The following is a 48,483-nucleotide window of genomic DNA, read 5'->3' as shown; positions in this document are numbered from 1 at the left end:
CCAAACACACCTTTATCGCGGGGTGGAGCAGCCCGGTAGCTCGTCAGGCTCATAACCTGAAGGTCGTTGGTTCAAATCCAGCCCCCGCAACCAAACTATACAAGCCGCCCTTTGGGGCGGCTTTTTGCGTTTCCGGACTGTCTTCCGCGATGCAGAGGCCGGGCTCCTGACACGACTCGGTGCTCCCCTTCGGCATTGAGAGGATACGCCCCATACGGCGTGGAAACGGGTGGCTCCCACCGTCCCAAACAGGAATAATCCAGGCCGATGAGCCCGTTTGAAACCCAGGCGGGCCGCTCGTAACCGCGAGGACAAGACATGGCTCCCAATACAGGCAAGATCCATATCGGCACCGGCGGCTGGGTGTTCGAGCCTTGGCGCGGTACGTTCTATCCCGACGGCCTGTCGCAGAAGCGCGAGCTCGAATATGCCGGCAGCAAGCTGACCTCGATCGAGATCAACGGCACCTATTACGGCTCGCAGAAGCCCGAGAGTTTTGCCAAATGGCGTGCGGAAACGCCCGACGGCTTCGTCTTCGCGCTCAAGGGCTCGCGCTACATCACCAACCGCCGCATCCTCGCGGAAGCGGCGCCTTCGATCGAGAAATTCATCACCGGCGGCGTGCTCGAGCTGAAGGAGAAGCTCGGGCCGATCAACTGGCAGTTCATGCCGACAAAACGCTTCGATCCGGCCGATTTCGAGGCCTTTCTGAAGCTCCTGCCGCATGAGGTCGATGGCCAGGCGATCCGGCATGCGGTCGAAGTCCGGCATGACAGCTTCCGCTCGCCCGATTTCATCGCCCTGCTGCGCGAATACAAGGTCGCCGTGGTGGTCGCGGGCGATTCCGATTACACCCAGATCGCCGATGTGACCGCGCCCTTCGTCTATGCCCGGATCATGGGCACGAAGGAGGCGCAGCCGAAGGGCTATTCCGAGAGCGATCTCGATGCCTGGGCGAAGCGGGCGCGCGAATGGGCCGGCGGCGGGGCGCCGACGGATCTGCAGGCCGTCGCCTCGGTCGGGCCGGCGGCTGCGCCACGAGACGTTTTTCTCTACGTCATCAGCGGCGACAAGGTCCGCAATCCCGCCGCCGCCATGGCGCTGATCGAGCGCCTCAGTGCGAAGGGTTGACGCGTGGCCTGAGGACGCCTGGTTTCAGGCGACGTCCTGGCAGACATCGACCCATTGCGCCTGGGTCAGGGCCGCCATCCGCTCCGGATTGATCCGCAGGGCGCTCTGGGGCGAGCCCGCCGCCGGCACGACCTCGTCGAAGGCCCTGAGCGACAGATCGCAATAGACCGGCAGCGGCGTCGCCAGGCCGAAGGGGCAGACGCCGCCGACGGGATGGCCGGTGAGCGCCACGACCTCCTCGGCGTCAAGCATGCGCGGCTTGCCACCGAGCGCCGCCTTGACCTTCTTGTTGTCGAGCCTGGCATCGCCGCGCGCGACGACGAGCACGACGCGCTCGCCGATGCGCAGTGACAGGGTCTTGGCGATACGGGCGGGCTCGACGCCATGCGTCGCCGCCGCGAGCGCGACCGTCGCACTGCTCTGCGGCGTCTCGATGATGCTGATGTCGGGGGCGTGCTCGGACAAGAAGGCGCGGACTGAAGCGAGGCTCATCCCATCATCCTACCGAACATCCAGGCGATGACCAGAGCCGCCAGCGCCGGCACGCCGAAGACGGCAAGCCCGATCGGCAGCTCCTCTATCACGCTGTAGCCGGCGCGGCTGACGCCGATCCAGAGATTGACCAGCGCCGCAACCAGCCAGAGCGGGATGAACAGCCTGACCGCGAAGGCGATCGGATTGCCTCCGGAGATGCCGAGCCGCGGCGCCAGGAAGAGCAGGAAGCCGAGCAAGGCGAAGCCGCCGGCGATCACCTTGATGGTGTGCATGGGCTCAGGCCTCCTTCGGTCGCAGGGACAGGGCTTCCCAGGCCGCGACGAGCACGAGAATGGCGGTCGCCGAGAGGCTGAAGGCCAGCGGCGGCAAAAAGCCCGGCAACAGCGCCAGCACAGCGAGCAGGCCGAGCCCGACCAGATGCGAGAGCGGATACCAGCCGGCCGTGACCTTCTTGAACAGCAGATTGCCGAGCAGGTAGAAGCCGGGCCCGGCAATGACGGCGATGGCGACCTTCGCCTCGGTGTGCCCGCCGGGATGGGCCAGCACGAACTCGTCACCGACGGCGACCAGGATGATCCCGGCGACCAGCAGCAGATGGATATAGGTGTAGGCGATGCGGGCGATCGCCCCAGGGTCGTCGGAATGGGCGATCCGCTCGCTGCCGCGCTCGGCGCCGATATGGAAATAGATCCACCACATCGCGATCGAGCTCAGAAAGGCGTTGGCGAAGGCCAGCATGTTGGCCGGGGTCGCGGCGAGCTTCGCCGCGGTCGCGCCGGTCACCAGGATGGATTCCCCGAGCGCGATGATGATGAACAGAGCACAGCGTTCGGCCAGATGGCCCCCCTCGACATCCCAGTCGCTGGTCGTCGAACGGCCGAGGCCGGGAGCGCGGAAGCCGAGCGCGGGGCCGGCATATTCGATGGCCAGCGCCAGCGCCCAGAGCCCGAAGCGCATCTCGCCGTCAGCCAATCCCCCTGTGATCCAGAACAGCCCGGACAGGCTAAGCCAGAGCGTGATGCGTCGAAAATTGCGGAAATTCGCCGGGCTATAGGCCCTCAGGCTCAGCATGGTGAAGATGCTGCGCCCGAGCTGCATCGCCACATAGGCGCAGGCGAAGATCAGGCCGCGTCCCTCGAAGGCTTCCGGCAGGGAGGTCGAGAGAATCAGGCCGGCGAACATCAATGCGAACAGCATCAACCGCACCGGCGTCGTCTCAGGGTCGAGCCAGTTGGTCACCCAGCTCGTATAGACCCAGACCCACCAGACCGCGCCGAGCAGCAGCACCGCCTGGGCGAGGCCGAGCGGCGAAAAATGCTCCAGCAGCGTGTGCGAGATCTGGGTGATCGCGAAGACGAAGACGAGATCGAAGAACAGCTCGACGAACGAGACCTTATTGTGCTGATGCGCGACGCGTTCGCGCAGCAGCGTGCGTCCGCCATGGTCCTGCGTCATGCCGCCCTCATCCCCACGGGGGTAGAGTAAGGCCCTGTTGGGGAAGACGTCGACCCCCTCGTCAAGAATGCAGCGTCATCCCGGGACGATCTTCGGTCGCCCGGAATGATGGGGAGGGGGAAGCGGGTGTGCCGCCTCAATGCCGGAAGTGGCGGTGTCCGGTGAAGACCATGGCGAGGCCGGCCTCGTCGGCGGCCTTGATGACCTCGTCGTCGCGCAGCGAGCCGCCGGGCTGGATCACCGCCGTCGCGCCGGCCTCGGCTGCCGCCAGCAGGCCGTCGGCGAAGGGGAAGAAGGCGTCCGACGCCACGACCGAGCCCTTGGCCAGGCTCTCGGTCGAACCCAGCGCCTTGGCGGCCTCGCCCGCCTTCCAGGCCGCGATGCGCGAGGAATCGACCCGGCTCATCTGGCCGGCGCCGATGCCGACGGTCGCGCCATTCTTGACGTAGACGATGGCGTTCGACTTGACATGCTTGGCGACGCGGAAGGCGAAGCGCAGATCGGCGAGCTCGGCCTCGGTCGGCTGGCGCTTGGTGACGACCTTGAGTTCCATGTCGTCGACGACGGCGTTGTCGCGGGCCTGGGCGAGGAAGCCGCCCGAAACGGTGCGCAGGGACAGGCCGGGGGCTCGCGGGTTCGACAAGCCGCCCGTCAGCAGCAAGCGCAGGTTCTTCTTGCCGGCGATGACCGCGATCGCCTCCTCATCGGCGTCGGGCGCGATGATCACTTCGGTCAGGATCTTGACGATCTCGCGGGCGGTCGCCCCGTCCAGCGTGCGGTTGAAGGCGATGATGCCGCCAAAGGCCGAGACGGGGTCGCAGGCCAGCGCACGGGCATAGGCCTCGCTGAGCGTGGCGCCGGTCGCGACGCCGCAAGGGTTGGCGTGCTTGATGATGGCGCATGCGGCCGAGATCGCCGGGTCGAATTCCGAGACGCATTCGAAGGCGGCGTCGGTGTCGTTGATGTTGTTGTAGGAGAGCTGCTTGCCCTGGAGCTGGCGTGCGGTGGCGACGCCGGGACGCTGTTCCGGGGTGCGGTAGAACGCTGCCCATTGATGCGGATTCTCGCCATAGCGCATCGTCTCGGCAAGCGCGCCGCCGAGCGCGCGATAGGCCGGCGCCGTGTCGCCGAGTTCATTGGCGAGCCAGTTCGAGATCGCCGCATCATAGGCGCCGGTGCGGGCATAGGCCTTCTGAGCGAGCTTGCGGCGCAGCGTCAGCGTGGTTGCGCCCTTATGCGCCTCGAGGTCGGCCAGCACGGCGGCGTAATCGGCCGGCTCGACCACCACAGCGACGTCGTTGTGATTCTTGGCGGCAGCCCGGATCATCGCCGGGCCGCCGATATCGATGTTCTCGATGCAGTCGTCATAAGGCTTGCCGGCCGCGACCGTCGCCTCGAAGGGATAGAGATTGACGACGAGCAGGTCGATCGGCGCGATGCCGTGGCCGAGCATCGAGGCCTGGTGCTCGGGATGGGAGCGAATGGCGAGCAGGCCGCCATGCACCTTCGGGTGCAGCGTCTTGACGCGCCCGTCCATCATCTCGGGAAAACCGGTCAGGTCCGAGACATCGGTCACGGGCAGGCCGGCTTCGGCGATCGCCTTGGCGGTGCCGCCGGTCGAGACCAGGGCAATGCCGAGGCGGTTCAGGGAGCGGGCGAAATCGATCAGCCCGGTCTTGTCGGAGACGGAAAGGAGGGCGCGTTCGACGCGGCGAAGCTCTGTCGGCATCTGGGTTCAGTCCGGTGCTGGCTTAAAAACTGTTGCGCGCGAGCTATCATGCTGCAGCGCGCAAAGCAAAACTCGTTGCCGTGAAGGCTCAGGCCTCGGCCGGCGGGTCGAGCGGCAATTCGATCGGAGCTGGCTCGCTGCGGAGGCGCGCGCTGCGCGGCGGGGCGGCGCTGACGCGGCTGAAACGCCAGATGATCCGCGGCGTCGCCACGGCGTCGAAATCGATGCAGAGCTGTTCGGTGCGGCGCCCGCCATCGGCCGAGGCGAGGAAGATGCTCTCCTCGATCGTCACGCGCAGCCCGCCGGCGTCGAAGGCCCAGACCTCGCCGGAGGGCAGCGCCAGCAGCGCGCCCTCGCCCTCGCGGATCAGGCTCGGCTTGACGCTGGGGTGGAGATGGAAGCGCGCCACCGCCGGTAGCGTATCGCGCTCGGCGGACAAGGCGATCTCGTCCTCGCCGGTGAGCGATGAGCCGTCCTTGGCGAGCATCAGCCGGCGCGTATGCACGGCGCCCAGGCTGCGGCGGTAGCCGTCATGGCTTGCGACCCATTCCGGGCCGGCTTGCGTATCCTGACGCGCGACCCGCACGTCCTGCGGGCCGGCGATGATCCGTCGTTCGCCGAGCACCAGCCCGAAGGTTGCGCTGGAGCGCTCATCGAGGGTGAGCGTCGAATGCGCCGCGGTGCTGCGCATGGCAAGGCGCAATTCCGGCGGGCCGAAGCGGCTCGTGCCGCAATTGACGACGATACGCTGACCGCCGCTGGAAAATTCGAAGGCGAGACAGCCGGCATGCGCCTCGATCGACTGCGCGCCGCGCGGTGCCGCACCGGCATCGACCACGACGATGCTGCGGTCTCCCGACAGCCGACTGTAGCCGGAATAGGCCGCCTGCTCGATCGGCCGGGCGCGGGCGTCGTCATAGGCGGCAAGCGTCGCCATCAGATCGGGCGGTGTCGTGCCCATGCCGTTGAACAAGGCGAGCGCGCCGTCGCCATGCCGGAACAGCCTGAGATGCGGCATCATCCGCTCGATCGCCATCAGCACGCCGCGCGGCGGCTCCAGCCCGCGCGCCGCGAAGGTCTCGCGCAGCGGCAGGAGATCGAGCAGAAGCTCGATCAACTGCCGGGGGTTGCGGCTGAGATGGCCGCCATCGGGCAGAATCTGGTGGTCGAGCTCGTCGGAGAGCGCCAGATCATAGCGCCGGCGGCGCGCATCCTGCCCGTCCAGGCAGATCGTCGCGAAGGAGACCGCGATCAGGCATTGCAGCCTTGCCACCCCGTCGACCGCGCCGGCCAGGGCCAAGGTCAGCCGGTCGGTCAGGCGCGAGATATGGCGCAGGAAGCGCTCATAAAAGGCGTGGTCGGCGCCTTCGAGCAGCAGGGGCGAATGCGACAGGAAGGAGATCAATCGCCTTGCCGCGACATGGGGGCGGCGCGAGACCTCGTTGCGGTAGCGTTTCCTGGCAATGAAATCCTCGACCAATGCGCGCGCATTGGCGCGTGCGATCGCGGTGTCGGCGGAGCGCATATGGCGCAGCCAGCCGAAGCCGTGCAGCGCCTCGGCCCAGGCATCGCTCGGCGGCGCGCAATCGAAGGGTGATTCGCCATGGGTGCGCAAGGTGCGGCCGGCGAAGGCGTAATAGCCGGAATAGATGTCGCCCGCCGTCGTCGGATCAGCGGTGCGCAAATCATGCGGCGCAAACAAAAGCCGCGTCGCGGGGGCTCTGCCAAACGGCCAAGCCTTGCGGGCCACGCCGACGAGATGGCCACGGGTCCGCCGCGCCGCCCGTCCGATCGCAGCCCGGGCAAGTCCTCGTCGCTCAGACCAGCCGCTCAATGCCCACGCATGCCCCGTACCCGCGCATGGCGTCCCACCATGCGAATCCCGGCTTCGTCATAGAGCATGATGCCGAAAAGGGGAAACCGGTCTTCGGCCGGTACCATGCTCTAAGCTTTTGATAAGAGGCCGATTCAGCCACCCGTCTCTCGCCTGATCAGGCGGCATGCGTAAAATCCCGCCCACCCCGACAAACGTGGCCCATCATGTTTCAGCTGGTGCGGCAGGGTCCGCAGATCGCCATGGCGGTCGATCGCGCCCTCGACACCGCCGATCTCGTCGGCGGTGATGGGCGAGCGCTTGAAATCGGGATTCTCCGCCAGGAAAACCGCGATCTGCTGTTCGCCCTCCTGCGGTTCGAGCGAACAGGTGCAGTAGATCAGGCGTCCGCCTGGCCTGGTCAGGCGCGCGGCGGCTTCCAGCAGGCGCGCCTGCAATGCGGCGAGCTTGTCGCGGTCTTCCGGCGTCTTGGTCCAGGCGACGTCGGGATGGCGGCGGATCGTGCCGGTGGCGCTGCAGGGCGCATCGAGCAGAACGGCGTCGAAGGGCTCCGCCTGCCAGAGCGCCGCGTCCTTGGTGACGATCTCGGCGGAGAGCCCGAGTCGCTCCAGATTGGCCCTGAGGCGGCGCAGGCGCGGCCCCGAACGATCGACGGCGGTGACGCTGGCGCCTGCCGCGGCGAGCTGGGCGGTCTTGCCGCCAGGCGCGGCGCAGAGGTCGGCGATGCGCTCGCCGGGTTTGGGCGCCAGCAGGCGAACCGGCAGGGCGGCTGCGGCGTCCTGCACCCACCAGGCGCCTTCATCGAAGCCGGGCAGGCCGGTGATGCTCTGGCGTTCGCGCAGCCGGACCGAGCCGGTCGGCAGCAGGAGCCCGTCGAGCTTCTCGGCCCAGCCGGCCGCGTCGTCCTTGACGCTGATGTCGAGCGGCGGTTCGTCGCGATGGCTGGCGGCGATGGCGGCGGCGGTCTCCTCGCCATAGCTCTCGATCCAGCTCTCGGCGAGCCATTCCGGCGTGTCGAGGAAGGGGTCGAGCGCCTCGCCGAGGATGGCGTCGCGTTCGCGGGCGAGACGGCGCAGCAGTGCGTTGCCGAGCGAGACATAGCGCGAGGAGCGTGCATCCTCATGGAGATGGCGGATGGCGAGATCGACGGCGGCATGGTCGGGCACGTCGAGGAAGAGGATCTGGGCCGCCGCAGCGACCAGGATCGGCTCAAAGGGGCCGGAATTGCGCGGGCTGCCGCGCTCGAGCCTGGCATTGATCGCATGCTGGATCGTGCCGAGCCGGCGGAAGGCGGTGATCGCGATGGCGCGCGCCAGAGCGGCGTCGGCGGCATCGAGCCCGAATGTCGGCGCGAGCCGCTCATAGGTCTCGTCCAGCGCCAGCCGGGCCTTGAGCACCTCGTCGATCAGCGTCGCCGCAAGGCGCCGTGCCGGCAGGCCCGGCACAGGCTCGCCTGTCTGCGCCGCGGTCTCGTTCAGTTCGGGGCTCACATCTGCTTGCTTGACCATGTCAGCCCCAGGGACCGGGCGTGCGGTCGCTGTTCCAGGGGCTCTGGCTGGCCTGGCTGGTGAAACCGCCGGCGGTGCCGACGCCGCTTGTGCCGAGGCCTTTGGCGCGAGCCTGCTCCATCAGTGCGGCGATGCGATTGCCGGTATCGGGGTGGGTCGAAAACAGGGAATCCATGCCGCGTCCGCTCAGGGGATTGATGATGAACATGTGCGCCGTAGCAGGCTTCGCCTCCGCCGTCTCGTTGGGAATATGCGCGACGCCTCCGGCGATCTTGGCCAGAGCGTCCGCCAGCCAGACCGGATTGCCGGCGATTTCGCCGCCGAGCCGGTCGGCCTCGTATTCGCGCGAGCGCGAGATCGCCATCTGGATCACCATGGCGGCAAGCGGCGCGAGCACCGAAATCAGGATCTGGACGATGAGCCCAGGGCGGTTCTCGCGCGAGCCGAAGACCATGCCGAATGTCGTGAGCGAGGAGATCGCGCCGGCCATGGTCGCGGTGATCGTCATGGTCAGCGTGTCGTGGTTCTTGATGTGGGCGAGCTCATGGGCCATCACGCCGGCCAGCTCCTCATAAGTGAGCGTGCGCAGGATGCCCGTCGTCGCGGCAACGGCGGCGTTCTGCGGATTGCGGCCGGTGGCAAAGGCGTTGGGCTGGTCCTCCTGGATCAGATAGACGCGTGGCATCGGCATGTTGGCGCGGGCGGCGAGGTCGCGGATCATGCCGTAGAGTTCGGGCGCACTCGCCTCATCGACCTCCTGCGCGTTATGGGCGGCGAGCGCCAGCCTGTCGGAATTCCAGTAGCTGAAGAGATTGGTCGCGGTCGCGATGGCAAGCGCCACCAGCATGCCGCCCGGGCCGCCCAGCAGATAGCCGACCACGGCGAAGAGCGCGGTGAGGCCAGCCATCAGCACGAAGGTACGGACGTAGTTCATCATGGCTCCCTTGCGGACCATGCGGGCCAGAGGCGCAGTGCCCCTCCCGCGATGCGGATTTCCGCCTTATGTGGTGAAGTGGATGCCGATCCCGCAAGAGCCGTGGAAGAGACGAGATGATGCCGCCAATGACCGAAAAGCCCATCGACCAGCCTCTCGCCGTCGCGCAGGAAGCCGCGCCGGCCAAGCCGCTTTCGCCAGCGGCGCAGCGCGCCCTTGCCGAGGCGCAGGCGCGGCGCGCCGAGATCGACGCCCACGCGGCCGAAGTCGCCAGGGACAAGGAGATCAATGGCCGCGGCGGCCTGGAGCCGGCGCGCTACAATGATTGGGAGGTGAAGGGCATCGCGAGCGATTTCTGAGGCAACGCCGGACAGCGTCCTCATGCGCATGGTTCCGATGGCGCATGGTTGCCAATTGGCGCGGCTGCGGCCAAAGACGAACCCCATATGTCACGGATGTCTCGGATGAACAGCGACGACAAGCGTCTCGCCGCGTTGCGGCGGCTTTTGACCGAGGCGCATCAGAAGCTCGGGCTCAAGCTCGGCTTCCAGCTCTGGGACGGCTCGCATGTGCCGGCCGACTGGCCGCAGGGCGGGCTGGCCATCGCCATCCGCGACCCCGGCGTCGTCGCCGCGCTGCTGCGCAAGCCCAAGCTCGACACGCTGCTGAACCTCCACGTCACCGACCGGATTTCGCTGCTCAACGGCTCGATCTTCGATCTCGCGGCGGCGCGGCCGGAGGGCAAGGTCGGCAGGCTGGCGCGCGGCATTTCGAAGGCGGCCGCCTTCGATGTCGTCCGTCGCTTCCTGTTTGCGCCGGGCGCAGCGCCCAGCGCCGTGGCCCATATCAAGGGCGACGAGATCGCCCGCGATGGCGCACCCGCCACCAACAAGGCCAATATCGCTTATCACTACGACGTCTCGAACGCCTTCTACCGGCTCTTCCTCGATGAGGAGATGGTCTACACCTGCGCCTATTTCACGGAAGATCATGGCGATCTCGACCGCGCCCAGCGCGACAAGCTCGACATGATCTGCCGCAAGCTGCGGCTGAAGCCCGGAGACCGCTTTCTCGATATCGGCTGCGGCTGGGGCGCGCTGATCTGCCATGCCGCGCAGCATTACGGCGTCGAGGCGCATGGCGTGACGCTGGCCGAGGAGCAACTGGCCCTGGCGCGCGAGAAGGTGGCGCGGCTCGGCCTGGAGGGGAAGGTCACGCTCCATCTCAAGGATTTCACGCAGATGGACGGCGAGTTCGACAAGATCTCGTCGATCGGCATGTTCGAGCATGTCGGCATCGCCAACCACCCGACCTATTTCAAGGCGGTGAACCGGCTGTTGCGCCCGCGCGGCTTGTATCTGCACCACACGATCTCGCGCCGCGCCAAGAAGACCGATAAGGCCTTCAACAAGATGCCGGCGGAATACCGCGCCCTGGTGCGCTACATCTTTCCCGGCGGCGAGCTCGACCATCTCGGCATGTCGATCGCCAATCTCGAGCGCAACGGCTTCGAGGTGCATGATGTCGAGGGCTGGCGCGAGCACTACCAGCGCACGACGCGGCTCTGGTGGGAGCGGCTGGACGCCCGCAAGGCCGAGGCCGAGGCCGAAATCGGCCCCGAGCGCACCCGGATGTGGCTGCTTTATCTCGCCGGCTGCTCGCTGGCGTTCGAGCGCGGCGGTGCGCTGATCAACCAGACGCTGGTCTCCAAGCGCCGCAAGGGCGCCTCTGGCCTGCCGCTGACGCGTGAGGATCTGTATCGGCGGTAGGGCGTGGGCAATAGGCAGTCGGGTCTCACGACTGCCGACTGCCGTCTTTTTACTTCTTCACGAAGAGATCGAGCTTTCCGTAATGCTCGGCCAGCAGGTAGTAGAAGGTCAGGCGCGACTTGGTCTTGTCGGCCTTCATATGCTCGCATGTCGCCTTGATCGAGGCATCGAGATCGGCGGTCTTCAGGCCGAGCTTCTTCTTCAGGAAATTCTCGCGAACGCGATCCAGTTCGGCAGGGTCGGAGCAGGCGACGTAGCGCGTATCGGCCTTGCCCATGACGAGGGCGTAGGATTTCGACATTCCGGCAAAGGCCGCCTCATTCAGCGGCTTCTTGGCGAATTTCTTGACGTCAGCGAGATGATCCATCTGTAGCCCCTTGTGAGCCCGGCGCTTGCGCGCTTGGCGTGTGTCTGATGTCGAGCCAGGAAACGTTAACGCGCTTTTTTGTCGCAGGCGAGGGGCGAAAAAGCCGTGGCAGGGCTTTTTCCATGTTGCGCCGCATCAATCATGCGCCTCTCGTTCTGCGTGGGCGATATGTCCGTTGCCCCTCCAGGACGGGTTGAGGTGCGGCTCACGGAATGCTGCGATGCAATGCAAATGAACCGGAGATTGCAGACCGATGAAGCCGACGATCCTGATGGCGCCGCGGATGCCTGCGCGCCTCGTCGAGCGCCTGCAGGAGCACTATGTGCTGCTGGGCCCAATGGAGCGTTCCGCGCCCGACGCCCTGCCGGAGGGCGCCGAGGCCGCGCAGGCGCTGCTCACCATCGGATCGCTGAAGACCGACGCTGCGCTGATCGACGCGCTGCCGAAGCTCGGATTGATCTCCTGCTACGGCACCGGCATCGAGGGCGTGGACCGGGCCTGTGCGAAGGCGCGCGGCATCAAGCTGTGCAACGCCGCCGACGCCAATGCGACGAGCGTCGCCGAATTCGCCATGGGCCTGCTGCTGGCCTCGGCCCGCCGGATCGGCGCTGCCGAGCGTTTCGTGCGGGCCGGGCGCTGGCAGGGCAATTCGGTCCAGCGCATGCCCGATGTGCCGGGCTTGGCCGGGCGCAAGCTCGGGATCTACGGGCTGGGCGCCATCGGCACCCGCATCGCGAGCCGCGCCGCCGCCTTCGAGATGACGATCGGCTATCACAACCGGTCAAAGCGCTCTGAGGTGCCCTATCTCTACCATGACAGCCTGCTCGGTCTCGCAGACTGGGCCGATGTGCTGATCGTGGCGGTGCGCGCCAGCATCGAGACCCGCCACGCCATCAATATGCAGGTGCTGCGCGCGCTCGGACCGGAGGGCCATCTCATCAACATCTCGCGCGGCATCGCGGTCGATGAGGAGGCTTTGTGCGAGGCGCTGGAGACCAATCTGATCGCGGGGGCGGCGCTGGATGTCTATGAGCACGAGCCGCAGGTGCCCGACCGGCTCAAGGTGCTCGAGAATGTCGTGCTGACGCCGCATATCGCCGCCAATGCGGAATCGGCGCAGATTGCCCAGCAGGATCTGCTCCTCGGCAATCTGGAGGCCTATTTCGCGGGCAAGCCGCTGCTCTCGCCGGTCGCGCTGTAAGGGCTAAGAGCAGGTTTGGACATGTGAGCCCGCATCCTGAGGAGCCGCGTCGCGGCGTCTCGAAGGATGCTCCAGATGGTTCGGGAGCCTCCTGGAGCATCCTTCGAGACGCGCTCCTGCGGAGCGCTCCTCAGGATGAGGGCTCGCGGAGTTGCCAAATGGTCTCTAAGGCGCCTGGGAGCAATGCTCCCAGCTTTTGGGATCTACGGCAGGACGACGACGGGCGTGCCCATGCGGACGCGCTGGTAAAGATCGACGACATCCTCGTTATGCATGCGAAAGCAGCCATAGGAGGCGAAGGTGCCGATCGTATTGGGCATGTTGGTGCCATGGATCGCATATTCGCCGCCCGGCCCGAGGCCGATGACGCGCGCGCCCATCGGGTTGCGCGGCGAGCCGCCGGGAATGACGTCGGGCAGGCGCGGATTGTCGCGCTTGACCGAGGCGGGTGGGCTCCAGGCCGGATCGACCTGCAATTCCTCGACATATTTGACGCCGCGCCATTGCTTGCCGGCCTTGCCGACGGCGATCTGGTAGCGGATCGCGGTGCCCGGCGCATTGACGAAATAGAGCCGGCGCTCGGCCGTGCGGATCACGATCGTGCCGGGCAGGTAGCGCGCATCGGGCGCCTCGACGAGCTCGCGCGCCAGCACGGGCCGGCCGGCGAAGACGATGAAGAGCAGCGACATCGCCGCGGCGAAGCGCAGGTCGATCGGAGTATGCCGTCTGGTCACGATTGAGCCTCCCGCAATCCAGGTTGCGGCAGATCTCGCGCGGCGCCAGTGAATCAGCGGTTGAGCGATATGGTGAAGCCTGGATTCAGGATGAATCGCGGGTGAATTGCGCGGTTAGCCCTGCAACGCCTTCATCCGTTCCAGCGCAGCATCGATGTCGCTCTCCGACAGCGCCAGGCCGAAGCCGAAACGCAGCACGTCGCCCCGGTGGTCGGTGGCGATGCCGAGCTTCGCCAAGGCCGCTTCGAGCGCGCCGGCGGCCGGCGTCCTGAAGGCCAGGAAATTGCCGTGACCGGTGGGGTCGTGCAGCGGTGTGATGATCGCGTCGCGGGCGAGTCCGGGGAGGTCCAGCGTATCGAGCCCGGCGAGGAAGCGCTGCATCAGGGCGATCGCATGCGCGTGAATCTGCGCCGCGTCGAGAGCCTCTCCTTCCATCCAGTCGAGCACGGCGCGCATGCGATAGAGGCCGGACGGGTCGAAGGTTGCGCCGAGGAAGCGCCCGCCGTCAGTGGGGTAGCCGACCGTGCTGCCGGCAGGTGCAGCGAGCGCCCCAAAAGCCGCGAACCAGCCGGTGTCGCGCGGGCGCGGACCAAAGCCCGGCGGGCAGTGCATGAAGCAGCTGCCCTCGCCGGCCATGGCGTATTTGTATCCGCCTGCGATGTAGAAAGCGCGGTTGGCGATGGCGGAGAGGTTCGTCGGCAAAGCGAGATAGCCGTGATAGCCGTCGATGGCGATGAAGGTCTCGGGCGAGGGCACGGCACCGATGAGAGCAGCGAGATCGCCGCTGGTCGCGCCGGAATTGAACAGGACCTGGCTGAGATAGATCAGGTCGTGGCCGCCGGCTGCGATCGCCGCCCTGAGCCGTTCATGCAGGCTCGGCAAGGGCTCGGCCGCGACCTCCTCCAGCACGATCAGCCCCTCTTCGGCCAGCCGCGAGAGCTGCCGCCGCGCGGTGTGGAACTCCGCCCCGGTGGTCAATATGCGCGGCAGCCCGTCCATCGGCAGGCAGGAGAGCAGGCGGCGCAGGAATTCATGCGTGTTGGGCGCAAAGGCGATCGTCGCCGGATCGGGCAAGGCGAGATGCCGGGCGATGCCGGCCTGGACGGCCGGAATGACCTCGCCGAAGACGACATCCCATTTATCGCCGGCGCGCGCGGCTGCATCCAGCCAGGCCATCCCCTGTGCCGCGAAGGTGACGTCGGGCCAGTCATGATGGCTGTGCGCGGCGAGGTTGATGCGCTCGGGAGCGGCGCCGCGAAAGCGCAGGAAATGTCGCGTCCAGTCCCCGGCCTCGCCCATCAGGCCGCCCCGTAGCTGAAGCCCATGCGCCGGCGCAAGGCGTCGGGCAGGGCCGGCAGGTCGCGCGGGCCGAGCAGATAGGTCGAGAGGTGGAAGAGATCGATGAAGATGCGGTGCTTCTCCGCCGTCGCCTTGAGATAGCCGGAGCCCGATGAGCCGCCGGTGCCGGGCCTGACGCCGATCATGCGCTCGACCATCAAGGCATGTCGCAGGCGCCAGAGCGTCAGGCTCTCGTCGATGTCCATCAGCGCCTGCAGCAGCCGGAAGGGCAGTTGCAGCACCGGCATGTCGCGATAGAGCGAGATGAACAGGGCCGCCTCGATGGCGCGCGCCGACATCCGCCAGGTCGAGGTCGTGGCGTCGGGCTCGAACAGCGCCCGGAAGCGCGCGAGCGCCTGTTCGATCGCGGCCGTGTCGGCCTGGCGCTGCGGCTCGGGCAAAGCGGGGTCTGCGCTGATGCTGGTGGCGTCGCGCTGCAACGCGGCGATCACCGCAACCCGGTAGCTCTCGCGAAAGCTGTAGTCGCCCAGGGCCACGAAGGGCGTGCGCGCCAGCCAGGCGTCGAGCTGGGAGAGCAGCGAGGGATTTGTGTCCGCGCTCAGCTTGTCGCGGTCCTCGGGCGCGAGCCGCTCGCGCATGCTCTGCTCGTCGATGCGGATGCGGGCGTCGTCATGCAGGCCGAGCCGCGCCTCGATCAATCGGAACTGCACGGACTGGAAGCCCGAGGCCGGCGTCAGCAGGTCGCGGAATTCGAGGAAGCCCGCCGGCGTCATCGTCTCCAGCACGTCGAGCTGCCCGACCAGCAGCTTCAGGATCTCATGGATGCGGCTGAGCCCGGCATTGATGCGGCCGAGATGCTCGTCGGCGACCGTGCGCGCCGCGAAATCAGCCTGGATCCGGTCGAGCTCGTGCAGGATCTGCCGGAACCAGAGCTCATAGGCCTGGTGGACGATGATGAAGAGCATCTCGTCATGAGCCGGTGCGCCGGTCTTCAGGCTTTCCGGCTCCTGGCAGGAGAGCAGCCGGTCGACCTTGAGATAGCTGCCATAGGACAGTCTGCGGGCTGCTTCCGACATGATCTCGGTTCCGATTCCGGAGCTGTGATATTTTAAGCTTAAAATGATGGAGCTGCGCGATCAAGGCAGACTCGACGGCGCAGTCGTGCCTGCCTCGCGGATTCGTGACAGTCGTCATCGCGCCGGGCGATGCCTTACTCCGCCCGCTGACAGGTTCTGGCAGCGCTGGGGACTAAACCTCGCGCAAGGCTGTCTCATGGAACGGGCGCGTCGCGCTGGCGTTGCCTGCGTGAGACGCGAAGCCCGCGAGGATTTGCAGGGAGGATTTGTGATGACTGCACATGCCATGGCGTTGTCCGCACCGGCTGCCCCAGCGGCTGATTTCACGCGCTTCAGCACGTTGCAGGATTGGCGCAGGCAGATCGCCGATCTTTATGCGGCGGTGAGAGGGCTGCCGCCCGAAGCCGGCTGGCGGCAGTGGCGGGCGGTGCGCGACCGGTTGTTTCGCGAGCATCCGCAATCGCCCTTGACGGGGAAGGGCCGCGCCGAATTCGCCGGCATCGCCTGCTTTCCCTACGATCCGGCCCTGCGTTTCGAGGTTGGCCTCGTGCCTGCCGTCGATCGCGAGACGATTCCGGTCGAAGCCGGCAAGGATGGGCTGATGACGCTCGTTCCCTACGCGCTGACCGAGGGACTGGCGGGGCCGCTCGGCCGGGAGCTGACGCTGTACTGGATCGCAGGCTATGGCGGCGGCACCTTCCTGCCCTTCGGCGATGCGAGCAATGGCGACGGCACTTTCGCCGGCGGCCGCTATCTGCTCGACACGATCAAGAGCGCCGATCTCGGCGCGACGCCCGACGGCCGGCTGATCCTCGATTTCAATTTCGCCTATTACCCGTCCTGCGCCTATTCCGAAGCCTGGGTCTGCCCGCTCTCCCCGCGCGAGAACCGCCTGGCCGTGCCGATTGGCGCCGGTGAGCGCGATCGCATCGATTGAACCGGTCTTGAAAGCCGCGTGCGGATAAGCCCTGCGACGCCGACGCGGGAGGAGCGGCAGGTCCGGCCGCTGGGTTTCCCAGGTTTTCTGACGCCAGGGAAGATTTCGCCAGATTTCGCTCTCAAATCTGCGTTTTCTGGAGTTTTTCCAAACAGAATCGAGCAATTTTCCCTTACCAAGCGTCAAATTTCGCCATTCTTTGGCCATGGACTTGACGGAGAGCCCTGTTCTCTCTGAGGCGTGCTCCGTGGTCATTCGCCCGCATAACTCTTCGTTAACCATGAGGGCGCACCGTGTCTCGGGCAGAGCTGTGTTCCGTGATCAGACCTCCTGATCCGCTGGCGGCTGCGTCCTCTCGTCGTGACCTCCGGGAAGCCAGCGGCGATAACCTGTCCGATATCCCGAGCATGGACGTGGATATGGCCGCGCATCTGATCCTCGAGCGGACGGCGTTCCCGGTCGGCGTCGCGCCGTCGGCGCCGGCAGCGCCTGCCGAGGAGATCGCGGCCGAAGGCTCGGCCGCCTCCCGGGCCGGATTGGCCTCGGGGCTGATGCTGGCCCTGCGCTTCGTCCAGGCCCGCTTTCTCTCCGTCTGGGGCCTGCTTGCGGCCGCGGCCTTGTGCCCGGCGCAGGTTTTCGCCGATTTCGCGCTGTTTTCGGCGCTCGCCAATTTCATCTCGATCGCGACGCTGCTGCGTTTCGAGGCGGTGTTCTTCCAGAGCAGCGACCAGGACAGGCTGGCGCGGGCGTTCCGGCTGGCGTTTGCTGCAGGGGTGGCTTTCCTCGCCGTCGCGGCGCTGGGCATCGCCGTGGCAGGCGCGGCCGGCTGGGTGGTCGCGACCTACGGGACCTTGTTCCTGGTGTCGCTCGCCGGGCGGGCGGTCATCCGCTTGGTCTCCTCGGAGGCGACGGCGGAAGGCGATTTCGCCGCGATCGGCAACAGCAATGTCGTTCAGGCGCTGGTCCAGCCCGGCATGATGGTCCTGCTGATCTGGCCGTTGGGCGCGAGCTCGGTCGCGCTGTTTGCAGCCGACGCGATCGGCCATGTCGTCTCGGCCTGCTATCTGGTCTGGCGTCGGCGTGCGGCGCTGGCGGGCCTGGTGCGGCGCGAGGCCTGGTCGCGGCTCGAACTGAGCGAATCGGCGAGCCGCTGGCGCACCGCGCCGCGTTTCCTCTTGCCCTCCGCGCTCCTGTCCTTCGGCTTCATGGTGGCGCCGCTGCTCGCCTTGCCCTATGCGAGCAACCCGCTGCTGGCGGCCCATGTCGCGCTGGCGATGCGCCTGCTCGAGGTGCCGACGCAGATGTTCTCCGCGGTCTCGGTGCCGCTCGTCTTGTCGAGCCTGCGTGCGCGCGCCGCCGAGAGCCGGCAATCCTGGGTCCGTTTCGTGACGCTTGGCCTGATGGTCGCAGCGGCGGCGCTGTTCACCGCAATCGCGCTCGTCGCCATCGGCGCCGATGCGGTGCTGCTGGACGGCACGCAATGGGAAGGCGTCGGCGAGACCGTCGCGATCATGGCGCTGTTCTATGGCGGCATCGCGCTGGTCACGCCCTTGCACGAGATCGCCTCGCTCTCGCGCTATCCGCGCCGCCAGGTCCTCACCAACGCGGTCGCGCTCCTGGCGGCGGGGCTCGTCATGGCCTGGTTCGGCACCTTGTCGCTGGCGCTGCTCGGCGCGATCGGCCTGGTCTCGCTGGCGCGGATGCTGGCGCATGTCCAGTTCGCCTGGACGCGCTTCGGCGTGGACGGGTTTGCCGTCGCACGGGGATGATCGCTTCCAAGAATTGAGAGCATCGCTCCTCGGAAAAAGCGGTACCCGGCTTTTCGCGAGAGGAATGCTCCAAGCCCGGCTATTCCCGCCGGATCAGCCTGTCGGCGATCAGCGAGGACAGGAAGCCCGGCTTGAAGTCGCGCTCCAGCCGCTCGGGGTCGTAGTCTTTCGCGACCCAGTCGAGGAATGGCACGCCCTTGGCGTGTCCCTCGCGGCGATAGGCCTCGAAGAAAGCGTCGAGAATCCCGGTCTTGGCGAAACGGAAATGGCCGTAGCGCAGCGAAAGCTGGCGGGTCGCTTCCTCAAGCGGCCGCTCCTCGTGGATCAGCAGATAGAGTGCCGCGAAGAAGCCGGCGCGGTCGGCGCCCGATTTGCAATGTACGAGAGCGGGCTCCGCGAGCCCGGCGAAGAAGGCCTTGGCGCCCAGGATGGTCTCGCGTTCGGGCGCGCCGCGCGAGCGCAGGACGAAGTCGACCAGGGTTATGCCGTGGCGCTCGCAGGCCTCGCGCTGCAAGGGCCAGGAGCCGTGCTCGCGCCCGCCGCGCAGATTGACGATGGTCTTGACGCCTTCGCGAGCGAATTTCGCGATCTGGCCCGGCGCGGGCTGGGCCGCGCGCCAGAGCTGCGGCGTGACGCGATGGGCGTTGAGATAGGCGAGCCGGAAGATGCCATGATCGACCAGCAGCATATTGGCCCAGGCGCGCAGGCGGTCGGCCTTGCCGCCGATCGGCCGGTCCCAGCGCGCGATGCGGGCCATGCGGCGCGCATAACGATCCTCGTCGGGGCGCAGGCGGTTCAGCAAGGGCAGGCCTCGCGGGAGCTGGTCTGATCCATCTTCATAGCGCGCCCGATACCAGTGCCGGGCGCGCGGTGCAAATGAGAGGGCGGCTGCGCTGCGCGGTCTGGCCTGGAGTGCTGCGCGACCTTGGGTGCATGGGGCGTCTCGGCGAGAGAACGGGAGCGATGCGCAAAACCGGTTCCCACTTTTTCGCATCCTCTCTAGGGATGGGCCATGGTCACACCCTCGCCCACGCGATCGATCACCGAGGTGACGCTGACCCGCCCGGCCGTCGAGGCGCTGGCGGCGGAAGGACGCGCGCTGGTCGTCGGCTGCGATATCGAGGGCGTCGATCTCGCTGGCCTCAGCCTGACCGGCTGGGCTTTTGAACGCTGCCTGCTGCGCCGGACCAGCTTCAAGGGCGCTCGCCTCGAGGGTTCGCGCTGGTCAGGCTGTCGGGGCGCTTTTGCCGATTTCAGCGGCAGCACCCTCACCGAAGCGGTCTTTCAAGCCGGCGATTTCAACAATGCGAGCTTTCGGCACTCGCTGCTGGCCTCCGCGGCGTTCCGGAGCTGCAAGCTGACCGGAGCGGATCTGTCCGAGGCCAAGACATTGGGCGCGAGCTTCGAGGAGACGCTCTTGGTTGCCGCGAAGCTGCCAGGTTTCTCCTTCCGGAAGATGCAGCTGCAGCGGCTCGATCTTGGCCAGGCCGATCTCAGGAAAGCCGATTTTCGCGACGCGGTGCTGGAGGATTGCAGCCTGCGCGACGCCAACCTGACCGGGGCCCGTTTTGAGGGGGCCGATTTGCGCGGCGCGGATCTCGGCGGGTTGCGGCTCGGCGATGCCGCATTGTTCCGCGGCGCGACGATTTCACGGCAGCAGGCCGGGCAGATGCTGGCCGAACTCGGCCTCAAGGTGAGCTGAGCCGGACCCGGCTTCTAATCTCGACTTGGACTTTTGCGTCCAAACACGCATAAGTCCCGCCAGTTTCCATCGCCACAGGTCAAGACTTATGCGCCTCGACGCCATCTCCATCGGCAAGAACCCTCCCGACGAAGTCAATGTCGTCATCGAAGTGGCGATCGGCGGCGAGCCGATCAAATACGAGATGGACAAGGAGGCCGGTACCCTCTTCGTCGACCGTTTCCTCTATACGCCGATGCGCTATCCCGGGAATTACGGCTTCATTCCGCATACGCTGTCCGAGGATGGCGATCCTTGCGACGTGCTGGTCGCCAATACCCGCCCGCTGATCCCAGGCTCCTATATCGCCGTGCGGCCGATCGGCGTGATGATGATGGAGGACGAGGGCGGCGGCGACGAGAAGATCATCGCCGTACCGGTGCCCAAGCTGACCAAGCGCTACGAGAACGTGCATAACTACACCGATCTGCCGAAGATCACGCTCGACCAGATCCAGCACTTTTTCGAGCACTACAAGGATCTCGAGCCCGGCAAATGGGTGAAGCTCACCGGCTGGGGCGACGCCGCCAAGGCCAAGCAGCTCATCCTCGAGGCGATCGATCGCGCCAAGGCCGCGAAGAAGGGCTGAACCCTTCTCCCCACCAAGATCGGGCTTGCCCGATCTTGGCAAAGCTCATGCCCATGTCGGAAACATCTGACATGAGTGGGAGAAGGGGCACGCATACCGCTGATCCTCGGAACCACCGCGTCATCCTGGACAAGCGGCGAAGCCGCGCAGATCCGGGATCCATCGTAGAGTGCAGTTCCCTACGATGGATCCCGGGACGACCTGCGGTCGCCCAGGATGACGGCGTGTTTCCGAGCATAAACAGCAGGCTTTAAGCCTCGATCGCCTCGCCCAGCGCCACCACGCGCTTGGCCATCTCGGCATGTAGCCGTTCGACCATGCGCCCGTCGAGCTGGATCGCGCCCTTGTCGGCGTTCTCCGGCTGGTCGAAGGCGGCGATGATCGCCCTCGCCCGCGAGAGTTCGGCGTCGTCGGGCGCGAAGACCGCGTTGGCGGTTGCGACCTGCCCGGGATGGATCAGCGTCTTGCCGTCGAAGCCGAGATCGCGGCCCTGCTCGCATTCCGCGGTAAAGCCGGCTTCGTCCTTGAGGTTGTTATAGACGCCGTCGACGATGTCGATGCCATAGGCGCGGGCAGCGAGGATCGCCGTCGTCAGCCAGGGCAGCATCGGCGCGCGGCCGGGCACGAAGCGGGCGCGCGTCTCCTTGGCGAGGTCGTTGGTGCCCATCACGAAACAGGCCAGCCGCGTCCGGCGGTCCTGCACCGCGCGCGCGATGCGCTCGGCGTCGAGGATGGCGAGCGGGGTCTCGATCATCGCCCAGACGCGGATCTCGGGGGCGGCCCAAAGCCCGTCGAGCAAGGTGCCGACCTGCTGCAGGGTTTCGGGCGAGGAGACTTTCGGGATCAGGATGGCGTCGGGCCTGGCCTCCGCTGCGGCGGCAAGATCGGCCGCGAACCAGGGCGTGTCGAGGCCGTTGGTGCGGATCACGAGCTCGCGCCGGCCATAGCCGCCGGCCTTCACGGCGGCGCAAACCTGGGCGCGGGCCGTCTCCTTGGCGTCGGGTGCAACGGCGTCTTCGAGGTCGAGGATCAGGGTGTCGGCGGCGATCTCACGGGCCTTCTCGAGCGCGCGGGCGTTGGAGCCGGGCATGTAGAGGACGCTGCGGCGTGGGCGGATCGTGGTCATGGCATTCTCTCAAATCTAACGCGGGATTCGCGCGAAAGGCCGGTCATCGCTGTTTCGCATCCAGCTCGGGCGGCATTGTCGCCACTCTTCGCTGCACTGCACACTAGACGCCACGCACATGCAACGTCAGTTCTGCGAAAGGCGGATGCGGAAGGGCGCGCGGATGGCGTGGATCGCGGGGGTGGACGGCTGCAAGGCGGGCTGGATCGCGGCGCTCATTGACACAGCCGCCCAGGAGCCCCCCGTGCTGCGCGTGGTTGCGAATCTGGCCGATCTGTTCGCCGGCGAAAACCCGCCGGCGCTGCTCGCCGTGGATATGCCGATCGGGCTGCCGGACCGGGTTTCCGGCGCGGGGCGCGGGCCCGAGCGCCTCGTCAGGCCATTGCTGGGCGAGCGGCAATCCTCGGTGTTCTCGATCCCGGCACGGTCTGCCGTCTATTGCGCGGATTATCGCGAGGCCTGCCGGTTGGCGCTCGAAACTTCCGAGCCGCCACGAAAGGTCTCCAAGCAGGGCTTCCATCTGTTTCCGCGGATCCGCGAGATCGACACCCTGCTCAGGACCGAGCCCGCGCTGCGGGAGCGCGTCTTCGAGGTCCATCCCGAGCTCGCCTTCCGCACCATGCGCGGCGCGCCGCTGACGCAGCCCAAGAAGATCAAAAGCGTGATCAATCCCCTCGGCATGGCCGAGCGCCGGGCGCTTTTGATCGCGGCGGGGCTGTCGGCTGCGATCGTCGAGGCCCGTTCGCCGAAAGGAGCTGCCGCCGATGACGCTCTCGATGCGCTTGCCGCTCTGGTCGTCGCCCGGCACATCCTGGCCGGGCGTGGAGCGCCCTTTCCCGATCCGCCGGGACGCGATAGCCATGGGCTCCCCATCGCGATCTGGACCTTCTGCGCCGGCTCGCAGTCCACACAGGATTCCGTCATGACTGATCGCCCCGTGTCGCGCCCGATGATCGAGGCGGCTGCAGAACGCATTGCCGGCCATGCCCGCGTCACGCCGGTGATGCGGCTCGGGGCCGGATCTTTCGGCTCGCCGGCGGCGATCTCGCTGAAGCTCGAATGCCTGCAGCATGCCGGCTCGTTCAAGACGCGCGGCGCCTTCAACAACCTGCTCTCGCTGCCGGTGCCTGCGGCGGGCGTCGCTGCCGCCTCGGGCGGCAATCACGGAGCCGCGGTCGCCTATGCAGCGCGCGCGCGCGGCGTCAAGGCGACGATCTTCGTGCCCGAGATCTCGCCTGCGGCCAAGATCGAGGCGATCCGCCGCTTCGGCGCAGAGGTCGTCATCGGCGGCGCGCAATATGATGACGCGCAGGCAGCCTGCGACCGTTTCGTCGCGGAAACCGGCGCGCTCAAGATCCATCCCTTCGCGGCGAAGGAAACCATCGCCGGCCAGGGCACGCTCGGGCGCGAATGGCAGCTCCAGGAGCCCGATCTCGACACCGTCCTGGTCGCGGTCGGCGGCGGCGGCCTGATTTCGGGCATCGCCGCCTGGTTCGCCGGAAGCAAGGTCAAGGTCGTCGGCGTCGAGCCCGCCGGCTCGCGCGCCCTGCAGGCGGCGTTGGAGGCGAAGGGGCCGGTCGAGGTCAAGGTCGCCTCGGTTGCGGCGGATTCGCTGGGCGCGCGCAATGTCGGTCCGCTGGTCTATGAGGTCTGCAAGGACACGGTCGACCATGTCGTGCTGGTGCCTGACGAGGCGATCACCCAGGCGCAGGTCACGCTCTGGCGCGATTTCCGCCTGGCGGTCGAGCCCGGCGGGGCGGCGGCGCTGGGCGCGCTGCTCTGCGGGGCCTACAAGCCCGCGCCCGGCGAGCGGCTCGGCGTACTGGTCTGCGGGGCGAATGTGGATCTGGCGAAGCTTGGTGCGCTGGTGGGGTGAGGCCTCGGCCTTTGAACCAATGGCATGGAAACCTTTGCCTTTGCGAGCGTTGCGGCAGCGGCGAAGGGCGCGGAAAACCCTTCTCCCCTCGCGGGAGAAGGTGGCTCGGCGAAGCCGAGACGGATGAGGGGGCGCTCGACGATTGCCGTTCTGCCTTGCGACGCCAGCCGGAAAGGGCACGGCGCCCCCTCATCCGGCGCTGCGCGCCACCTTCTCCCGCATCAAAGTCGGCTGTTGCCGACTTTGACACTTTGGATTGCCCATCTCGGGCAAGCCCGAGATGGGTGGGAGAAGGGAAGAAGGCCGCGCAGATCCGGAATGGCCTTAAACGGCCGACTCTTCCCCCTAGCCTCTCCCACTCGGACGGGGTGGGGCTGGACGGCTCGCCATGCGGCGGCGCACACTCGGCCAAGCCCATTCAAGCGTGAGCCCCCATGCCAGAGCCCGTCGCGAAAACCAATTCCGGCCGCTTCTTCGAGGATTTCACCCCCGGCGAGACCATCGTGCATGCGACGCCGCGCACGGTTACAACAGGCGACGTCTCGCTCTACACCGCGCTTTACGGCCCGCGTTTCGCGGTGCAATCCTCCGATGCCTTCGCCAAGGCGCTGGGCTACCCCGCCGCTCCGATCGACGATCTGCTCGTCTTCCACATCGTCTTCGGCAAGACGGTGCCCGACATCTCGCTGAACGCGATCGCCAATCTCGGCTATGCCGATGGGCGCTTCCTGAGGCCGGTCTTTCCCGGCGACACGCTCTCGACCACCTCGGAGGTGATCGGGCTGAAGCAGACCTCCGCAGGCGACGCCGGCATCGTCTATGTCCGCTCGATCGGGCGCAATCAGCGGGCCGAGATCGTGCTGAGCTATGCGCGCTGGGTGCTGGTGCGCAAGCGCCGGCCGGGCACGCCGGCCCATGCCGAGCAGGTGCCGGAGCTGCCCAAGGTCGTGCTGCCTGAGGAGCTTGGCCAGGGCTGCCCTGCGATCGAACTCTCGGCCTATGACGATGCGCTGGCGGGCTCGCCCTTCCGCTGGGGCGCCTATGCGGCCGGCGAGCAGATCGACCATGTCGACGGCATGACCGTGGAAGAGGCCGAGCACCAGATCGCGACCCGGCTCTACCAGAACACCGCGAAGGTGCATTTCGACGCCTATGGCGCGCGCGAGACCCGCTTCGGCAAGCGGCTGATCTATGGCGGCCATGTCATCAGCCTGGCGCGGGCCCTGTCCTTCAACGGCCTGGGCAATGCCTTCCACATCGCCGCGATCAATGGCGGCCGCCATGTCTCGCCGCTCTTCGCGGGCGACACCGTCTTTGCCTGGAGCCAGGTGCTGGAGGCCGCCGAATTGCCCGGCCGCAGCGATGTCGGCGCGCTGCGGCTGCGCTTGATCGCGACGAAGAACCGGCCCTGCGGCGAGTTTCCGCTCAAGCATGGCGACCAGTATGATGACGGCATCATCCTCGACTTCGACTATTGGGCGCTGCTGCCGCGCTGAGTCCTGGCTGGATGTGGAGGCTCGCCCGGTGCGCAGGCTTTACGGCTCCACGGAATGAGCGCTAGGAGTATCGTAGCGCGTCGCGTCGAGCAGAAAGTTACAGATTTCGATTTCTGTAACTTCGTATCCCGCATGCCGCATTGCAGCGCGGGACCGGTTTCGTTACAGAGCCAATCACTCTAGAACGATCCCAAATGGATAAACGCCCGCTGATGGGCGGCAGAGTCGGAGAGTGATTTTGGCCGAGGTCAAACAGGCGGCGCGTCCGCTTTCGCCGCATCTGCAGATTTACCGCTGGTCCTGGACCATGGCGATGTCGATCGCGCATCGCGTCACCGGCTGCGCGCTCTATGCCGGCACCGTGCTGATCGCGGCCTGGCTCGTGGCCGCCGCTTCGGGGCCTGCCGCCTTCGAGACTGCCCAGGCGATCGCCGGCTCGATCCTCGGACGGCTGGTGCTGTTCGGCTATTCCTTCGCGCTGCTGCACCACATGGTCGGGGGCCTCAGGCATTTCGTCTGGGACATGGGCTATGGCTATGAGCCGGAAACCCGGATGAATATGGCGAAATACAGCGTCGTCGTTTCCGGCGGGCTCACGCTGCTCGTCTGGATCCTCGCCTACGCCCTGCGTTGAGGAGCATCATCATGCAGTCCAACTCCTCCATGCGCACCCCGCTCGCCCGCGTTCGCGGCCTGGGTTCCGCCAAATCCGGCACCGGCCATTTCTGGCTCCAGCGCGTCACGGCAGTGGCCAATGTCGTGCTGACGGTGATCTTCCTCGGGGTCGTGATCTCGCTCTTCGGCAAGCCCTATCCGGCTGCGATGGCGACGCTGTCGCATCCGCTGGTCGCGATCCTGATGCTGCTCTTCGTCGTTTCGGGCGCGGTCCATATGCGGATCGGCATGCAGGTCGTCATCGAGGATTACATCCATGGCGAGGGCCTCAAGATCGCCGCCGTGATGGCCAACACCTTCTTCGCGATCGCGATCGGCGCTGCCTGCGTCTTCGCGGTGCTGAAGCTCTCGTTTGGAGGCTGATCCGATGGCGATCACCAAAGCCCGTTCGACCGCGACCTATGCCGGTCAGGCCTATCCGATCACCGACCACACCTTCGACGTCGTCGTGGTCGGCGCCGGCGGCGCCGGCCTTCGCGCCACCGTCGGCTGCTCGCAGGCCGGCCTGCGCACGGCCTGCATCTCAAAGGTGTTCCCGACGCGCTCGCACACCGTCGCGGCCCAGGGCGGCGTCGCCGCCTCGCTCGGCAATATGGGCAAGGACACCTGGCAGTGGCACATGTACGACACCGTCAAGGGGTCGGACTGGCTCGGCGACCAGGACGCCATCGAATATCTCGTGCGCAACGCGCCGGCCGCGGTCTATGAGCTCGAGCATTGGGGCGTGCCGTTCTCGCGCACCGAGAGCGGCAAGATCTATCAGCGGCCTTTCGGCGGCATGACCACCGAATTCGGCGAGGGTCCGCCGGCCCAGCGCACCTGCGCCGCCGCCGACCGCACCGGCCATGCCATGCTGCACACGCTCTATGGCCAGGCGCTGCGCTACAACACCGAGTTCTTCATCGAATACTTCGCCATCGACCTGATCATGGACGAGGACGGCCATTGCCGTGGCGTGATCGCGCTGAAGCTCGATGACGGTACGATCCATCGCTTCCGCTCGCAGCAGACGATCCTGGCGACGGGCGGCTATGGCCGCGCCTATTTCTCGGCGACCTCGGCCCATACCTGCACCGGCGACGGCGGCGGCATGGTGCTGCGCGCCGGCCTGCCGCTGCAGGACATGGAGTTCGTGCAGTTCCACCCGACCGGCATCTATGGCGCGGGCTGCCTGATCACCGAGGGCGCGCGCGGCGAGGGCGGCTACCTGACCAATTCCGAGGGCGAGCGCTTCATGGAGCGCTATGCCCCCTCGGCCAAGGATCTTGCCTCGCGCGACGTCGTCTCACGCTCGATGACCATGGAGATCCGTGGCGGGCGCGGCGTCGGCAAGAACAAGGACCACATCTACCTGCATCTCGACCATCTCGACCCGAAGATCCTGCATGAGCGCCTGCCGGGCATCTCCGAGAGCGCCAAGATCTTCGCTGGCGTCGATGTGACGCGCGAGCCGATCCCGGTCCTGCCGACGGTGCATTACAACATGGGCGGCATCCCGACGAACTTCCACGGCGAGGTTCTGACCAAGGTCGACGGCAACCCCGACACGGTGGTGCCGGGCCTGATGGCGATCGGCGAGGCGGCCTGCGTCTCCGTGCACGGCGCCAACCGCCTCGGCTCCAACTCGCTGATCGACCTCGTCGTCTTCGGCCGCGCCGCGGGCTTGCGTTGCGCCGAGACGGTGACGGCCGGCGAGAAGCAGCCGGAACTGCCGAAGAACTCGGCCGATCTCGCGCTGATCCGCCTGGACAAGTACCGCAACGCCTCGGGCGGCACCTCGACCGCCGAATTGCGCGGGCGCATGCAGAAGACCATGCAGGACAACTGCGCGGTCTACCGCACCGGCGAGACGCTGGAAGAGGGCCACAAGCTGATCCACGAGGTCTGGGGCGGCATCACCGATATCGCCACCACCGACCGCTCGCTGATCTGGAATTCCGATCTCGTCGAGACGCTGGAGTTCGACAACCTGATCACCCAGGCTGTCGTCACCATGGATTCGGCGCTGAACCGTCCGGAAAGCCGCGGCGCGCATGCCCGCGAGGATTATCCGAACCGCGACGACAAGGACTGGATGAAGCACACCCTGTCCTGGATCGACGACGAGAAGCGCAGCGTCACGCTCGATGAGCGCCCGGTGCACACCTACACACTCTCGAACGACATCGAGTACATCAAGCCCAAGGCGCGGGTGTATTGAGGACTGTTTGGTAAAATGGCCGAATTCAATCTCCCGCAAAATTCCCGCCTGACCGAGGGCAAGGCCTGGCCGAAGCCGGCCGGGGCCGCGAAGCTGACCGAGTTCAAGGTCTATCGCTGGAACCCCGACACCGGCGAGAACCCGCGCACCGACACCTATTTCGTCGACCGCGAGGATTGCGGGCCGATGGTTCTGGACGCGCTGATCTGGATCAAGTCCAAGATCGACCCGACGCTGACCTTCCGCCGCTCCTGCCGCGAGGGCATCTGCGGTTCCTGCGCCATGAACATGGACGGCAAGAACGGCCTCGCCTGCACCACCGGCATCGACGAATGCTCAGGCCATGGCAAGAGCGCGGGCAAGGTCGCGATCTACCCGCTGCCGCATATGCCCGTGATCAAGGACCTCGTCCCTGACCTGACCCGCTTCTACGCCCAGCACGCCTCGATCGAGCCCTGGCTCAAGACCACGACGCCGGCGCCGGAGAAGGAATGGAAGCAGGCCAAGGACGACCGCGAGAAGCTCGACGGGCTCTATGAGTGCATCCTCTGCGCCTGCTGCTCGACCTCCTGCCCGAGCTATTGGTGGAATGGCGACCGCTATCTCGGCCCCGCCGCCCTGCTGCAGGCCTATCGCTGGCTGATCGACTCGCGCGACGAATCGACCGGCGAGCGCCTCGACAATCTGGAAGACCCCTTCCGGCTCTATCGCTGCCACACCATCATGAACTGCGCCAATGCCTGCCCGAAGGGTCTGAATCCGGCCAAGGCGATTGCGGAAGTGAAGAAGATGATGGTGGCGCGCCAGGTCTGAGCCGGCGCGAATGCTACTGGCGCGGCCGCCTGACGCGACGGCCTGCGCTTCCGGTGCTCACGTACTGAAGAAGATGATGGTAGAGCGCGCCAGGCCTGATGACGTGTGTCATCCCGTGCGCGCTGCGGCATGCAATGCCGCTGCGCAGACACGGGACCGTCATCAGAATGAAGCGCCTTCTCGTCGCACGATCCCGCATCTGCGCCGCAGCACTGCGTGCCGCAGCGCGTGCGGGATGACACGCAGGATCAGCGAATATACCGCCCCGGCGCGAACGGTTTCGGATCGGCCGGCGGCGTCTCGCCGCAGATCATGCTGGCGATGATCTCGCCCGTGATCGGGCCGGTGGAGAAGCCGATATGCTGGTTGCCGAAGGCGAGCCAGAGGCCGGGATGGCGCGGCGCTTCGCCGATCATCGGCAGTGAATCCGGCAGGGTCGGCCGGCAGCCGCGCCAGGTCTCGCCGACGACGGCTTCAAGCGGAAAAGCCTCGCGGGCGCTCGCTGTGGCCTGGTCGATCTGGCGGTGGTTGTCGGGCGCGTCGCGCAGGCTGAGATCGACGCCGCTGGTGATGCGGTAGCCCTGCTCCATCGGCGCCATGAAATAGGCTCCGTCGACATCAAAGACCGGCCGCGAGAGCGCCGCGCCGGCCTCTGGCCGCAGATGGCGGTGATAGCCGCGCTCGACATCGAGCCTGGAGTTCAATCCAAGCGGCGCGAGCAGGTCGCCGCTCCAGGGTCCGAGTGCAAGGATGGCGAGATCAGCCTCGTAGAGCCCCTTGTCGGTCTGCGCCTGCCAGCCATCGCCCTTGCGCTCGAGCGTGCGGATTTCGGCCTGCTCGATCCTGCCGCCGCGCTCAGCGAAGAGCGCGGCATAGGCGGCGGTCACGGCGCCGGGCGAATCGACCGAGGCGTTGGAGGGCGTCAGCAAACCGGCCGGGAAGATCGGCTTCAGTGCGGGCTCCAGCGCCGAGATGCCCTGGCGGTCGAGCACCTCCGAGGCGATGCCATGCCGCTTCAGGAAATCATGCTCGGCCTGGGCGGCGGCGTGGCCGTCCTCGCCGCGCCAGAGTTTCAGCGTGCCGGTCTCGCGCAGGCGGTGCGAGACGCCGGCCGCCGCCATCAATTCGCGATGGCGCGCGACCGTGCTCGCCGTCAGCGAATCCAGGGCGGCGATGCGGGCGGCGGCCTGCGAGGGCCTGGACTCCCAGAGGAAGCGCAGCAGCCAGCCGGGCCGCGTCAGCGCGCGGCGCCAGTCGAGATTGAGCGCCGGATGGCTGTTGCCGAGGTAGCTCGTCAGCTTCGGCCAGAGGCCGGGATTGTTCAGCGGCACGATCGAGGAGCGCGCCAGCACGCCGGCATTGCCGTAGGAGGTCTCCTGGCCGGGCGCACGCCGGTCGAGCAGCGTCACGGTGAAGCCGCGCTTCTGGAGGCTGAGCGCGCAGGAGACGCCGACCATGCCGGCGCCGAGGACGATGACATTGCGATTCATGACAGGACTTGGCGCTTCACGACAGGATCGGGCGATTCATGACTGGATTGGCGCCGTCTCTGCAGGCTGTTTCAGCCAATGGTCGAGGAAGCCGTCGAGCCAGGCCCGGATGGCGGGGTCGTATTGATACCAGCCTTCGAGATGCAGATGGCGCAATTGCGCGCCGGGCATCAGCGTGCGCTCATGGCCGCGGATCGACCAGCGGCACATCATCGCAGGCGTAACCTCGGGGTGGAACTGGATGCCATAGACCTTGCTCCCGGCCCGGATCGCCTGCACCGGGAAATCGCCGCCGGTGGCGAGGCATTCGGCCCCGCTGGGACAATCGAAGCCGTCACGGTGCCATTGATAGACGGTTCCGGGCCAGGCGAAGCCGGCCTCGTTCGCATGGCAATGCCCGGCCTCGGTCTGGTCGAGCCGGTAATAGCCCACTTCGGCACGGCCTTCGCCATGGGTATAGACCCTGGCCCCGAGATGGCGCGCCATCATCTGGGCGCCCAGGCAGATGCCGAGGAAGGGCGCATCCTCCTTCAGGCAGGTGCCAATCCAGTCGATCTCGGTCTTGATGAAATCGTCGGAATCATTGGCCCCCATCGGCCCGCCAAAGATCACCGCGCCGGCATGGCCGCGCATCGTTTGCGGCAGCGGGTCGCCATAGCGCGGCTTGCGGATGTCGAGCGCATGGCCGCGCGCCTGCAGCAGGCGGCCGACGCGACCAGGCGTCGAATGCTCCTGATGCAGCACGATGAGAACCGGTTTGGGCGCCGGCAGGGTGCGTCGGGCTGCGAGCGGCGAGCGTGTGGGGCGGGCGGCACGGAAACGAAGGGACTGATCGTTCATCGCGAGGTTTTCGGTCGCCGGCGCGCGGTCAGGGGAGGAAGATGTGCACACCACCATGCCATATCCGGAGAATGTGGTTCCAATCGGGACGAGGCAAGCAAATTGTAAGCCATGGCCGGCATGGCACGGTGGCGATCAGGGCATGACGCCGGCCCGTCGCCACTAGATCACGTCGCATTCGGACGGTTCCGTCCGAATGCGACGTGATCGATTCTAAAAGTCTAGAGCATTGCTCCTGCGAAAAACCGGTACCCACTTTTCCGCGCAATGCTCTGAGGATGTAAATAGGCTTGACATTGCGGCTGCCCTTAGGCAAATGAGAATGAACGTTCATTCTCATTTGATCGACATACCGTGACATCAATCGCTGCCCCATCTCCGGATAGCTCTCTTTCGGAGCGCCATATCCGTATTCTCGATGCTGCCGAGAGCGTCTTCGCGCGCGGGGGCTTCCATGCCGCGACGATGCATGACGTCGCCGGCGAGGCCGGGATGAGCCCGGGCAACCTCTATCGCTATTTTGCCTCCAAGGACGCGATCATCGCCGGCATGGCCGAGCGCGACCGGGCCCAGATCGCGGCCGACTTCACTCAGCTCGACCCCGCCAAGGGCGCGGTGCTCGACCAGCTCGAGGAACTCGGCCGGCGCCATATGATCCAGAAGCCGCGCGAAAAGGCGATCATCGCCCTGCAGATCTGGGCCGAGGCTGCGCGCAATCCCGCAATGGCCAGCATGTGCGCCGATATCGACGAGACGGTGATCGGCGGGCTCGTTGCCGCCATCACGGGGGCCAAGGCGAGCGGCGAACTGCCAGCCAATCTCGACGATGCCCGCTTCCTTCAGGCGATCTTCATGATGGCCGACGGCTTCTTCTGTCGGCGCGCCGTCGATCCGCAGTTCGACGCTGCCGCGGGGGCGGACACTTTGTTCGCCGCCATGCGCGGGCTGGCGCAGGTGCTGCTGCTGCCCGAGCCGGGCGAGGCCCGGCCATGACAGTCGCCTCCGCCATGATCAAACCCGTTTCCGCTGCGAAAGTCCGTCCGATGTCCCGTCTTCTCTCCGTTTCGCTGCTGGCGCTCGCTCTGGGCTGGGCCGCGCCGCTGCAGGCGCAGACGCCGGCTCAGCCGGCGCCCGGCGCCGGGCCGTCCGTCACGATCACCAAGGCGAAGATCAGCGAGATCGTGCAGAGCGTCGTCGTGTCCGGCTCGATGATCGCGCGCGACGAGGTTCTGGTCTCGCCCGAAGTCGATGGGCTCGCCATCGTGGAATTGCTGGCGGAGGAGGGCGACAAGGTTGCGGCCGGGCAGGTTCTGGCGCGCCTGTCGCGGACGACGCTGGAGGTGCAGAAGGCCCAGAACGACGCGCAGATCGCGCGCGCCGAGGCGGCGATCGCCCAATCCAACGCGCAGATCGTCGAGGCCGAGGCCAATCTCGTCCAGGCCCGCAACGCCTTCGACCGCACCAAGACCCTGCGCGAGAGCGGCAATGCCAGCAACGAGACCTATGACCAGCGCGACGCGGCCGCCCGCTCGGCCAGCGCGCGATTGAACTCGTCGCGGCAGGCGCTGGCGATCTCGACCGCCGACCTCGCCCTGGCCAAGGCGCAGGGGCGCGACATCGAGGTCAAGCTCGAACGCACCGAGATCAAGGCCCCGGCCGCAGGGCTGATCAGCCGCCGCAACGCCAGGCTCGGTGCGATCGTGGCCATGGCCGCCACCGACCCGCTGTTCCGCATCATCGCCGATGGCGCAATCGAGCTTCAGGCGGATGTCGCCGAGGTCGAACTGCCCGGCCTCAAGCTCGGCCAGCCGGTCGCGGTGACGCCGGCGGGCGCGAGCGTGGCGCTCGAAGGCGAGATCCGTCTGATCGCGCCCGAGGTCGACAAGCAGTCGCGGCTCGGCCGCGTGCGCGTCGCGCTCAAGGGCAATCCGCCGGTCGCGATCGGCTCCTTCGCGCGCGGCTTGATCGAGACCGGCCGCAAGAACGCCGTGACGCTGCCCCTGTCGGCGATCACCTATGCCCGCTCGGGCGCGACGGTGCAGAGCGTCAGCGACGGCAAGGTGACGACCAAGAAGGTCCAGCTCGGCCTGGCCGGCGACGGCCGCGCCGAGATCGTCTCCGGCATTGCCGACGGCGAGAGCGTCGTGGCGCGGGCCGGCACCTTCGTGCGTGACGGCGACGTCATCACGCCGGTTGCGACGAACTGACGGAGCCAGCTCTCGTGGACATCAATTTCTCCGCCTGGTCGATCCGCAAGCCGGTTCCCGCGATCCTGCTCTTCGTCGTGCTCTGCGTGCTCGGGCTGCTCTCCTTCTCGAAGCTGCCGGTGACGCGCTTTCCCAATATCGACGTGCCGCTGGTCTCGGTCACGGTGACGCAGTCGGGCGCCGCGCCCGCCGAGCTGGAGAGCCAGGTCAGCAAGCGCGTCGAGGACGCGGTCGCCAACATCACCGGCGTCAAGCATGTGATGTCGACGCTGACCGACGGCTCGTCGGTTTCGGTGATCGAGTTCCGGCTCGAGACCAACACCGACCGCGCCGTCAACGACGTCAAGGACGCCATCGCCAAGATCAGGGCCGATCTGCCGCGCACCATCGACGAGCCGATCATCCAGCGCATCGATGTCGAGGGCCAGTCGATCATGACCTTCGGCGCCTCTTCGCCGGGCATGACGCTGGAGCAGATCTCCTGGCATGTCGACGATGTCGTCGCGCGCGAATTGCAGGGCCTCAAGGGCGTCGGCCGGATCGACCGCTTCGGCGGCGTCGATCGCGAGATCCGCATCTCGCTCGATCCCGACCGCTTGCTGGCGCTGGGCACCACGGCGGGCGAGGTCAACCGCCAGATCCGCGCCACCAATGTCGATCTCGCCGGCGGGCGCGGCGAGGTCGGCGGGCAGGAGCAGGCGATCCGCACGCTCGCCAGCGCGCGCACCGTGGCCGAGCTCGCCGAATCCAAGATCACGCTGACCGGCGGCCGCGAGGTGCGCCTGAAGGAGCTCGGCCGCGTCGAGGATTCGAATTCCGAGCCGCGCTCCTTCGGCCGGCTCGACAAGGTTCCGGTCGTCTCCTTCGCGGTGTTCCGCTCGAAGGGTTCGAGCGAATTGTCGGTCAAGGATGTCGTCGCGGCGCGCATCGCCGAGCTCAACAAGCGCTACCCCGACATCGTGATCAAGCCGATCGACGACGCCGTCGCCTATACCTACGGCAACTACAAGGCGGCGATGGAGACGCTGATCGAGGGCGCGGCGCTGGCCGTGCTCGTCGTCTTCCTGTTCCTGCGCAACTGGCGCGCCACGCTGATCACGGCGATCGCGCTGCCGCTCTCGGCGATCCCGACCTTCTGGGCGATGGAGCTGATGGGCTTCTCGCTCAATCTCGTCAGCCTGCTCGGCATCACGCTGGTCACCGGCATCCTGGTCGATGACGCCATCGTCGAGATCGAGAACATCGTCCGGCATATGAAGATGGGCAAATCGCCCTATCGCGCCGCGATGGAGGCGGCCGACGAGATCGGGCTCGCCGTCATCGCGATCACGCTGACGATCGTGGCGATCTTCGCGCCGGTCTCCTTCATGGGCGGCGTGGCCGGCCAGTATTTCCGCCAGTTCGGCCTCACCGTCGCGGTTGCGGTGCTGTTCTCGCTGCTTGTCGCGCGCCTGATCACGCCGATGATGGCGGCCTATCTGATGAAGCCGGTGAAGCATGCCGACGCCAAGGACGGCGCCGTGATGGGGGCCTATGTCGGCCTGCTGCGCGGCACGCTGGCCAGGCGCGAAATCCCGCTATTGCCGCGCTTCGATGGTTCGGGCCGCTGGCGCAAGCTGCCGCTCAACATGGCCTATGTCACGCTGCTGATCGGCTTCGGCTTCCTCTTCGCCTCGATCCAGGCGACGGCGCTGCTGCCGACCGGCTTCATTCCCGACGAGGACACCTCGCGTGTCGTGGCCTCGGTCGAACTGCCGCCAGGCTCGACGCTGGAGGACACTCGCGTCGCGACCGACCTGATCGTCGACCGCCTGCGCACGATCCCCGAGGTGACGCAGGTCTTCGTGCTCGGCGGCTCCTCGCCGACCGGCCAGCGCGAGGTCCGCCGCGCCGCCGTGACGATCAAGCTCCTGCCCAAGGCCGAGCGCAAGGCGCGCCAGAAGGACCTCAAGGTCGTCATCGCCCAGAAACTCGCCGGCGTGCCCGACACCCGCGCCTGGTATGTCAATGAGCGCGGCGAGCGCGAAATGGCCTTCTCGATCCTGTCCAAGGACGGGGCCGCGCTTGACGAGGCGGTGGCGCGGATCGAAAGCCGCATGCGCAAGATCGACGGCTATCTCAATGTCGCGACCTCAGGCTCGCTCAGCCGGCCGGAACTGCGCGTCACACCCAAGCTCGAACAGGCCGCCAATCTCGGCGTCACGCCGGAATCGATCTCGGAGGCGGTGCGCGTCGCCACCATCGGCGATGTCGGGGCCAATCTCGCCAAGTTCAATGCCGGCGACCGTTTGGTGCCGATCCGCGTCCAGCTCGACGAAGCCGCCCGCGCCGATATCCGCAACATCGCGGCTCTGCGCGTCACCAATGCCAATGGCGTCTCGATCCCGCTGACGGCGGTGGCCGAGATCGGCTTCGGGGAGGGGCCGAGCTCGATCGACCGCTATGACCGCGTTCGCCGGGCCGCGATCGGCGCCGATCTCAAGCGCGGCTTCGAGCTCGGCACGGCGCAGGAGACCTTCCACGACATCGTCAGGCAAGTCGGCCTGCCTGCGGGCGTGCGCATCGCCGCGACCGGCGACGCCGAGATCCAGGGCGAGGTGGTGCAGGGCTTCATCACCGCGATGGCGACTGGGCTGATGCTGGTGCTGGCGGTGCTGATCCTGCTTTTCGGCTCGGTCTTCCAGCCGATCACGATCCTGCTCTCGCTGCCGCTTTCCTTCGGCGGCGTCGTCATCGCCCTGCTGGCCACCGACAAGCCGGTCTCGATGCCGGTCTATATCGGCCTGCTCATGCTGATGGGCATCGTCACCAAGAACGCGATCATGCTGGTCGATTTCGCGGTCGAGGAGATGGCGCGGGGCAAGGACCGCCGCACCGCGTTGCTGGAGGCCGGCCGCAAGCGCGCGCGGCCGATCGTGATGACGACGATCGCGATGGCGGCGGGCATGATGCCCTCGGCCTATGGTGTCGGCGACGGCGGCGAATTCCGCGCGCCGATGGCGATCGCGGTGATCGGCGGCCTGATCGTCTCGACCGTGCTCTCCCTCGTCTTCGTGCCGTCCTTCTACGCGGTGATGGACGACCTCTCGCGCCTGACCTCCTGGGCCTTCAGCCGCTTCTTCAGCAAGGCCGAGGACGAGAGCGCCTGGGAGGCCATCGACGAACACGCGACGCCAGGCGAGGCGAGCGCCAAGGCGATGGCCAAGCTGCCGCCGCCAAGGCTGGCGGCGGAGTGAGGGGCGGGCTTTCGCCCGCCTCGCAGGTCGGAGCTGTCCTGGGAACCACCGCCGTCATTCCGGGGCGGCCCGTAGGGCCGAGCCCGGAACCCAGAACCGCAGGTGGCGACGCCATACGCGCTGCTGGTGAGGACGCCTGATTCCCGGCTCCATCGGTTCTGGGTTCCGGGCTCTACGCTTCGCGTAGCCCCGGAATGACGGTGTGTTTCCGAGTATAGGCAGCACGCTCTAAAGCATCGGCGATACGGAGGGGGTGGGCCCGCCCGACGGCGCCGCCGGCGGCTGGTTCCGGCGATTGAGCATCTCGCCGCGCGAGCGGATGATCTGCGCCATGACGACATCCTGGACCCGCTGCTCGGCCGCGCGGCGGACGGCCTCCCTGTCGGCGGGGCGGCCGCCGTCGAGCTCGATGAGCTCGATCGTCGCCTGCACGAGCGCATCGACATCCGCCTTGCAGAAGATCATCGCGGCCTTGGCGACGACCTCGGCCTTCTCGTCGGTCAGCAGCATCGGCGCGCCTTCCCGCCCGATGCAGGCGAGCGCCCTGGTGCGGATCAGGTCGCGGCTCTTTTCGAGGACCGCCTTCTTCTCGGCCCGGGCCTGTGCGTCGACCTGCGATGGACCGGGCGCGGTCTGGCCGGGCTGCGAGGTCACCGGCCCGCGAATGCTGGCGCTCTGGCGGGCGCATTCGACCAGCGCGGGCAGCATCTCCGAGGTCGAAGTCAGGGCAAAGGCCAGGCGCCGGTCGTTTGCGACCAATTCCAGATAGCCGCCATGGCGGAAGGCGTTGATCAATTGCGAGTCCGCCGGCATCGCGATCGTCATCAGGACCGGCGTCTTGACGTCCGCCGTGACATCGATGCGCGAGGTGCGATCGAAGACGAGCTGCAGCGCCAGCCTGTCGCCCGGCTTGAGCTTCCAGCCGGCGTGCGAGAACCCGATCAGCCATTTGAAATCGGCGGTGATCGAGGTGAGCATGCGCGTGCCGTTCTTGTAGGCGGCATTCACGGCGCAATGCGAGAAGGCGCCTGTCGCGTCATTGGTGAAGGCGCCGCCCGACCAGTTTCCGACGACGATCTTGCCATAGGGCCCCGCGGCCTGCGCCATCGGCGCCAGCAGCAAGGTCGAAGCCAGGAGAACTCCACGCATCATGCTCGCCTCGGCGGGTTGGGGCCGCAAGGATGACGTCCGGCGCGGGTTAGAGCAATCCCGTAGGGGGCGAATGCGGGGAGAGGGCGATGGCGCTTTCGAGACCTGCGCCCGGTTGAGGCGGGGAAGACGTGGATGGTCGGCGCAGCCGACCATGACGCGAACGGCGCGGAAAACCCTTCTCCCCTGGCGGGAGAAGGTGGCTCGGCGAAGCCGAGACGGATGAGGGGGCGCTCGACGATTGCCGTTTTGCCTTGCGACGCCAGCCGGAAAGGGCACGGCGCCCCCTCATCCGCCCCTGCCGGGGCACCTTCTCCCGCGAGGGGAGAAGGGAAGAGGACGTCGTGACTGCAGAGAAAGCCGGCCCCAGATCACCGCCGGACGCATTGCCCCCTTTCGCCACGGCTCTCGTTCTCGCCGCGAAGATGTCCTAGGCTTCCCGCACCTGTCCGGCAGCTGGAAGCACCACGATGACGACCTTGACGGCCCCGATCTCCGAGGCTCCGCTGGAAGAGGGTTTCCGGCCGCATACCTCCCATTGGGGCGTGTTCTCGGCGCGGATGAAGGATGGCGAGCTGGAGGTCAGGCCCCATGCCGGCGATCCCGATCCCAATGAGATCATCCAGAATTTTCCGGGCGCGCTGCGTCATCGCGCCCGCATCGCCCAGCCGATGGTGCGCCGGGGCTGGCTGGAGAATGGGCCGGGACCCGATGAGCGCCGCGGCCGCGACGACTATGTGCCGATGTCGTGGAGCGCCGTGCTCGACAAGCTTGCGGGCGAACTCAGGCGGGTGCGCGACGATTTCGGCCCGGGCGCGATCTTCGGCGGCTCCTATGGCTGGTCGAGCGCCGGGCGCTTCCACCATGCGCAAAGCCAGGTCCATCGCTTCCTCAACACCTCGACCGGCGGCTATGTGAAGTCGGTCAACAGCTACTCCTCGGGCGCCTCTTCCGTCCTCGTGCCGCATATCATCGGCGACTACGAGGATCTGGTGAAGCGCAACGTCTCCTGGGAGCAGATTGCCGAGCACAGCGAGATCGTGCTCGCCTTCGGCGGCATGGCGCTGAAGAACAGCATGGTCACCGGCGGCGGCAGCAGCAAGCATGTCGAGCGCGGCGCGATGCAGCGCGCCCATCAGCGCGGCTGCGACTTCGTGCTGGTCGGTCCGTTGCGCGGCGATCTGCCCGAGGAGGCCGGCGCCGAATGGCTCTCCAGCATCCCCGGCACCGACACGGCGCTGATGATGGCGCTGGTCCACAGCCTCGTCGTCGCGGGGCTGCACGACCGCGATTTCCTGGAGCGCTACACCGTCGGCTGGCCGGTCTTCGAGCGCTATTTGCTGGGGGAGACCGACGGTCAGCCCAAGGATGCTACCTGGGCCGCCGCGATCACCGGCGTGCCGGCGCAGGCGATCACGGCGCTGGCCAGGCGGCTGCATGGCAAGCGCGCGCTGATCGTCGTGGCGCATGCGCTGCAGCGGGCCGAGCATGGCGAGCAGCCGGTCTGGATGGGCATGGTGCTGGCGGCCGCGCTCGGCCAGATCGGCCTGCCGGGCGGCGGCTATGGCTATGCGCTGGGGGCGATCGGCTATTACGGCCGGCGCTACAACGCCGTGCCGATGCCGACCCTGCCGCAGGGGCGCAACGCCGTCACCGACTTCATTCCGGTGGCGCGCATCTCGGACATGCTGCTGAACCCCGGCACGAGCTACCGCTATAACGGCCAGACCCGGACCTATCCGCAGATCAAGCTGGTCTACTGGGCCGGTGGCAATCCGTTCCACCATCACCAGGACCTGAACCGGCTGAAGCAGGCTTTCGCCAGGCTCGACACGCTCGTCGTGCACGAACTGGCCTGGACGGCGACGGCCCGCCACGCCGACATCGTCCTGCCCTGCACGATGACGCTGGAGCGCGAGGACATCGGCGGCAATGCCAATGATCCGCTGCTCGTGCCGATGCGACCGGTGATCGCCCCCTATGGCGAGGCGCGCGACGATTACGCGATCTTCGCCGATCTTGCCGAGCGGCTGGGCACGGCACAGGCCTTCACCGAGGGCCGTACGGTCCGGCAATGGCTCGAGCATCTCTACGAGCCGACGCGGGCCGCACTCGCCGAGGCCGGCCTGCCGGCGCCGAGCTTTGCCGAGTTCCAGGCGAGCGAAGGCTATGACATGCCCCAGCAGGCCGATGATGGCGGGCGCCTGCGCGCTTTTCGCACCGACCCGGTCGCGCATCCCTTGCCGACGCCGAGCGGCAAGCTGGAGATCTTCTCGCAGACGATCGCGAGCTTCGGCGAGGCGGACTGCCCCGGCCATCCGACCTGGCTGGGAGCCACCAATGTGCCCGACGCGGCCTCGCCCGTCGTCCTCGTCGCCAACCAGCCGCGCACGCGGCTGCACAGCCAGTTCGATTTCGGCGGCCATAGCAGCGGGGCCAAGCATCGCGGCCGCGAGGTCGCGCGCATGCACCCCGACGATGCGGCCGCGCGCGGGATCGCCGATGGCGACATCATCCGCATCTTCAACGAACGCGGCGCCTGCCTGGCGGGAGTCCATGTCACCGACGGCATCCGCCAGGGCGTGGTCCAGCTGCCGACCGGCGCCTGGTATGATCCGGTCGATCCCGAGGAGGACAAGCCGCTCTGCGTCCACGGCAATCCCAACGTCCTGACCCGGGATGTCGGTACCTCGGCGCTGGCGCAGGGCTGCACGGGACAGTTGACCACCGTCCAGGTCGAGCGCTTCGACGGCAACCTGCCGCCGATCCAGGCCTATGACCCGCCGGTCCTGAAGGCCTCGTAAGCGGTTGATCGGTGCGGCGAGCGCGGCTCAGCCGCGCCGCACCAACAATACCGCGGCCAGGATCGCGACGCCGCCGAAGGCCTGCGCCGGCGAGGGCTGCTCGCCGAAGATCGCCCAGGCGGCGAGCACGCTGACGAGCGCTGGCCAGACCATGACGAGGGAGGCGGCGCTGGCGCCGTAGCTGCCGAGCGAGAGCGTGATCAGGCCCTGGCCGAGCGCATGCGAGACCAGGCCGAGCGCGATCACCGCAAGCCAGCCCTGCAGGCTCGCCGGGATGATGGTCTCGCCCAGCGCGAGCGCCGCCGCCAGGCAGAAGACGGCGCAGAGCGCGCTGGAGATCAGGCCGATCCGGCCGGCATCGGCCCGCTCGCGGGCGCGGCGCACGGCGAGGATATAGCCGGCATAGGAGAAGGCTGCGCCGGTCGCCAGCATGTCGCCGAATAGGCTGCCGGGCGAGGCGGCGCTGGGGGCGCCGATGAATTTCGGCAGCACCAGCATCAGCGCGCCGCCAAGCGCGAGCGCGAGCGCGCCGAGAATGCGCTGCGTCGGCTTCTCCCCAAGCAGGAGCCAGCCGCCGAGCACGACCGCGACGGGCGAGAGATTGCCGAGCAGCGAGGCGTTGGCGATCGTGGTGTGGCCGAGCGCGGCGTTGTAAAGCACGACGTCGATCGCGAAGGTGAGGCCGGCGAGCGCGATCGGGATGAGCGCACCGGGACGAACCGCGCCCGAGACCGCCTTGCGCTGCTCCAGCGCCGTCCAGAGCGCGAGCACGGGCAATGCGAACAGCATGCGCCAGAAGCCGCCGGCGGCCGGGCCGACATCGGCCAGGCGCATGAACACGCCGGAAAAGCCGATGCAGGTCGCGCCGGTGAGGAGCGCAACGAACATTGCCAGCGCCGGGGCGGCGGGGCGGGGCATGACGAGGGCGGGCGTGGACATCTGACGACTTCCTGAGCAATCGCCCGCGATATAGCCAACTTCCATCAATCGGAAAAACGGATTATTCTGATTTAACTATTCTCAAAATCGATCGATGAAGAGGCCCGTGACGGCAGCCATGATTGGGAGGACGCCATGACAGCGCATTTCGATCTCGCCGCGCTCGACATGCTGGTCGCGGTCGCCGAGACCGGCGGCTTCACCGCCGCGAGCGCCCGGCTGGGCCGCACGCAATCGGCGATCTCGGTGCGCATCCAGGATCTCGAGAGCCAGATCGGCCATCGCCTGCTCGAGCGTTCGCGCCGGGGCGTGACGCCGACCGATGCGGGCGAGCGATTGATCGCGCATGCCCGCCGGCTTCTGACGATCGAGCGCGAGGCGCTCGCCGATCTCGGCGGCGCGTCGGCCTCGGGGCGGCTGCGCATCGGCATTCCCGACGATTACATGGACGCATACCTACGCCCGCTGATCGCGCGCTTCGCGGCCGAGCACCCCAAGGTCGAGCTCGAATTGCGCTGCGATCTTTCGAAGCGGATCGAGCCGGCGCTGGCGGCCGGCGAATTCGACCTCGCCGTGGTGACGCAGGATCCCAACCGGCCGATCGGCGAGGTCTTGCGGCGCGAGGCGATGATCTGGGTGGCGGGGCGCGGCCATCGCCCGGAACTGCAGGAGGTGCTGCCGCTGGCGCTGTTCTCGGAGGGCTGCCGGGCGCGCCCGCGCATCCTCCAGGCGCTGGGCGCGGCGGGCAAGGCGCACCGGCTGGTGTTCTCCTGCTCGCACACCTCGGGCATGCTCTCGGCTGTCGAGGCGGGGTTTTGCGTCACGGCCCTGACCGAGAGCGCGATTCCGCCGAGCCTGCGGCGCCTGGGTCCGGCAGAGGACCTGCCTGCTTTGTTCGAGCTCTCGGTCGGCCTGATCATCGGGCCGCAGCCGGGGCTCGCGGCAAGGCGTTTCGCCGACGCGCTGCGCGACGAAATGGCCGCGCCGCGGCTGGCAGCATAAGCGCGGCGGGATTGCCCCGCAGGGCGCATCGGCCTAAAGCCAAGGCCACACGCGCTTTCCGCCGTCATCCTGATGCGTAGCGAAGCGAAGACCCGGGACCCATATACGGTTCCGGAGCTTTACGATGGATTCCGGATCCGCGCGGCTTTGCCGCTTGTCCGGGATGACGCGGCGCCTTTCCTGTCCCAGTTCGCAGAACGATTTCGAGTCCCATGAAATTCCTCGACCAAGCAAAAATCTATGTGAAGGCGGGCGATGGCGGCGCAGGCTGCGTCTCTTTCCGGCGCGAAAAATTCATCGAGTTCGGCGGGCCCAATGGCGGCGATGGCGGGCGCGGCGGCGATGTCGTGATCGAATGCGTGCAAGGCCTCAACACGCTGATCGACTTCCGCTTCCAGCAGCACTTCAAGGCCAAGATCGGCGGGCACGGCATGGGCGCCGACCGCCATGGCGCCAATGGCGAAACCAAGGTGCTGAAGGTGCCGCCGGGCACGCAGATCTTCGACGAGGACGGCGAAACGCTGATCGCCGACCTGACGCAGGCCGGGCAGCGCTTCGTTCTGTGCAAGGGCGGCAATGGCGGCTTCGGCAATGCCTATTTCAAGACCGCGACCAACCAGGCCCCGCGCCATGCCAATCCGGGCCTGATTGGCGAGGAGCGCTGGGTCTGGCTGCGGCTGAAGCTGATCGCCGATGCCGGGCTGATCGGCCTGCCCAATGCCGGCAAATCGACCTTCCTCGCCACGGTGACGGCGGCCAAGCCCAAGATCGCCGATTATCCTTTCACCACCCTGCATCCGGGCCTTGGCGTGGTGCGGGTCGACGGGCGCGAGATGGTGCTCGCCGATATTCCCGGCCTGATCGAGGGCGCGCATGAGGGCCATGGCCTGGGCGACCGGTTCCTCGGCCATGTCGAGCGTTGCCGCGTGCTGCTGCACCTTGTCGAGGGCACCAGCGAACATGCGGGCAAGGCCTACAAGACCGTGCGGCAGGAGCTCAGCCTCTATGGCGAAGGCCTGGACGAGAAGCCCGAGATCGTGGCGCTGTCCAAGGTCGATGCGCTCAGCCCCGAACTGCTCAAGGAGCAGGTGGCGCGGTTGAAGCGGGCCTGCAAGCGCATGCCGATCATCCTGTCCTCGGCCTCGGGCGAGGGCGTCGAGGCGGCGCTGCGGGCGCTGTTTGCGATCGTCGACGAGGCCCGCAAGGAGGAGGCGCGCGAGAACGCTCCCGTCGAGGAGACCGGCTGGCGGCCGTGACGGCCCTCATCGAAGAGTGAGAGCAGGATCAATACGAAAAGCCGGTTCCCGCTTTTTCGCATCCTGTTCCAACCGTCGACAGAATTGCGAACCGCCGTTCCCAAGAGGGCGGCGGCTCTTGCCTAAGGGCACGGCGTCGCGCCAATAGTGTTTCCAACGAAATCTCTGGAAACGCCGCGACATGAAGCACCTCACCTCCACGACCGTGTTGCTGGCCCTGATCTGCGCCGGCTCGGCCTTCGCCCAGGCGCAACGCAGCCCGGCGGCGGCCCAAGGGCAGCGCCCGGCGGCAGCGGCTCCCGCCGGCGGCGGCGTTTCCCAGCCCGACAACACCACCGCGACCTATGGCGACTGGGTGCATCGCTGCCAGCAGGGTGTCGGCACCCGCATCTGCGAGGTCGTGCAGACCTTGCAGGTCCAGGGGCAGCAGGGCCCGGTGGCGCTCGTCGCGGTCGGCCGGCCGATCAAGACCGAGCCCTACAAGCTCGTCGTGCAGGTCGCGCCGAATGTGACGCTGGGACCCAATGCCGGCGTGCGCGTCGCGCTGGGCGAGAAGGACGAGGGCACGCTGGCTGCGTATTCACGCTGCATTCCCGGCGGCTGCTTCGCCGAGGTCGCGATGAGCGACGATCTGATGAAGCGCTGGCGCAGCTATTCGGAAGGCGGGCAATTGCGCTTCCAGGACGCGGCGAACCGGCCGGTGACGCTGCCCTTCTCCTTCCGCGGCTTCCAGGCGGCGTCTGATGCGCTGGCGCGGGAGCCTTGAGCGCCTGAATCGCGTCGCAGGGAACCATCGCGTCATCCTGGGCGACAAAGCGACAGCCGCTCCTGATCGCGGAAGGCTTCCGCAAGGATGAGGCGGCGACGCAAGACTGGCTCGCCGACCTCGCCGACCTCGTCGCGCTCGACACCGAGCCGACGCGCCAGGATCTGGCCTGGGCGCATGCGCTGGACGAGGAGGTGCTCGACGACACGCGCCGCGTCACCGAACTCAGGAACTTCCTGGAGCATCGCGTCCAGCCGTATGCGAGCGCGCGCGGGCGAGCATGAACGAAATCAGGGCCAAAACGCTTTGAAATCGGGGCTTTCCCACAGGCCGCGTGCCGTCGCCGCCCCGTAACACCGAAATTCGACTGTTTCTGGCAGGCCGCAGCGCAACATCCGTTTACGTTGCGCTAACCATAACCGATGCCTTCTGCGCTCCTGCGCTGCCTTGGACGGCGGCGATTCGGGGGCCATTCGCCCCCTGAATGGCGGGGGCTTCGATGGTTGTGGCGACGGGTGGCGCGGACGGCGCCGCGCAGGTTTTCGAACGGGTTTCGCCCAGCCACTCGCCGCGTCCCACCCACGACACGCCTCCCACCCCAAGGCCCCGAAAGAACCACGGAACCCATACCTGTTCGCGGTTGCGGGCCATGATGCTGGCCTCCGCCGCCTTGCGCCGCTCGACCGCTCTCACCGGCGGAGTCTTCGCCGTCCTGCTCTCGACCGGACCGCTGCACGCCCAGGATGTGACGATCAGCACGCCGCAGAACGGCGCGAACGGGACGACCCCGAGTAGCGACACGGGCACACCTGGCGGCAGCGGGGGCTTGGGCTTCCAATACAGCCAGACCGGTACCGTCACCGTCAACGCGACCGTCACGGGCGGCAATGGCGGCACTGGCGCCGGCCTAAGCAGCAACCCCGGCACCCCCGGCATTGGCGGCGCAGGCGGCACTGGCCTTGAAGTTACCCAGGGAGGGTCGGCGAATATCTATGCCACCGTCAAGGGCGGCAATGGTGGCAGGGGCGGCAACGGACTCGCCGGACCTTCCGGAGCGGGCGGCGCGGGCGGCGTGGGCCTGTTGTTTACCAATGGCGGCTCTGCGACGATCAATTGGGGGGTCCAGGGCGGCGCAGGCGCCACGATTGGTAGTCCCGTCGCTGGCGCGAGCGGCGCGGCTATCGTCGGCGGTGGGTTGACCCTGACCCTCGGCAGTGACGCCAGAATCATAGGCGGTTTCTCCGACAGGCGCGCCGACGCCATTACCTTCACCGGCGGCGCCAACACCCTGTCAATCCAGGACGGTGCGCTGCTGACGGGCGGCATCGCGCTGAGCACAAATACGACGACGCTGCAGTTCGCCCAAACCAACGACTACACCTTGAGCAACGTGATCTCCGGGGCCGGCGCCGTCAACAAGACCGGCGCGGGCACGCTGACGCTGACCGGCACCAGCACCTATACGGGCGCCACAACGATCGACAGCGGCACGCTGTCCGTGAACGGCTCGATCGCCTCCTCCTCCAGCCTGACGGTGAACCCCGGCGGCACGCTCGGCGGCACGGGCACGGTCGGCACGACGGCGATCGTCGGCGGCACGCTGGCGCCGGGCAACTCGATCGGCACCCTGGTGGTCGATGGCAACCTGTCCTTCACGTCTGGCTCGACCTATGCGGTCGAAGTCTCGCCGTCGGCGTCGGACCAGGTCAACGTTCTCGGCGCGGCCACGCTCGGCGGCGCGACGGTGGCGGCGTCCTTCGCCGCGGGGACCTATGTCGCCAAGCAGTACACCATCCTCAATGCGAGAGGCGGGGTGAGCGGCACGTTCGGGACGAAAGTCGACACCAACCTGCCCTCTGGTTTCAAATCGAGCCTCGGCTACGACGCCAAAAACGCCTATCTCAACCTGACACTGGATTTCACGCCGACACCCACCCAGACGTCTCCATCCGCAACGACGTCCACGCCTTCGTCAACATCGACGATTGCGCCGACGCCGGCTACGCCGACATCGCCGATTCCCAATCGCGGCCTCAACCCGAACCAGACCAGCGCAGCCAACGCCCTTACGAATTTCTTCGACCGCACCGGCGGCATTCCGGTCGTCTTCGGCAGCCTGACGCCGGCGGGCCTGTCGCAGGTTTCCGGCGAACCCGCCACAGCGACGCGGCAGATCAGCGACAACGCGGCGAACCTCTTCCTCGGCACGCTGTCCGACCCCACGGCCGAGGGTCGCGGCGTGTCAATCGCGCCGGGACCGGGCGGCTTTGCCGCCTATTCCTCGTCCTCCGGCAAGGCCTCCGCCCTGCCGGCCAAGACCATGCCGCTCACGGCCGATCCCGATGCATGGCGCTGGAGCGTCTGGGTGAGCGGCTTTGGCGGCGCGCAGTTTCTTGGAGCCGACGCAGGCGCGGGCACAGCCGCCAGCACCAGCCGCGTCTATGGCGGCGCGGTCGGCGCCGACTACATGATCTCGCCTTCGACAGTCGCGGGCTTCGCGCTGGGCGGCGGCGCCACCAGCTTCAACACCTATGGGCTGGGCTCGGGCTCGTCCGACCTGTTTCAGGCTGGCGCCTTCATCCGCCAGCATTTCGGCCAGAGCTATCTCTCGGCCGCGCTTGGCTATTCCTGGCAGGACGTCACCACCGACCGCTACATCACCGGTTCCGACCATCTCCAGGCGCGGTTCAACGCCAACAGCTGGTCGGGTCGGCTGGAGGCGGGCCACCGCTTCGAGACGCAATGGCTGGGCCTGACGCCCTATGCCGCCGTTCAGCTGACCAGCGTCGCCCTGCCGTCCTATGCCGAGACCGCGCTGTCGGGCTCGGGCATCTTCGCCCTGTCATACGCGGCCAAGGACGTCACCACGACACGCAGCGAACTCGGCATGCGCATCGACCGAACCTTTGCTCTCGCGGAGGCGTCGCTGCAGCTGCGCGGCGGGCTGGCCTGGGTCCACAACTTCGATACCAGTAGCACCGCGACAGCGAGCTTCCTTACTCTGCCCGGCGCGAGCTTCCTGGTCAGCGGCGCGGCGCAGGATAAGAACGCGCTGCGCGCCAGCGCCACCGCCGAATACAAGTTCAGGAACGGCTTCTCGCTCGCCGCAACCTTCGAGGGCGAGTTCGCCGAGAACAGCCGCTCCCTCGGCGGAAAGGGCGTGCTGCGCTACAGCTGGTGATAAGCTGGCGGCTCAAGCTCGCCGCCGGCGCAACGCCAGCAAGACCCCGCTCAGCGTCAGACCGAAGGCGATCAGTTCTTTCAGACCGAGCGGCTCGCCCAGGATCGGCGCAGCAGCCAGCGTGCCGACGATCTGGACCAGCAGCATGCCGGTCGCGGCGACTGAGGTGAGGAGCCGCGTGAGTGCTGCAAACCAGCTCAGATAGCACAGCGCCATCGGGCCGATCATCATATAGGCGAGCCCCGGACCCGACAGCGCCCCGATATCGGGCTTTTCCCTGATCAGCCCGGGCACCACCATCGGCACGCAGCCAAGCGCGACCTGCCAGGCTGTCAGCACGATCGGCGGCAGCGGGATCGGCCAACGCGCCGTGACCGTGCCATAGGCGAACAGGATCGCAGCCGCGAGCGCGAACAGGAGGCCCGGCAGCTTGGCGCCGGTGAGCCCGGGCCCGCCCATCAGAACCGCCACGCCAGCAACGCCCAGAGCCAGCGCCAGCAGGCTGCGCACGCCCATCAGCGGCCAGGCCAGCAGCGTCGCCCAAATCGGCATGGAATAGGCGATCAGCGCGCCCTCAGACACTTTGAGCCAGTTGAGCGCGAGCGCCGTAAAGCCCATCCAGGCGAAGATATTGATCGCGGCCGCCACGCCGAGTCGCCCGAAATGCTCGCGCGGAACCGCGAGTCGCTCGCCCCGCCACGCCGCAAAGGCCATCAGCCCGCAAGCGGCCAGCACGCCGGCCGTGCCGCGCGCGGACAGCGGCATGTTTGATCCCGGGCTTTGATGGTGCAGTCTTTTCGCGCGAGTGGAAGGAGGCGCTATGGGCCAGGTTCACCATGGGAGCGCCACGACGACAGAG

At 67.2% G+C, this 48,483-nt stretch carries 41 protein-coding genes and 1 tRNA gene; 23 read left to right on the top strand and 19 right to left on the bottom strand.

Features of this window, described 5'->3' with window-relative positions; genetic code table 11:
- The first annotated feature begins 16 nt into the window (after positions 1 to 16).
- Positions 17 to 93, top strand: a tRNA-Met gene (locus tag CYD53_RS28185).
- A 225-nt stretch (positions 94 to 318) separates the two neighbouring features.
- Positions 319 to 1,131, top strand: a complete 813-nt coding sequence (locus CYD53_RS28180; protein ID WP_103721397.1) for a DUF72 domain-containing protein — start codon at positions 319 to 321, stop codon at positions 1,129 to 1,131.
- A 24-nt stretch (positions 1,132 to 1,155) separates the two neighbouring features.
- On the opposite strand, the gene CYD53_RS28175 is transcribed toward CYD53_RS28180, so the two are convergent.
- The 7 genes from CYD53_RS28175 to htpX all read right to left on the bottom strand — a co-directional run bounded on the left by CYD53_RS28175 (position 1,156) and on the right by htpX (position 9,086).
- The gene (locus CYD53_RS28175; RefSeq protein ID WP_103721396.1) at positions 1,156 to 1,623 is read right to left on the bottom strand and encodes a YbaK/EbsC family protein; all 468 of its coding nucleotides are present in this window, start codon (positions 1,621 to 1,623) and stop codon (positions 1,156 to 1,158) included.
- Positions 1,620 to 1,898, bottom strand: coding sequence for a hypothetical protein (locus CYD53_RS28170; protein ID WP_103721395.1), 279 nt, complete (start codon positions 1,896 to 1,898; stop codon positions 1,620 to 1,622). Before CYD53_RS28170 ends, CYD53_RS28175 begins: the two co-directional genes overlap by 4 nt.
- A 4-nt stretch (positions 1,899 to 1,902) precedes the next feature.
- Positions 1,903 to 3,081 carry a low temperature requirement protein A gene (locus CYD53_RS28165; RefSeq protein ID WP_103721394.1) on the bottom strand — a complete coding sequence of 393 codons (1,179 nt, stop codon included), beginning with the start codon at positions 3,079 to 3,081 and terminating at the stop codon, positions 1,903 to 1,905.
- A 136-nt stretch (positions 3,082 to 3,217) separates the two neighbouring features.
- Positions 3,218 to 4,810 carry a bifunctional phosphoribosylaminoimidazolecarboxamide formyltransferase/IMP cyclohydrolase gene (gene purH / locus CYD53_RS28160; protein ID WP_103721393.1) on the bottom strand — a complete coding sequence of 531 codons (1,593 nt, stop codon included), beginning with the start codon at positions 4,808 to 4,810 and terminating at the stop codon, positions 3,218 to 3,220.
- A gap of 88 nt (positions 4,811 to 4,898) precedes the next feature.
- Positions 4,899 to 6,494, bottom strand: coding sequence for a heparinase II/III family protein (locus CYD53_RS28155; protein WP_245928470.1), 1,596 nt, complete (start codon positions 6,492 to 6,494; stop codon positions 4,899 to 4,901).
- Between the two features lie 284 nt (positions 6,495 to 6,778).
- Positions 6,779 to 8,152 (bottom strand): RsmB/NOP family class I SAM-dependent RNA methyltransferase, encoded by a 1,374-nt coding sequence (locus CYD53_RS28150; protein WP_103721392.1) that lies wholly within the window; start codon positions 8,150 to 8,152, stop codon positions 6,779 to 6,781.
- 1 nt (position 8,153) lies between these two features.
- On the bottom strand, positions 8,154 to 9,086 hold the full coding sequence (gene htpX / locus CYD53_RS28145) for a zinc metalloprotease HtpX (RefSeq protein WP_103721404.1): 933 nt from the start codon (positions 9,084 to 9,086) through the stop codon (positions 8,154 to 8,156).
- 128 nt (positions 9,087 to 9,214) lie between these two features.
- Between htpX and CYD53_RS28140 the strand changes: the two genes are divergently transcribed.
- Entirely contained in the window at positions 9,215 to 9,445 is a 231-nt protein-coding gene (locus tag CYD53_RS28140) for a DUF1674 domain-containing protein (protein WP_103721403.1), read from the top strand.
- Positions 9,446 to 9,550: 105 nt separating this feature from the next.
- Positions 9,551 to 10,855: a class I SAM-dependent methyltransferase gene (locus CYD53_RS28135; protein WP_103721391.1), complete on the top strand. Its 1,305-nt coding sequence runs from the start codon at positions 9,551 to 9,553 to the stop codon at positions 10,853 to 10,855.
- Between the two features lie 49 nt (positions 10,856 to 10,904).
- Here the strand turns inward: CYD53_RS28135 and CYD53_RS28130 are convergent, their stop codons facing one another.
- Positions 10,905 to 11,222 (bottom strand): DUF2853 family protein, encoded by a 318-nt coding sequence (locus CYD53_RS28130; protein ID WP_103721390.1) that lies wholly within the window; start codon positions 11,220 to 11,222, stop codon positions 10,905 to 10,907.
- Positions 11,223 to 11,475: 253 nt separating this feature from the next.
- Here CYD53_RS28130 and CYD53_RS28125 point away from each other — a divergent pair, with 253 nt between their 5' ends.
- On the top strand, positions 11,476 to 12,423 hold the full coding sequence (locus tag CYD53_RS28125; protein ID WP_103721389.1) for a 2-hydroxyacid dehydrogenase: 948 nt from the start codon (positions 11,476 to 11,478) through the stop codon (positions 12,421 to 12,423).
- Positions 12,424 to 12,626: 203 nt separating this feature from the next.
- Here the strand turns inward: CYD53_RS28125 and CYD53_RS28120 are convergent, their stop codons facing one another.
- The 3 genes from CYD53_RS28120 to CYD53_RS28110 form a co-directional block, all read right to left on the bottom strand.
- A complete protein-coding gene (locus CYD53_RS28120; RefSeq protein WP_103721402.1) occupies positions 12,627 to 13,112 on the bottom strand; it encodes a L,D-transpeptidase in 486 nt (161 codons plus the stop codon).
- Between the two features lie 159 nt (positions 13,113 to 13,271).
- Positions 13,272 to 14,456: an aminotransferase gene (locus tag CYD53_RS28115; RefSeq protein WP_103721388.1), complete on the bottom strand. Its 1,185-nt coding sequence runs from the start codon at positions 14,454 to 14,456 to the stop codon at positions 13,272 to 13,274.
- Positions 14,456 to 15,532: a tryptophan 2,3-dioxygenase family protein gene (locus tag CYD53_RS28110; protein WP_103721387.1), complete on the bottom strand. Its 1,077-nt coding sequence runs from the start codon at positions 15,530 to 15,532 to the stop codon at positions 14,456 to 14,458. Before CYD53_RS28110 ends, CYD53_RS28115 begins: the two co-directional genes overlap by 1 nt.
- Before the next feature lie 271 nt (positions 15,533 to 15,803).
- Here CYD53_RS28110 and CYD53_RS28105 point away from each other — a divergent pair, with 271 nt between their 5' ends.
- Positions 15,804 to 16,469, top strand: a complete 666-nt coding sequence (locus CYD53_RS28105; RefSeq protein ID WP_245928469.1) for a DUF1684 domain-containing protein — start codon at positions 15,804 to 15,806, stop codon at positions 16,467 to 16,469.
- A 419-nt stretch (positions 16,470 to 16,888) separates the two neighbouring features.
- Positions 16,889 to 18,238, top strand: coding sequence for a hypothetical protein (locus tag CYD53_RS28100; RefSeq protein ID WP_146056026.1), 1,350 nt, complete (start codon positions 16,889 to 16,891; stop codon positions 18,236 to 18,238).
- Positions 18,239 to 18,317: 79 nt separating this feature from the next.
- On the opposite strand, the gene CYD53_RS28095 is transcribed toward CYD53_RS28100, so the two are convergent.
- The gene (locus CYD53_RS28095) at positions 18,318 to 19,040 is read right to left on the bottom strand and encodes a fused DSP-PTPase phosphatase/NAD kinase-like protein (RefSeq protein ID WP_245928468.1); all 723 of its coding nucleotides are present in this window, start codon (positions 19,038 to 19,040) and stop codon (positions 18,318 to 18,320) included.
- A gap of 210 nt (positions 19,041 to 19,250) precedes the next feature.
- On the opposite strand from CYD53_RS28095, the gene CYD53_RS28090 reads away from it, so the two are divergent.
- Together CYD53_RS28090 and ppa are read left to right on the top strand one after the other, a co-directional pair.
- A complete protein-coding gene (locus tag CYD53_RS28090; protein WP_103721384.1) occupies positions 19,251 to 19,940 on the top strand; it encodes a pentapeptide repeat-containing protein in 690 nt (229 codons plus the stop codon).
- Between the two features lie 88 nt (positions 19,941 to 20,028).
- Entirely contained in the window at positions 20,029 to 20,568 is a 540-nt protein-coding gene (gene ppa / locus CYD53_RS28085; protein ID WP_103721383.1) for an inorganic diphosphatase, read from the top strand.
- 250 nt (positions 20,569 to 20,818) lie between these two features.
- On the opposite strand, the gene CYD53_RS28080 is transcribed toward ppa, so the two are convergent.
- Complete coding sequence (locus tag CYD53_RS28080) at positions 20,819 to 21,694, bottom strand: HpcH/HpaI aldolase/citrate lyase family protein (RefSeq protein ID WP_103721382.1); 876 nt, start codon at positions 21,692 to 21,694, stop codon at positions 20,819 to 20,821.
- Positions 21,695 to 21,875: 181 nt separating this feature from the next.
- Here CYD53_RS28080 and CYD53_RS30950 point away from each other — a divergent pair, with 181 nt between their 5' ends.
- From CYD53_RS30950 to CYD53_RS28050, 6 genes are all read left to right on the top strand, one after another.
- The gene (locus CYD53_RS30950; protein WP_342751748.1) at positions 21,876 to 23,570 is read left to right on the top strand and encodes a serine/threonine dehydratase; all 1,695 of its coding nucleotides are present in this window, start codon (positions 21,876 to 21,878) and stop codon (positions 23,568 to 23,570) included.
- Positions 23,571 to 24,004: 434 nt separating this feature from the next.
- Complete coding sequence (locus CYD53_RS28070; RefSeq protein WP_103721380.1) at positions 24,005 to 25,066, top strand: MaoC family dehydratase; 1,062 nt, start codon at positions 24,005 to 24,007, stop codon at positions 25,064 to 25,066.
- Positions 25,067 to 25,304: 238 nt separating this feature from the next.
- Positions 25,305 to 25,700: a succinate dehydrogenase, cytochrome b556 subunit gene (gene sdhC / locus CYD53_RS28065; protein ID WP_103721400.1), complete on the top strand. Its 396-nt coding sequence runs from the start codon at positions 25,305 to 25,307 to the stop codon at positions 25,698 to 25,700.
- 11 nt (positions 25,701 to 25,711) lie between these two features.
- Positions 25,712 to 26,104 (top strand): succinate dehydrogenase, hydrophobic membrane anchor protein, encoded by a 393-nt coding sequence (sdhD, locus tag CYD53_RS28060; protein WP_245928467.1) that lies wholly within the window; start codon positions 25,712 to 25,714, stop codon positions 26,102 to 26,104.
- A gap of 4 nt (positions 26,105 to 26,108) precedes the next feature.
- A complete protein-coding gene (sdhA, locus tag CYD53_RS28055; protein WP_092172345.1) occupies positions 26,109 to 27,941 on the top strand; it encodes a succinate dehydrogenase flavoprotein subunit in 1,833 nt (610 codons plus the stop codon).
- Positions 27,942 to 27,956: 15 nt separating this feature from the next.
- A complete protein-coding gene (locus CYD53_RS28050; RefSeq protein ID WP_103721379.1) occupies positions 27,957 to 28,754 on the top strand; it encodes a succinate dehydrogenase iron-sulfur subunit in 798 nt (265 codons plus the stop codon).
- A 248-nt stretch (positions 28,755 to 29,002) separates the two neighbouring features.
- Here the strand turns inward: CYD53_RS28050 and CYD53_RS28045 are convergent, their stop codons facing one another.
- Together CYD53_RS28045 and CYD53_RS28040 are read right to left on the bottom strand one after the other, a co-directional pair.
- Complete coding sequence (locus tag CYD53_RS28045) at positions 29,003 to 30,244, bottom strand: NAD(P)/FAD-dependent oxidoreductase (RefSeq protein ID WP_103721378.1); 1,242 nt, start codon at positions 30,242 to 30,244, stop codon at positions 29,003 to 29,005.
- Positions 30,245 to 30,280: 36 nt separating this feature from the next.
- Positions 30,281 to 31,084: a glutamine amidotransferase gene (locus tag CYD53_RS28040; RefSeq protein ID WP_103721377.1), complete on the bottom strand. Its 804-nt coding sequence runs from the start codon at positions 31,082 to 31,084 to the stop codon at positions 30,281 to 30,283.
- A 354-nt stretch (positions 31,085 to 31,438) separates the two neighbouring features.
- Here CYD53_RS28040 and CYD53_RS28035 point away from each other — a divergent pair, with 354 nt between their 5' ends.
- The 3 genes from CYD53_RS28035 to CYD53_RS28025 are packed head-to-tail and all read left to right on the top strand — an operon-like array spanning position 31,439 to position 36,527.
- Positions 31,439 to 32,077, top strand: coding sequence for a TetR/AcrR family transcriptional regulator (locus CYD53_RS28035; RefSeq protein WP_103721376.1), 639 nt, complete (start codon positions 31,439 to 31,441; stop codon positions 32,075 to 32,077).
- A 50-nt stretch (positions 32,078 to 32,127) separates the two neighbouring features.
- Positions 32,128 to 33,291, top strand: coding sequence for an efflux RND transporter periplasmic adaptor subunit (locus CYD53_RS28030; protein WP_181012059.1), 1,164 nt, complete (start codon positions 32,128 to 32,130; stop codon positions 33,289 to 33,291).
- Positions 33,292 to 33,305: 14 nt separating this feature from the next.
- Positions 33,306 to 36,527, top strand: a complete 3,222-nt coding sequence (locus CYD53_RS28025; protein ID WP_103721374.1) for an efflux RND transporter permease subunit — start codon at positions 33,306 to 33,308, stop codon at positions 36,525 to 36,527.
- A gap of 228 nt (positions 36,528 to 36,755) precedes the next feature.
- Here CYD53_RS28025 and CYD53_RS28020 read toward each other — a convergent pair whose 3' ends face one another.
- Positions 36,756 to 37,676 carry a hypothetical protein gene (locus CYD53_RS28020; RefSeq protein ID WP_146056025.1) on the bottom strand — a complete coding sequence of 307 codons (921 nt, stop codon included), beginning with the start codon at positions 37,674 to 37,676 and terminating at the stop codon, positions 36,756 to 36,758.
- 470 nt (positions 37,677 to 38,146) lie between these two features.
- Between CYD53_RS28020 and CYD53_RS28015 the strand changes: the two genes are divergently transcribed.
- Entirely contained in the window at positions 38,147 to 40,480 is a 2,334-nt protein-coding gene (locus CYD53_RS28015; protein ID WP_181012058.1) for a molybdopterin guanine dinucleotide-containing S/N-oxide reductase, read from the top strand.
- A 27-nt stretch (positions 40,481 to 40,507) separates the two neighbouring features.
- Here the strand turns inward: CYD53_RS28015 and CYD53_RS28010 are convergent, their stop codons facing one another.
- Entirely contained in the window at positions 40,508 to 41,419 is a 912-nt protein-coding gene (locus CYD53_RS28010; RefSeq protein ID WP_181012057.1) for a DMT family transporter, read from the bottom strand.
- A 135-nt stretch (positions 41,420 to 41,554) separates the two neighbouring features.
- Between CYD53_RS28010 and CYD53_RS28005 the strand changes: the two genes are divergently transcribed.
- The 3 genes from CYD53_RS28005 to CYD53_RS27995 all read left to right on the top strand — a co-directional run bounded on the left by CYD53_RS28005 (position 41,555) and on the right by CYD53_RS27995 (position 44,443).
- Positions 41,555 to 42,421 (top strand): LysR family transcriptional regulator, encoded by an 867-nt coding sequence (locus CYD53_RS28005; protein WP_103721371.1) that lies wholly within the window; start codon positions 41,555 to 41,557, stop codon positions 42,419 to 42,421.
- A 212-nt stretch (positions 42,422 to 42,633) separates the two neighbouring features.
- Entirely contained in the window at positions 42,634 to 43,677 is a 1,044-nt protein-coding gene (gene obgE / locus CYD53_RS28000; RefSeq protein WP_103721370.1) for a GTPase ObgE, read from the top strand.
- A gap of 181 nt (positions 43,678 to 43,858) precedes the next feature.
- Positions 43,859 to 44,443, top strand: a complete 585-nt coding sequence (locus CYD53_RS27995; protein WP_103721369.1) for an invasion associated locus B family protein — start codon at positions 43,859 to 43,861, stop codon at positions 44,441 to 44,443.
- A 32-nt stretch (positions 44,444 to 44,475) separates the two neighbouring features.
- Here the strand turns inward: CYD53_RS27995 and CYD53_RS27990 are convergent, their stop codons facing one another.
- Positions 44,476 to 44,688, bottom strand: coding sequence for a hypothetical protein (locus CYD53_RS27990; RefSeq protein WP_103721368.1), 213 nt, complete (start codon positions 44,686 to 44,688; stop codon positions 44,476 to 44,478).
- Positions 44,689 to 45,092: 404 nt separating this feature from the next.
- Here CYD53_RS27990 and CYD53_RS27980 point away from each other — a divergent pair, with 404 nt between their 5' ends.
- Complete coding sequence (locus CYD53_RS27980) at positions 45,093 to 47,624, top strand: autotransporter family protein (RefSeq protein ID WP_181012056.1); 2,532 nt, start codon at positions 45,093 to 45,095, stop codon at positions 47,622 to 47,624.
- A gap of 12 nt (positions 47,625 to 47,636) precedes the next feature.
- Here CYD53_RS27980 and CYD53_RS27975 read toward each other — a convergent pair whose 3' ends face one another.
- Entirely contained in the window at positions 47,637 to 48,389 is a 753-nt protein-coding gene (locus CYD53_RS27975; protein ID WP_103721366.1) for a DMT family transporter, read from the bottom strand.
- Between the last annotated feature and the right edge of the window lie 94 nt (positions 48,390 to 48,483).

The organism is Allobosea psychrotolerans (genome assembly GCF_002917105.1).
GTDB classification, from domain to species: domain Bacteria; phylum Pseudomonadota; class Alphaproteobacteria; order Rhizobiales; family Beijerinckiaceae; genus Allobosea; species Allobosea psychrotolerans.
Note: the sequence above shows the minus strand (reverse complement) of the source record. Positions and strands in the feature narration are given on the sequence as shown.

Bases quoted from the DNA above. Each gene is read 5' to 3' on its own strand.
- CYD53_RS28180 (WP_103721397.1), top strand. From the start codon at position 319: ATGGCTCCCAATACAGGCAAGATCCATATCGGCACCGGCGGCTGGGTG.
- CYD53_RS28175 (WP_103721396.1), bottom strand. From the start codon at position 1,623: ATGAGCCTCGCTTCAGTCCGCGCCTTCTTGTCCGAGCACGCCCCCGAC.
- CYD53_RS28170 (WP_103721395.1), bottom strand. From the start codon at position 1,898: ATGCACACCATCAAGGTGATCGCCGGCGGCTTCGCCTTGCTCGGCTTC.
- CYD53_RS28165 (WP_103721394.1), bottom strand. From the start codon at position 3,081: ATGACGCAGGACCATGGCGGACGCACGCTGCTGCGCGAACGCGTCGCG.
- purH (WP_103721393.1), bottom strand. From the start codon at position 4,810: ATGCCGACAGAGCTTCGCCGCGTCGAACGCGCCCTCCTTTCCGTCTCC.
- CYD53_RS28150 (WP_103721392.1), bottom strand. From the start codon at position 8,152: ATGGTCAAGCAAGCAGATGTGAGCCCCGAACTGAACGAGACCGCGGCG.
- htpX (WP_103721404.1), bottom strand. From the start codon at position 9,086: ATGAACTACGTCCGTACCTTCGTGCTGATGGCTGGCCTCACCGCGCTC.
- CYD53_RS28140 (WP_103721403.1), top strand. From the start codon at position 9,215: ATGACCGAAAAGCCCATCGACCAGCCTCTCGCCGTCGCGCAGGAAGCC.
- CYD53_RS28135 (WP_103721391.1), top strand. From the start codon at position 9,551: ATGAACAGCGACGACAAGCGTCTCGCCGCGTTGCGGCGGCTTTTGACC.
- CYD53_RS28130 (WP_103721390.1), bottom strand. From the start codon at position 11,222: ATGGATCATCTCGCTGACGTCAAGAAATTCGCCAAGAAGCCGCTGAAT.
- CYD53_RS28125 (WP_103721389.1), top strand. From the start codon at position 11,476: ATGAAGCCGACGATCCTGATGGCGCCGCGGATGCCTGCGCGCCTCGTC.
- CYD53_RS28120 (WP_103721402.1), bottom strand. From the start codon at position 13,112: ATGTCGCTGCTCTTCATCGTCTTCGCCGGCCGGCCCGTGCTGGCGCGC.
- CYD53_RS28115 (WP_103721388.1), bottom strand. From the start codon at position 14,456: ATGGGCGAGGCCGGGGACTGGACGCGACATTTCCTGCGCTTTCGCGGC.
- CYD53_RS28110 (WP_103721387.1), bottom strand. From the start codon at position 15,532: ATGTCGGAAGCAGCCCGCAGACTGTCCTATGGCAGCTATCTCAAGGTC.
- CYD53_RS28105 (WP_245928469.1), top strand. From the start codon at position 15,804: ATGACTGCACATGCCATGGCGTTGTCCGCACCGGCTGCCCCAGCGGCT.
- CYD53_RS28100 (WP_146056026.1), top strand. From the start codon at position 16,889: ATGGCCGCGCATCTGATCCTCGAGCGGACGGCGTTCCCGGTCGGCGTC.
- CYD53_RS28090 (WP_103721384.1), top strand. From the start codon at position 19,251: ATGGTCACACCCTCGCCCACGCGATCGATCACCGAGGTGACGCTGACC.
- ppa (WP_103721383.1), top strand. From the start codon at position 20,029: ATGCGCCTCGACGCCATCTCCATCGGCAAGAACCCTCCCGACGAAGTC.
- CYD53_RS28080 (WP_103721382.1), bottom strand. From the start codon at position 21,694: ATGACCACGATCCGCCCACGCCGCAGCGTCCTCTACATGCCCGGCTCC.
- CYD53_RS28070 (WP_103721380.1), top strand. From the start codon at position 24,005: ATGCCAGAGCCCGTCGCGAAAACCAATTCCGGCCGCTTCTTCGAGGAT.
- sdhD (WP_245928467.1), top strand. From the start codon at position 25,712: ATGCAGTCCAACTCCTCCATGCGCACCCCGCTCGCCCGCGTTCGCGGC.
- sdhA (WP_092172345.1), top strand. From the start codon at position 26,109: ATGGCGATCACCAAAGCCCGTTCGACCGCGACCTATGCCGGTCAGGCC.
- CYD53_RS28050 (WP_103721379.1), top strand. From the start codon at position 27,957: ATGGCCGAATTCAATCTCCCGCAAAATTCCCGCCTGACCGAGGGCAAG.
- CYD53_RS28045 (WP_103721378.1), bottom strand. From the start codon at position 30,244: ATGAATCGCAATGTCATCGTCCTCGGCGCCGGCATGGTCGGCGTCTCC.
- CYD53_RS28040 (WP_103721377.1), bottom strand. From the start codon at position 31,084: ATGAACGATCAGTCCCTTCGTTTCCGTGCCGCCCGCCCCACACGCTCG.
- CYD53_RS28030 (WP_181012059.1), top strand. From the start codon at position 32,128: ATGTCCCGTCTTCTCTCCGTTTCGCTGCTGGCGCTCGCTCTGGGCTGG.
- CYD53_RS28020 (WP_146056025.1), bottom strand. From the start codon at position 37,676: ATGCGTGGAGTTCTCCTGGCTTCGACCTTGCTGCTGGCGCCGATGGCG.
- CYD53_RS28015 (WP_181012058.1), top strand. From the start codon at position 38,147: ATGACGACCTTGACGGCCCCGATCTCCGAGGCTCCGCTGGAAGAGGGT.
- CYD53_RS28010 (WP_181012057.1), bottom strand. From the start codon at position 41,419: ATGTCCACGCCCGCCCTCGTCATGCCCCGCCCCGCCGCCCCGGCGCTG.
- CYD53_RS28005 (WP_103721371.1), top strand. From the start codon at position 41,555: ATGACAGCGCATTTCGATCTCGCCGCGCTCGACATGCTGGTCGCGGTC.
- obgE (WP_103721370.1), top strand. From the start codon at position 42,634: ATGAAATTCCTCGACCAAGCAAAAATCTATGTGAAGGCGGGCGATGGC.
- CYD53_RS27995 (WP_103721369.1), top strand. From the start codon at position 43,859: ATGAAGCACCTCACCTCCACGACCGTGTTGCTGGCCCTGATCTGCGCC.
- CYD53_RS27990 (WP_103721368.1), bottom strand. From the start codon at position 44,688: ATGCTCCAGGAAGTTCCTGAGTTCGGTGACGCGGCGCGTGTCGTCGAG.
- CYD53_RS27980 (WP_181012056.1), top strand. From the start codon at position 45,093: ATGATGCTGGCCTCCGCCGCCTTGCGCCGCTCGACCGCTCTCACCGGC.
- CYD53_RS27975 (WP_103721366.1), bottom strand. From the start codon at position 48,389: ATGCCGCTGTCCGCGCGCGGCACGGCCGGCGTGCTGGCCGCTTGCGGG.